This window comes from Chimaeribacter californicus, assembly GCF_002858675.1.
Taxonomy (GTDB): Bacteria; Pseudomonadota; Gammaproteobacteria; order Enterobacterales; family Enterobacteriaceae; genus Chimaeribacter; species Chimaeribacter californicus.
The window spans coordinates 1-54,199 of sequence record NZ_PJZF01000002.1 but is presented as its reverse complement, the minus strand read 5'-3'; the positions used below and the strand labels follow the sequence as shown (position 1 = coordinate 54,199).

The 54,199-nt window shown below is 56.8% G+C and carries 59 protein-coding genes, 4 tRNA genes, 2 pseudogenes and 1 other annotated feature (1 of these 66 cut by a window edge); of the genes and pseudogenes, 31 read left to right on the top strand and 34 right to left on the bottom strand.

Annotation, left to right across the window (positions count from 1 at the left end):
* From ispF to rpoS, 6 genes are all read left to right on the top strand, one after another.
* Positions 1 to 433, top strand: partial view of a 2-C-methyl-D-erythritol 2,4-cyclodiphosphate synthase gene (ispF, locus tag CYR55_RS03295; protein WP_072929117.1) — the 3' portion only. The gene continues 41 nt to the left of window position 1, outside the view; 433 of the gene's 474 nt are visible here — the last part of the coding sequence; its start codon lies off the left edge, out of view; the stop codon is at positions 431 to 433.
* A 4-nt stretch (positions 434 to 437) separates the two neighbouring features.
* A complete protein-coding gene (gene truD / locus CYR55_RS03290; protein WP_101814741.1) occupies positions 438 to 1,484 on the top strand; it encodes a tRNA pseudouridine(13) synthase TruD in 1,047 nt (348 codons plus the stop codon).
* Positions 1,465 to 2,226 carry a 5'/3'-nucleotidase SurE gene (gene surE / locus CYR55_RS03285; RefSeq protein ID WP_165699517.1) on the top strand — a complete coding sequence of 254 codons (762 nt, stop codon included), beginning with the start codon at positions 1,465 to 1,467 and terminating at the stop codon, positions 2,224 to 2,226. Before truD ends, surE begins: the two co-directional genes overlap by 20 nt.
* Positions 2,220 to 2,846 carry a protein-L-isoaspartate(D-aspartate) O-methyltransferase gene (locus CYR55_RS03280; RefSeq protein WP_101814740.1) on the top strand — a complete coding sequence of 209 codons (627 nt, stop codon included), beginning with the start codon at positions 2,220 to 2,222 and terminating at the stop codon, positions 2,844 to 2,846. Before surE ends, CYR55_RS03280 begins: the two co-directional genes overlap by 7 nt.
* 246 nt (positions 2,847 to 3,092) lie before the next feature.
* Positions 3,093 to 4,112, top strand: coding sequence for a murein hydrolase activator NlpD (gene nlpD / locus CYR55_RS03275; RefSeq protein WP_101814739.1), 1,020 nt, complete (start codon positions 3,093 to 3,095; stop codon positions 4,110 to 4,112).
* A 51-nt stretch (positions 4,113 to 4,163) separates the two neighbouring features.
* Positions 4,164 to 5,153, top strand: a complete 990-nt coding sequence (rpoS, locus tag CYR55_RS03270; protein WP_072928996.1) for an RNA polymerase sigma factor RpoS — start codon at positions 4,164 to 4,166, stop codon at positions 5,151 to 5,153.
* A 253-nt stretch (positions 5,154 to 5,406) separates the two neighbouring features.
* Here rpoS and mutS read toward each other — a convergent pair whose 3' ends face one another.
* Complete coding sequence (gene mutS / locus CYR55_RS03265; RefSeq protein WP_101814738.1) at positions 5,407 to 7,959, bottom strand: DNA mismatch repair protein MutS; 2,553 nt, start codon at positions 7,957 to 7,959, stop codon at positions 5,407 to 5,409.
* 278 nt (positions 7,960 to 8,237) lie between these two features.
* Here mutS and pncC point away from each other — a divergent pair, with 278 nt between their 5' ends.
* The 9 genes from pncC to CYR55_RS03220 all read left to right on the top strand — a co-directional run bounded on the left by pncC (position 8,238) and on the right by CYR55_RS03220 (position 14,681).
* Positions 8,238 to 8,732, top strand: coding sequence for a nicotinamide-nucleotide amidase (pncC, locus tag CYR55_RS03260; protein WP_101814737.1), 495 nt, complete (start codon positions 8,238 to 8,240; stop codon positions 8,730 to 8,732).
* Between the two features lie 111 nt (positions 8,733 to 8,843).
* Positions 8,844 to 9,914, top strand: coding sequence for a recombinase RecA (recA, locus tag CYR55_RS03255; protein ID WP_101814736.1), 1,071 nt, complete (start codon positions 8,844 to 8,846; stop codon positions 9,912 to 9,914).
* Positions 9,915 to 10,083: 169 nt separating this feature from the next.
* Positions 10,084 to 10,680, top strand: coding sequence for a recombination regulator RecX (gene recX / locus CYR55_RS03250; RefSeq protein ID WP_101814735.1), 597 nt, complete (start codon positions 10,084 to 10,086; stop codon positions 10,678 to 10,680).
* A 135-nt stretch (positions 10,681 to 10,815) separates the two neighbouring features.
* On the top strand, positions 10,816 to 13,443 hold the full coding sequence (gene alaS / locus CYR55_RS03245; RefSeq protein WP_101814734.1) for an alanine--tRNA ligase: 2,628 nt from the start codon (positions 10,816 to 10,818) through the stop codon (positions 13,441 to 13,443).
* Between the two features lie 256 nt (positions 13,444 to 13,699).
* Positions 13,700 to 13,885, top strand: coding sequence for a carbon storage regulator CsrA (gene csrA / locus CYR55_RS03240; RefSeq protein WP_004091602.1), 186 nt, complete (start codon positions 13,700 to 13,702; stop codon positions 13,883 to 13,885).
* Between the two features lie 304 nt (positions 13,886 to 14,189).
* A tRNA-Ser gene (locus CYR55_RS03235) sits at positions 14,190 to 14,282 on the top strand.
* A gap of 6 nt (positions 14,283 to 14,288) precedes the next feature.
* Positions 14,289 to 14,365, top strand: a tRNA-Arg gene (locus tag CYR55_RS03230).
* Between the two features lie 102 nt (positions 14,366 to 14,467).
* Positions 14,468 to 14,544: transfer RNA gene (locus CYR55_RS03225), tRNA-Arg, on the top strand.
* 60 nt (positions 14,545 to 14,604) lie between these two features.
* Positions 14,605 to 14,681: transfer RNA gene (locus CYR55_RS03220), tRNA-Arg, on the top strand.
* Positions 14,682 to 14,821: 140 nt separating this feature from the next.
* Here the strand turns inward: CYR55_RS03220 and CYR55_RS24100 are convergent.
* Positions 14,822 to 14,950: a hypothetical protein gene (locus CYR55_RS24100; protein ID WP_277622305.1), complete on the bottom strand. Its 129-nt coding sequence runs from the start codon at positions 14,948 to 14,950 to the stop codon at positions 14,822 to 14,824.
* Between the two features lie 224 nt (positions 14,951 to 15,174).
* Between CYR55_RS24100 and yqaB the strand changes: the two genes are divergently transcribed.
* From yqaB to luxS, 4 genes are all read left to right on the top strand, one after another.
* On the top strand, positions 15,175 to 15,741 hold the full coding sequence (gene yqaB, locus CYR55_RS03215) for a fructose-1-phosphate/6-phosphogluconate phosphatase (RefSeq protein ID WP_101814733.1): 567 nt from the start codon (positions 15,175 to 15,177) through the stop codon (positions 15,739 to 15,741).
* Positions 15,738 to 16,166, top strand: a complete 429-nt coding sequence (locus CYR55_RS03210; RefSeq protein WP_101814732.1) for a YqaA family protein — start codon at positions 15,738 to 15,740, stop codon at positions 16,164 to 16,166. The genes yqaB and CYR55_RS03210 overlap by 4 nt, the downstream gene beginning before the upstream one ends.
* Positions 16,167 to 16,239: 73 nt before the next feature.
* Positions 16,240 to 17,805, top strand: a complete 1,566-nt coding sequence (gshA, locus tag CYR55_RS03205) for a glutamate--cysteine ligase (RefSeq protein ID WP_101814731.1) — start codon at positions 16,240 to 16,242, stop codon at positions 17,803 to 17,805.
* A gap of 155 nt (positions 17,806 to 17,960) precedes the next feature.
* On the top strand, positions 17,961 to 18,476 hold the full coding sequence (luxS, locus tag CYR55_RS03200; protein WP_101814730.1) for an S-ribosylhomocysteine lyase: 516 nt from the start codon (positions 17,961 to 17,963) through the stop codon (positions 18,474 to 18,476).
* A gap of 90 nt (positions 18,477 to 18,566) precedes the next feature.
* Here luxS and CYR55_RS03195 read toward each other — a convergent pair whose 3' ends face one another.
* Both CYR55_RS03195 and CYR55_RS03190 read right to left on the bottom strand, forming a co-directional pair.
* Complete coding sequence (locus tag CYR55_RS03195) at positions 18,567 to 19,856, bottom strand: HlyC/CorC family transporter (protein WP_146000943.1); 1,290 nt, start codon at positions 19,854 to 19,856, stop codon at positions 18,567 to 18,569.
* A gap of 66 nt (positions 19,857 to 19,922) precedes the next feature.
* Complete coding sequence (locus CYR55_RS03190) at positions 19,923 to 20,714, bottom strand: cytochrome C assembly family protein (RefSeq protein ID WP_101814729.1); 792 nt, start codon at positions 20,712 to 20,714, stop codon at positions 19,923 to 19,925.
* A 165-nt stretch (positions 20,715 to 20,879) separates the two neighbouring features.
* On the opposite strand from CYR55_RS03190, the gene ffh reads away from it, so the two are divergent.
* The 5 genes from ffh to rplS all read left to right on the top strand — a co-directional run bounded on the left by ffh (position 20,880) and on the right by rplS (position 24,431).
* Positions 20,880 to 22,241 (top strand): signal recognition particle protein, encoded by a 1,362-nt coding sequence (gene ffh / locus CYR55_RS03185; protein WP_101814728.1) that lies wholly within the window; start codon positions 20,880 to 20,882, stop codon positions 22,239 to 22,241.
* Between the two features lie 155 nt (positions 22,242 to 22,396).
* Positions 22,397 to 22,645 carry a 30S ribosomal protein S16 gene (gene rpsP, locus CYR55_RS03180; RefSeq protein WP_101814727.1) on the top strand — a complete coding sequence of 83 codons (249 nt, stop codon included), beginning with the start codon at positions 22,397 to 22,399 and terminating at the stop codon, positions 22,643 to 22,645.
* Positions 22,646 to 22,663: 18 nt separating this feature from the next.
* The gene (gene rimM / locus CYR55_RS03175) at positions 22,664 to 23,212 is read left to right on the top strand and encodes a ribosome maturation factor RimM (RefSeq protein ID WP_101814726.1); all 549 of its coding nucleotides are present in this window, start codon (positions 22,664 to 22,666) and stop codon (positions 23,210 to 23,212) included.
* A 52-nt stretch (positions 23,213 to 23,264) separates the two neighbouring features.
* A complete protein-coding gene (gene trmD, locus CYR55_RS03170; protein ID WP_101815009.1) occupies positions 23,265 to 24,020 on the top strand; it encodes a tRNA (guanosine(37)-N1)-methyltransferase TrmD in 756 nt (251 codons plus the stop codon).
* Positions 24,021 to 24,083: 63 nt separating this feature from the next.
* On the top strand, positions 24,084 to 24,431 hold the full coding sequence (gene rplS, locus CYR55_RS03165; RefSeq protein ID WP_072929033.1) for a 50S ribosomal protein L19: 348 nt from the start codon (positions 24,084 to 24,086) through the stop codon (positions 24,429 to 24,431).
* Positions 24,432 to 24,628: 197 nt separating this feature from the next.
* Here rplS and CYR55_RS03160 read toward each other — a convergent pair whose 3' ends face one another.
* The 27 genes and pseudogenes from CYR55_RS03160 to CYR55_RS03030 all read right to left on the bottom strand — a co-directional run bounded on the left by CYR55_RS03160 (position 24,629) and on the right by CYR55_RS03030 (position 41,791).
* Positions 24,629 to 24,859, bottom strand: a complete 231-nt coding sequence (locus CYR55_RS03160) for an ogr/Delta-like zinc finger family protein (RefSeq protein WP_101814725.1) — start codon at positions 24,857 to 24,859, stop codon at positions 24,629 to 24,631.
* Positions 24,860 to 24,964: 105 nt separating this feature from the next.
* Positions 24,965 to 26,035 carry a contractile injection system protein, VgrG/Pvc8 family gene (locus CYR55_RS03155; protein WP_101814724.1) on the bottom strand — a complete coding sequence of 357 codons (1,071 nt, stop codon included), beginning with the start codon at positions 26,033 to 26,035 and terminating at the stop codon, positions 24,965 to 24,967.
* Position 26,036: 1 nt separating this feature from the next.
* A complete protein-coding gene (locus CYR55_RS03150) occupies positions 26,037 to 26,501 on the bottom strand; it encodes a phage tail protein (RefSeq protein ID WP_101814723.1) in 465 nt (154 codons plus the stop codon).
* Between the two features lie 11 nt (positions 26,502 to 26,512).
* Positions 26,513 to 28,492 carry a phage tail tape measure protein gene (locus CYR55_RS03145; protein ID WP_101814722.1) on the bottom strand — a complete coding sequence of 660 codons (1,980 nt, stop codon included), beginning with the start codon at positions 28,490 to 28,492 and terminating at the stop codon, positions 26,513 to 26,515.
* Positions 28,485 to 28,604 carry a GpE family phage tail protein gene (locus CYR55_RS03140; RefSeq protein ID WP_101814721.1) on the bottom strand — a complete coding sequence of 40 codons (120 nt, stop codon included), beginning with the start codon at positions 28,602 to 28,604 and terminating at the stop codon, positions 28,485 to 28,487. The genes CYR55_RS03145 and CYR55_RS03140 overlap by 8 nt, the downstream gene beginning before the upstream one ends.
* A gap of 32 nt (positions 28,605 to 28,636) precedes the next feature.
* Positions 28,637 to 28,918: a phage tail assembly protein gene (locus tag CYR55_RS03135; RefSeq protein WP_101814720.1), complete on the bottom strand. Its 282-nt coding sequence runs from the start codon at positions 28,916 to 28,918 to the stop codon at positions 28,637 to 28,639.
* A gap of 109 nt (positions 28,919 to 29,027) precedes the next feature.
* On the bottom strand, positions 29,028 to 29,537 hold the full coding sequence (locus tag CYR55_RS03130) for a phage major tail tube protein (protein WP_101814719.1): 510 nt from the start codon (positions 29,535 to 29,537) through the stop codon (positions 29,028 to 29,030).
* A 14-nt stretch (positions 29,538 to 29,551) separates the two neighbouring features.
* Positions 29,552 to 30,721 carry a phage tail sheath protein gene (locus CYR55_RS03125; RefSeq protein WP_101815008.1) on the bottom strand — a complete coding sequence of 390 codons (1,170 nt, stop codon included), beginning with the start codon at positions 30,719 to 30,721 and terminating at the stop codon, positions 29,552 to 29,554.
* Between the two features lie 118 nt (positions 30,722 to 30,839).
* Positions 30,840 to 31,487 (bottom strand): tail fiber assembly protein, encoded by a 648-nt coding sequence (locus tag CYR55_RS03120; RefSeq protein WP_101814718.1) that lies wholly within the window; start codon positions 31,485 to 31,487, stop codon positions 30,840 to 30,842.
* A pseudogene (locus tag CYR55_RS23915) lies at positions 31,487 to 31,918 on the bottom strand (phage tail protein); the annotation flags it as partial. The pseudogene CYR55_RS23915 and the gene CYR55_RS03120, both read right to left, overlap by 1 nt.
* 969 nt (positions 31,919 to 32,887) lie before the next feature.
* A pseudogene (locus tag CYR55_RS03105) lies at positions 32,888 to 33,427 on the bottom strand (phage tail protein); the annotation flags it as partial.
* Positions 33,417 to 34,031 (bottom strand): phage tail protein I, encoded by a 615-nt coding sequence (locus CYR55_RS03100; protein WP_101814717.1) that lies wholly within the window; start codon positions 34,029 to 34,031, stop codon positions 33,417 to 33,419. The gene CYR55_RS03100 and the pseudogene CYR55_RS03105, both read right to left, overlap by 11 nt.
* Positions 34,024 to 34,932, bottom strand: coding sequence for a baseplate assembly protein (locus tag CYR55_RS03095; protein ID WP_101814716.1), 909 nt, complete (start codon positions 34,930 to 34,932; stop codon positions 34,024 to 34,026). The genes CYR55_RS03100 and CYR55_RS03095 overlap by 8 nt, the downstream gene beginning before the upstream one ends.
* 5 nt (positions 34,933 to 34,937) lie before the next feature.
* A complete protein-coding gene (locus tag CYR55_RS03090; RefSeq protein WP_101814715.1) occupies positions 34,938 to 35,288 on the bottom strand; it encodes a GPW/gp25 family protein in 351 nt (116 codons plus the stop codon).
* Positions 35,285 to 35,971, bottom strand: coding sequence for a phage baseplate assembly protein V (locus CYR55_RS03085; protein WP_101814714.1), 687 nt, complete (start codon positions 35,969 to 35,971; stop codon positions 35,285 to 35,287). Before CYR55_RS03085 ends, CYR55_RS03090 begins: the two co-directional genes overlap by 4 nt.
* Positions 35,972 to 36,058: 87 nt before the next feature.
* A complete protein-coding gene (locus CYR55_RS03080; RefSeq protein ID WP_101814713.1) occupies positions 36,059 to 36,538 on the bottom strand; it encodes a phage tail protein in 480 nt (159 codons plus the stop codon).
* A complete protein-coding gene (gene lysC / locus CYR55_RS23910; RefSeq protein WP_241522071.1) occupies positions 36,501 to 36,743 on the bottom strand; it encodes an Rz1-like lysis system protein LysC in 243 nt (80 codons plus the stop codon). Before lysC ends, CYR55_RS03080 begins: the two co-directional genes overlap by 38 nt.
* Entirely contained in the window at positions 36,634 to 37,059 is a 426-nt protein-coding gene (gene lysB, locus CYR55_RS03075; RefSeq protein WP_101814712.1) for an Rz-like lysis system protein LysB, read from the bottom strand. Before lysB ends, lysC begins: the two co-directional genes overlap by 110 nt.
* 1 nt (position 37,060) lies before the next feature.
* A complete protein-coding gene (locus CYR55_RS03070; protein WP_101814711.1) occupies positions 37,061 to 37,570 on the bottom strand; it encodes a lysozyme in 510 nt (169 codons plus the stop codon).
* Entirely contained in the window at positions 37,551 to 37,772 is a 222-nt protein-coding gene (locus CYR55_RS03065; protein WP_420912716.1) for an HP1 family phage holin, read from the bottom strand. Before CYR55_RS03065 ends, CYR55_RS03070 begins: the two co-directional genes overlap by 20 nt.
* On the bottom strand, positions 37,763 to 37,966 hold the full coding sequence (locus CYR55_RS03060; protein ID WP_101814710.1) for a tail protein X: 204 nt from the start codon (positions 37,964 to 37,966) through the stop codon (positions 37,763 to 37,765). The genes CYR55_RS03065 and CYR55_RS03060 overlap by 10 nt, the downstream gene beginning before the upstream one ends.
* Before the next feature lie 287 nt (positions 37,967 to 38,253).
* Positions 38,254 to 38,448: a hypothetical protein gene (locus CYR55_RS23905; RefSeq protein WP_101814709.1), complete on the bottom strand. Its 195-nt coding sequence runs from the start codon at positions 38,446 to 38,448 to the stop codon at positions 38,254 to 38,256.
* A gap of 282 nt (positions 38,449 to 38,730) precedes the next feature.
* Entirely contained in the window at positions 38,731 to 40,791 is a 2,061-nt protein-coding gene (locus CYR55_RS03050) for a replication endonuclease (RefSeq protein ID WP_101814708.1), read from the bottom strand.
* 37 nt (positions 40,792 to 40,828) lie between these two features.
* Entirely contained in the window at positions 40,829 to 41,059 is a 231-nt protein-coding gene (locus CYR55_RS03045; RefSeq protein ID WP_241522070.1) for a TraR/DksA C4-type zinc finger protein, read from the bottom strand.
* Positions 41,044 to 41,226 (bottom strand): hypothetical protein, encoded by a 183-nt coding sequence (locus tag CYR55_RS03040; protein ID WP_101814706.1) that lies wholly within the window; start codon positions 41,224 to 41,226, stop codon positions 41,044 to 41,046. Before CYR55_RS03040 ends, CYR55_RS03045 begins: the two co-directional genes overlap by 16 nt.
* Before the next feature lie 34 nt (positions 41,227 to 41,260).
* Positions 41,261 to 41,560 carry a hypothetical protein gene (locus CYR55_RS03035; RefSeq protein ID WP_101814705.1) on the bottom strand — a complete coding sequence of 100 codons (300 nt, stop codon included), beginning with the start codon at positions 41,558 to 41,560 and terminating at the stop codon, positions 41,261 to 41,263.
* Between the two features lie 6 nt (positions 41,561 to 41,566).
* Positions 41,567 to 41,791, bottom strand: a complete 225-nt coding sequence (locus CYR55_RS03030) for a MerR family transcriptional regulator (RefSeq protein WP_101814704.1) — start codon at positions 41,789 to 41,791, stop codon at positions 41,567 to 41,569.
* Positions 41,792 to 41,916: 125 nt separating this feature from the next.
* Between CYR55_RS03030 and CYR55_RS03025 the strand changes: the two genes are divergently transcribed.
* The 4 genes from CYR55_RS03025 to tyrA all read left to right on the top strand — a co-directional run bounded on the left by CYR55_RS03025 (position 41,917) and on the right by tyrA (position 46,211).
* Complete coding sequence (locus CYR55_RS03025) at positions 41,917 to 42,507, top strand: phage repressor protein CI (RefSeq protein WP_101814703.1); 591 nt, start codon at positions 41,917 to 41,919, stop codon at positions 42,505 to 42,507.
* A gap of 21 nt (positions 42,508 to 42,528) precedes the next feature.
* Entirely contained in the window at positions 42,529 to 43,593 is a 1,065-nt protein-coding gene (locus CYR55_RS03020) for a phage integrase (RefSeq protein ID WP_101814702.1), read from the top strand.
* 414 nt (positions 43,594 to 44,007) lie between these two features.
* Positions 44,008 to 45,084, top strand: coding sequence for a 3-deoxy-7-phosphoheptulonate synthase (locus tag CYR55_RS03015; RefSeq protein WP_101814701.1), 1,077 nt, complete (start codon positions 44,008 to 44,010; stop codon positions 45,082 to 45,084).
* A gap of 5 nt (positions 45,085 to 45,089) precedes the next feature.
* Positions 45,090 to 46,211 (top strand): bifunctional chorismate mutase/prephenate dehydrogenase, encoded by a 1,122-nt coding sequence (gene tyrA, locus CYR55_RS03010; protein WP_101814700.1) that lies wholly within the window; start codon positions 45,090 to 45,092, stop codon positions 46,209 to 46,211.
* 77 nt (positions 46,212 to 46,288) lie between these two features.
* On the opposite strand, the gene pheA is transcribed toward tyrA, so the two are convergent.
* The 3 genes from pheA to bamD all read right to left on the bottom strand — a co-directional run bounded on the left by pheA (position 46,289) and on the right by bamD (position 49,117).
* Positions 46,289 to 47,446, bottom strand: coding sequence for a bifunctional chorismate mutase/prephenate dehydratase (gene pheA, locus CYR55_RS03005; RefSeq protein ID WP_101814699.1), 1,158 nt, complete (start codon positions 47,444 to 47,446; stop codon positions 46,289 to 46,291).
* A 39-nt stretch (positions 47,447 to 47,485) separates the two neighbouring features.
* Positions 47,486 to 47,610: a sequence feature (Phe leader region), on the bottom strand.
* A gap of 106 nt (positions 47,611 to 47,716) precedes the next feature.
* A complete protein-coding gene (gene raiA / locus CYR55_RS03000; protein ID WP_101814698.1) occupies positions 47,717 to 48,055 on the bottom strand; it encodes a ribosome-associated translation inhibitor RaiA in 339 nt (112 codons plus the stop codon).
* A 333-nt stretch (positions 48,056 to 48,388) separates the two neighbouring features.
* Entirely contained in the window at positions 48,389 to 49,117 is a 729-nt protein-coding gene (bamD, locus tag CYR55_RS02995) for an outer membrane protein assembly factor BamD (protein WP_101814697.1), read from the bottom strand.
* Between the two features lie 131 nt (positions 49,118 to 49,248).
* On the opposite strand from bamD, the gene rluD reads away from it, so the two are divergent.
* The 3 genes from rluD to clpB all read left to right on the top strand — a co-directional run bounded on the left by rluD (position 49,249) and on the right by clpB (position 53,664).
* Positions 49,249 to 50,229: a 23S rRNA pseudouridine(1911/1915/1917) synthase RluD gene (gene rluD / locus CYR55_RS02985; RefSeq protein ID WP_101814696.1), complete on the top strand. Its 981-nt coding sequence runs from the start codon at positions 49,249 to 49,251 to the stop codon at positions 50,227 to 50,229.
* Entirely contained in the window at positions 50,226 to 50,963 is a 738-nt protein-coding gene (yfiH, locus tag CYR55_RS02980) for a purine nucleoside phosphorylase YfiH (protein ID WP_101814695.1), read from the top strand. The genes rluD and yfiH overlap by 4 nt, the downstream gene beginning before the upstream one ends.
* A gap of 127 nt (positions 50,964 to 51,090) precedes the next feature.
* A complete protein-coding gene (gene clpB, locus CYR55_RS02975) occupies positions 51,091 to 53,664 on the top strand; it encodes an ATP-dependent chaperone ClpB (protein WP_101814694.1) in 2,574 nt (857 codons plus the stop codon).
* Positions 53,665 to 54,199: the final 535 nt, after the last annotated feature.

The following is a 54,199-nucleotide window of genomic DNA, read 5'->3' as shown; positions in this document are numbered from 1 at the left end:
AGAAGGTCCGTTGGTGATCGGTGGCGTGCGCATTCCGTACCCGCAGGGGCTGCTGGCGCACTCCGACGGTGACGTGGCGCTGCATGCCGCCACCGACGCCCTGTTGGGCGCAGCGGCGCTGGGTGACATCGGCAAGCTCTTCCCGGACACCGACCCGGCCTACAAAGGCGCAGACAGCCGCGCCCTGCTGCGTGAAGCTTACCGCCGCATTCAGGCCAAAGGCTATCGCCTCGGTAACCTCGACATCACCCTGATTGCGCAGGCACCGAAAATGGCCCCGCACATCCCGCAGATGCGGGTTAACCTGGCCGAAGATTTGCAGTGCCATATGGATGACGTCAACGTGAAAGCGACCACCACCGAGCAGCTCGGCTTTACCGGGCGCGGCGAGGGCATCGCCTGTGCGGCCGTCGCCCTGCTGATTAAGGCCTGATGTGATGGATATGACAACGCTGACCTGGCTGCATGGCGAACCACGCTCCGGCGGCATCCTGAAAGCCAACCCGGAAGACTTCCAGGTACGGGAAGATCTAGGGTTTGAGCCGGATGGCGAGGGCGAGCACCTGCTGGTGCGCATCCGCAAAAACGGCTGCAATACCCAGTTCGTTGCGGATGCGCTGGCGCGTTTTGCCGGGATTCCGGCCCGCGCCGTCAGCTATGCCGGGCTGAAAGATCGCCATGCGGTCACGGAACAGTGGTTCTGCCTGCATCTGCCGGGCAAAGAAGCGCCCCCTCTCGCGACATTCCAGCTGGAAGGGTGCGAGGTGCTGGCCAGTTCACGCCAGCGCCGCAAGCTGCGCATCGGCACGCTGAAAGGCAACGCTTTTACGCTGATATTGCGCCAGGTCACTGACCGGGCAGACGTAGAGCAGCGGCTGGCGCGCATCGCAGAACAGGGCGTACCGAACTATTTCGGCGTGCAACGTTTCGGGCATGGCGGCAATAATCTGGTGCAGGCCGGGCGCTGGGCGCGTGACGAGATCCGCGTCAAAGAGCGCAGCAAACGCAGTTTTTACCTGTCAGCCAGCCGCAGCGCCATGTTTAACCTGATCGCCTCAGCGCGTCTGGCTCAGGGGCTGCACCGCACGGTGCTGGCGGGCGATGCCCTGCAACTCAGCGGGCGCGGCAGCTGGTTTGTGGCCAAAGAGGATGAGCTGGAGACACTCCAGGCGCGTCTGGAGGCGGGTGAACTGCAAATCACCGCTCCGTTACCGGGTGACGGCGACCTCGGTACCCAGGCGGCCGCCGAAGCGCTGGAGCTGGCCTGCCTGGCCGATCAACACGATCTGCTGGGCTTGCTGAAGCGTGAACGGGTTGAACCGGCACGGCGCGCGCTGTTGCTTTACCCGCAGCAGATGCAATGGAACTGGTGGGACGACGTGACGCTTGAACTGAATTTCTGGCTGCCGGCCGGCAGCTTTGCCACCAGTGTGGTACGGGAAATCCTGCGGCAGGGCAACGATAATGCGGATCTTACTGAGTAATGATGATGGCGTAAGCGCGCCGGGTATTCAGACCCTGGCCGCGGCGCTCAGGGAATTTGCCGAGGTGCAGGTGGTTGCGCCCGACCGCAACCGCAGCGGGGCATCAAACGCGCTGACGCTGGATGCGCCGCTGCGCACCCTGACGCTGCCCAACGGCGACATTGCCGTGCAGCAGGGCACGCCAACGGATTGTGTCTATCTGGGCGTTAACCAGCTGATGCGGCCGCGGCCGGATATTGTGGTCTCCGGGATTAATGCCGGGGCGAATTTAGGTGACGATGTGATCTATTCCGGCACCGTCGCGGCAGCCACCGAGGGGCGCCATCTCGGTTACCCGGCACTGGCGGTGTCCCTGGACGGCCACCAGCACTATGACACGGCAGCCGCGGTAACGTGCGCGATCCTGCGGGCATTGCAGCGTGAACCGCTGCGAACCGGCAAGATCCTGAACATCAATGTGCCGGATTTGCCGTTATCTGCCATCAAAGGCATCAAGGTTACCCGCTGCGGCAGCCGTCACCCGGCTGACCAGGTGATTCACCAGCAGGACCCGCGCGGCCAGGATTTATGGTGGATCGGCCCGCCCGGCGCGAAATTTGATTATGCGCCGGGCACCGATTTTGCCGCACTTGAAGAGGGATATGTTTCCGTCACACCGCTTCAGGTCGATTTAACGGCCTACGCGGCACAGGATGTCGTGGAGAGATGGTTAACCAATGCCGAGGTCAACGGGGAATGGTGAACAGTCGTATGCGAATTCTGCTGGACCAGCTCCGCCAGCAGGGCATTCAGGATGAGCGGTTGCTGCAGGCCATAGAGGCAGTGCCGCGGGAGCGTTTCGTGGATGAGGCGTTTGAGCACAGCGCCTATGACAACACCGCCTTGCCGATTGGCTCCGGCCAGACCATCTCCCAGCCTTACGTCGTAGCGCGGATGACGGATCTGTTGCAGCTGACGCCCGGCTCGCGGGTGCTGGAGATCGGCACCGGTTCCGGCTACCAGACGGCGATTCTGGCGCACCTGGTTGACCATGTCTGCTCGGTGGAGCGCATCAAAGGGTTGCAGTGGCAGGCCAAACGCCGCTTCAAGCAACTGGATCTGCATAATATCTCTACCCGTCATGGTGATGGCTGGCTTGGCTGGCCGGCCCGCGCACCGTTTGACGCCATCATCGTTACCGCCGCCCCGCCTGAAGTGCCGCAGGCATTGATGGAACAACTCGATGAGGGCGGGATCCTGGTGCTGCCGGTCGGCGACCACTCGCAACTTCTGCAACGTATCCAACGTAAAAACAACGAATTCAAGGTCGAGACCATTGAGGCGGTGCGGTTTGTCCCGCTGGTCAAAGGGGATCTGGCCTGAGTTGTTGCTGCCGCCCTATGCCGCCGGGATTTACCCCCGGCCGGCAATAATAAATTCCGTGCCACTCTCCTATGGTGCTGCACCTGCGATGTTGATAGCATCCGTGGCAGCGTTTTTCTCTCTTGCCGTCCGCGATTGTGGAAGCAAGGGAACCTTTACCGCACGCTGGGCGGGACAGTTGCCTTTTTGCGGCGGATTGATAAGGTTTTTTGGATAGTTCACTGATATTGCTGTTATGGGGGAATGATGAGCACGGGAAGCCCAATTATTACATTGCGTCGTATTGCGGCATGTACAGTAGTGAGTTTATGGTTGGCCGGCTGTTCCAACAACGCCTCGACATCCGCCCCTATCTCTGACGTCAGCGGCGGTGGCCGCAGCAGCCAGGGCGGCATGATGGGCAGCCCCTCCGCGCAAAGTGGCGGGCAGGCCGGGCCGGGAGGGCGGATTGTTTATAATCGCAGCTATAATTCCATTCCTAAAGGCAGTTATACCGGCAGCACCTACACGGTAAAACGCGGCGACACCCTGTTTTATATCGCCTGGATCACCGGCAATGACTTCCGTGATCTGGCCGCACGCAACAGTATTTCTGCCCCCTATAGCTTAAATGTTGGGCAAACGATCCAGATCAATAACGTATCGTCCGGAGCCAGTACCGGCGGGGCTTTAGTGGCGTCTGACGCTACCCGCGGCGGGGTACCGAAACCCCCTTCCAGCACACAGATCCAAAGCGCAACGGTTGATTCTCATCCAACTACCGCGTATTCTGCTGGTTCTGGTAAACAGAATGTAGGTAAGATGTTGCCTTCATCGGGTGCAGTCGTTGCTACAACCGCACCTGTTACCGCACCGAGCACCACCGTCAGCAGTACAGCCAATACCGGCACGCCGGTAAGCAGCTGGAGATGGCCTACTGACGGTAAGATTATCGATAGCTTCTCAGCATCTGAGGGAGGCAATAAGGGGATCGATATCGCCGGTTCGCGCGGCCAGTCCATCGTTGCTACCGCCAGTGGGCGTGTAGTGTATGCAGGGAATGCGCTTCGCGGTTACGGTAATCTGATCATCATTAAACACAATGATGATTACCTGAGCGCCTATGCACATAACGACACAATGCTGGTCCGGGAACAACAAGAAGTGCAGGCGGGTCAAAAAATCGCGACCATGGGTAGCACCGGAACCAGTTCAGTAAGATTACATTTTGAAATTCGTTACAAGGGGAAATCCGTAAACCCGCTGCGTTATCTTCCGCAGCGATAAATTGGGCAGAATCCTTGTATTCTGCCTCGGGATCACGGGTAGGAGCAGCTTATGAGCCAAAGTACGCTGAAAGTTAACGAGTTACATGATGACGCGGATTTCGACGAGAACGGCGGTGAGAACTTTGACGAGAAAGCGCTCGTTGAAGAGCCTGTTGATAACGAGGCTTCTGAGGAAGAACTGTTATCACAAGCTGTGAGCCAACGAGTGCTGGATGCAACTCAACTGTATCTCGGAGAAATTGGTTATTCGCCTCTTCTGACCGCAGAGGAAGAGGTTTACTTCGCGCGGCGTGCACTGCGCGGTGACGTGCCGTCCCGCCGCCGGATGATTGAAAGTAACTTACGTTTGGTAGTTAAGATCGCCCGCCGTTACAGCAACCGTGGTCTGGCACTGTTGGATCTGATCGAGGAAGGTAACCTTGGCCTGATCCGTGCCGTTGAGAAATTTGACCCGGAGCGCGGCTTCCGATTCTCTACCTATGCAACCTGGTGGATTCGCCAGACCATTGAACGGGCGATCATGAATCAAACCCGTACTATTCGTCTGCCGATTCACATCGTGAAAGAACTGAACGTTTATCTGCGTACTGCGCGTGAACTTTCTCACAAGTTGGATCATGAACCGAGTGCGGAAGAGATTGCCGAGCAACTCGACAAACCGGTTGATGATGTAAGCCGTATGCTGCGCCTGAATGAGCGCATCACCTCGGTAGATACGCCACTGGGTGGCGACTCAGAGAAAGCACTGCTGGATATTCTGGCAGACGAGAAAGACAACGGTCCGGAAGACACCACGCAAGACGATGATATGAAACAAAGCATCGTTAAATGGCTGTTCGAACTGAACGCCAAACAGCGTGAAGTGTTGGCGCGTCGTTTCGGCCTCTTGGGCTACGAAGCTGCCACACTGGAAGATGTGGGCCGTGAAATTGGTCTGACTCGTGAACGTGTTCGCCAGATTCAGGTTGAAGGTCTGCGCCGCCTGCGTGAAATTTTGCAGGGTCAGGGGCTGAGCATTGAAGCACTGTTCCGCGAATAAGCGGAACCGCCCATATGCTCTGGAAAAGCCGTGAATCATTAACCTGCTCAGGAAGTTAATGATTCATTGAAGGAAGTACCTTAAAAACGGTGGGCCTTGCCCGCCGTTTTTTTATGGCTGAAAAAAGGCAGCGGGCTCATCCCGGTTCCTTTGGATCGTGAGGATCGCTGCCCACAGGCGGGATCATCACGATCCAGGTGCAAAGGATTCGGTACCGGATCAGCCTATCAACACATCAATAACGCACTGATTACTAGACCATATTCTTCAGGCGATAGATCCACTCCAGCGCCTGGCGCGGGGAAAGGGTGTCCGGATCCAGGGCTTCCAGCGCTTCTACCGCCGGTGACGTCTCCTCATTAAGCAGCGTCAGCTGGGCGCTGTCCACATGGCTGTTTGCCGCATGATTGGAAAGGGTTTCCAGTTCACGCAATTTCTGCCGGGCACGTTTAATTACATCACGCGGCACCCCCGCCAGTGATGCGACCGCCAGACCATAACTTTTGCTGGCCGCGCCCTCCTGGACGTTGTGCATAAACGCGATGGTATCCCCGTGTTCCACCGCATCCAGATGGATATTCACCACGCCTTCCATTTTTTCCGGCAGGGTGGTCAGCTCAAAGTAGTGGGTGGCAAACAGCGTCATGGCTTTGATGCGGCTGGCAAGGTTTTCCGCACAGGCCCAGGCCAGGGAGAGGCCGTCGTAGGTGGACGTCCCGCGGCCTACTTCATCCATCAGCACCAGACTGTTTTCTGTGGCGTTGTGCAGAATGTTGGCGGTTTCGGTCATCTCTACCATAAAGGTGGAACGGCCTGAGGCCAGATCGTCTGCGGCGCCCACACGGGTGAAAATACGATCCACCGGGCCTATCGTCGCACCCTCAGCCGGGACGAAACTGCCGATATGCGCCATCAGCACAATCAGCGCCGCCTGACGCATGTAGGTACTTTTCCCGCCCATATTGGGGCCGGTGATGACTAACATCCGCCGTGCCGGGGACAACGCAAGCGGGTTGGCGATAAACGGATCTTTCAGCACCTGTTCGACCACCGGGTGCCGGCCGCCGGTAATACGGATGCCGGGCTGATCGCTCAGCACCGGGCAGGCATAGTTCAGGGTGTCGGCCCGTTCGGCGAGGTTGCTCAACACATCCAGTTCGGCCAGCGCCGCAGCGCTCTGTTGCAGCTCAGGCAGATGCGGTAACAGCAGGTCGAAAAGCTCCTCGTAGAGCGACTTCTCCAGCGCCAGCGCTTTGCCTTTCGAGGTCAGGACTTTGTCTTCATACTCTTTCAGTTCCGGAATGATGTAGCGTTCGGCATTTTTCAGCGTCTGGCGGCGCACGTAGTGCATCGGCACCAGATGGCTCTGGCCGCGGCTGACCTGGATAAAGTAGCCGTGCACCCCGTTAAAACCGACTTTCAGGGTGTCGAGCCCCAGCTTCTCCCGCTCACGGATCTCCAGACGATCCAGATAATCGGTGGCACCGTCAGCCAGGGAACGCCATTCATCCAGCTCAGCATGGTAACCCGGCGCAATCACGCCGCCGTCACGTACCAGCACCGGCGGTGCCTCAATAATGGCCCTTTCAAGCAGCTCAAGGAGTTCACGGAACTCACCGGTTTGTGCCAGCAGCTCAGGCAGATGCCCACCGGTAAGGGGTGACAAAAGCTCGCGCAGGGCCGGCAGTTGCTGCATGGCATGGCGCATCCGCGCCAGATCGCGCGGGCGGGCGCTGCGCAGGGCGAGCCGCGCCAGGATGCGTTCAAGATCGCCGACCTGCCGCAGTAGCGGTTGAAGATCGTCAACGATGGGTTGCAGCGCGGCGATGCTCTGCTGGCGCTGCATCAGCAGCGTATGGTTACGGCTCGGCATATGCAGCCAGCGTTTCAGCATCCGGCTGCCCATCGGCGTCACGCAGCGATCCAGAATCGCGGACAGGGTATTTTCCGTGCCGCCGGCGAGGTTTTGCGTCAGCTCCAGATTGCGGCGGGTGGCAGCGTCCATGATGATGCCGTCCTGCTGGCGCTCCATGGTCAGCCCACGGATGTGGGGCAGGGCAGTACGCTGGGTATCTTTCACATACTGTAACAGGCAGCCGGCGGCGCGCAGCGCCTGGGGTGCCTGTTCTACCCCGAAGCCGGTCAGGTCACGGGTGCCGAATTGCAGATTCAGTTGCTGCCGTGCGGTCTCGAGTTCAAATTCCCACTCAGGGCGACGGCGCAGGCCGCGGCGCTGTTCAATCAGCGCCATCTCCGGGAAGCTTTCCGGGTAGAGCAGCTCGGCCGGGTTGGTACGCTGCAACTCAGCGGCCATGGTCTCGTTATCTGCGGGTTCCACGACCTGGAAACGGCCGGAGCTGATGTCGAGCGTGGCATAACCAAATCCACGGCTATCGCGCCAGATGGCTGCCAGCAGGTTATCCTGACGCTCTTTCAGCAGCGCCTCATCACTGACCGTGCCGGGCGTGACGATCCTGACCACTTTACGCTCAACCGGCCCTTTACTGGCCGCCGGATCGCCAATCTGTTCACAGAGCGCGACCGACTCACCCAATTGCACCAGCTTCGCCAGATAGTTCTCAACGGCGTGATGCGGGACGCCCGCCATCGGAATCGGCTCGCCGGCAGACTGGCCGCGCTTGGTCAGGGAGATGTCCAGCAACTGGGATGCCCGTTTGGCATCATCGTAAAAAAGCTCGTAGAAATCCCCCATCCGGTAAAACAACAGGATCTCAGGATGCTCAGCCTTGAGGCGCAAATACTGCTGCATCATCGGGGTGTGGTCTGCGTAAGCGTTATTTTCCATAGTTTTCACTGCAATATAGTTTTCACTGCAAATAGGTTGGGACAAGCTGCAAGGCGCTGCCGCAGCCTGAGAATGGAAGGGCCGTACACGGCCGGCCTTGCTCAGAATAGGCGTGATGTTAACAGGTGGCCCAGAGGTTGAAAACGCATCCGCACCAATCCCCGGCCTTTTTCTCCGGTCCTTCGGCATGTCTCGCAAAATAGTGCAGGATCGCTCATGCTTCCCTTGAGAAGTGCTAACATTGGACCCACTTACCTTCTTCACAGACAGGATATGTGATGAGTGAAAAAAACCTGCATGCCCTGAGCGTGCGCCTGGGTGAGCGCCTTCAGGCGGCGTCAGCCTGGGTAACCTGTGCGGAGTCCTGCACCGGCGGGCTGGTGGCCAAGGCCATCACGGATATCGCCGGCAGTTCCGCCTGGTTTGACCGTGGCTTTGTCACGTACAGCAACGCCGCCAAACATGAGATGCTGGGCGTGGCGGAATCCACCCTGCAGGCGCATGGTGCAGTCAGTGAGGCGGTGGTGCGGGAAATGGCGTTCGGCGCCCTGAAAGCAGCGGGCGCAGAGTATGCCGTATCCATCAGCGGAATTGCCGGGCCGGGCGGCGGCACTGACGTCAAACCGGTAGGCACCGTGTGGTTCGGCATTGCTGCGGAAGATGGGCGGATGCTGGCGGTAAAGCAGTGCTTTTCCGGTGACCGTGAAGCCGTAAGGATGCAAGCCGCTGTTTTCGCGCTGCAAACCCTTCTTGATGAATTTCTGGAAAAATAAGCTTGTGGTACTGTATGCGTATACAGTATAATTCATCTCGTTTTCCAGTATACCAAATTACAATCAGTGACGGCCCCGGGGTGACCCACCGCTGTCCGTAGAGGAGTCAACATGGCTATTGATGAGAATAAGCAAAAGGCGTTAGCTGCAGCACTGGGCCAGATTGAGAAACAATTTGGCAAAGGCTCCATCATGCGCCTCGGTGAAGATCGCTCTATGGACGTGGAAACGATCTCTACCGGTTCTCTGTCGCTTGATATTGCATTGGGTGCGGGTGGTTTACCGATGGGCCGCATCGTTGAAATCTATGGCCCGGAATCTTCCGGTAAAACCACGCTGACCCTTCAGGTCATTGCGGCAGCCCAGCGTGAAGGCAAAACCTGTGCCTTCATCGATGCTGAGCACGCGCTGGACCCGATCTATGCCAAGAAACTGGGTGTAGACATTGATAACCTGCTTTGCTCCCAGCCGGACACCGGTGAGCAAGCGCTGGAGATCTGTGATGCGCTGACTCGCTCCGGCGCGGTTGACGTCATTATCGTTGACTCCGTCGCTGCCCTGACGCCCAAAGCAGAAATCGAAGGTGAAATCGGCGATTCGCATATGGGTCTGGCCGCCCGTATGATGAGCCAGGCGATGCGTAAGCTGGCCGGTAACCTGAAGCAGGCCAACACCCTGCTGATCTTCATCAACCAGATCCGTATGAAGATTGGTGTGATGTTCGGTAACCCGGAAACCACCACCGGCGGTAACGCCCTGAAGTTCTACGCTTCTGTGCGACTTGATATCCGCCGTATCGGTGCGATTAAAGAAGGTGACGTGGTCGTCGGCAGCGAAACCCGCGTGAAAGTGGTCAAGAACAAAGTGGCTGCACCGTTCAAGCAGGCAGAGTTCCAGATCATGTACGGTGAAGGTATTAACATCAACGGCGAGCTGATTGACCTGGGCGTGAAGCATAAACTGGTTGAGAAAGCCGGTGCCTGGTACAGCTACAACGGCGACAAGATTGGTCAGGGCAAGGCAAATGCCTGCAACTACCTGAAAGAGAACCCGGCTGTCGCGGCTGAACTGGACAAGAAACTGCGTGAACTGCTGCTGACGCCGAATGGCGAAGGCGCAGCGACGGCGACAGCAACAGAAAACCTTGATGATGACAGCGCAGAGATGAGCGAAGAATTTTAATCGATTCTTTCTGAGCTGAGCCAGCCAGAGTGTGCAAACACTCTGGCTGTTTTTTTATGTGTCCGGCCAACCTGCTCCATAAAATAGGCTGACCGTCCGGCTATTACGAAAGCCTGCTATTACGAAGGCCCGATATTATGAAGGCCCGATATTATGAAGGAGAATGCTGATGAGCCATGATCCCTCCCAACCTGTGCGCACCGAGAAAGAGCAACTCAATACCCTGCTTGCCCGGGCGATGCGCCTGCTTTCCCAGCGTGATCACAGCGAAACTGAACTGCGCCGCAAACTGGAAACCCCGCCGGTGATGGCGGCCCGCCGCAGCGCCTCTTTTTCACGCCGTTCCTCACACCGTAGTGATGAAACCTCAGAGACGCCTCCAGCCCCGGCTCCCGTGCCGTATCAGCCAGAGGAGATCGATCCTCAGTTGGTTGAGAAAATTATCCTGTATTGCCTGGAGCACCACTATCTGGACGATGCCCGTTTTACGCAAAGCTATATCAACAGCCGCAGCCGTAAAGGATATGGCCCCCAGCGCATCCGCTCCGAGCTTACGCAAAAAGGCGTGGCAAAAGAGATAATCAATACCGGCTTTGAAGAGACGGAAGTGGACTGGTGCCGGCAGGCTCGCGATCTGGCGGAGCGCAAGTTTGGGGAGCAGTTGCCGACGGAGTGGAAAGAAAAAGCCAAAGTGCAGCGCTTTCTGCAGTACCGGGGCTTCTTTCAGGAAGAGATACAGTCAATTTATCGCGATTTTGATGAATGAGCGCATACTGGATTTTACTTCCCCCTGAAGAAATTTTATCTTATTCCCACTTTTTGTTCGTAAGCGGTGCGCCGGCATCAGGATGCTGAGCATACTGCTTACGGGCTGTTCTTTTAGCCTGATTCCGGGACATTTATGAGCAAGAGCACCGCTGAGATCCGTCAAGCGTTTCTCGATTTTTTCCAGAGCAAGGGACACCAGGTTGTATCAAGCAGCTCTTTGGTTCCCAATAACGACCCGACATTGCTGTTTACCAATGCCGGGATGAACCAATTCAAGGATGTTTTCCTTGGCCTGGACAAGCGTGCCTATTCACGCGCCACGACCTCACAGCGCTGCGTCCGTGCGGGCGGCAAGCACAATGACCTCGAAAACGTCGGGTACACCGCCCGTCACCATACTTTCTTTGAAATGCTGGGTAACTTCAGCTTTGGCGACTACTTCAAGCATGATGCGATTCAGTATGCCTGGGAGCTGCTGACCGGTGAAAACTGGTTTGCCCTGCCGAAAGAGAAGCTGTGGGTGACCGTGTATGAAACCGATGACGAAGCCTATGACATCTGGCTGAAAGAAGTCGGTATTCCTCAGGAACGTATCATCCGCATTGGTGATAACAAAGGCAGTGCCTATGCCTCTGACAACTTCTGGCAAATGGGTGATACCGGCCCGTGCGGCCCGTGCACTGAGATCTTCTACGATCATGGCGATCACATCTGGGGTGGCCCGCCGGGCAGCCCGGAAGAGGATGGCGACCGCTATATTGAGATCTGGAATATCGTGTTCATGCAGTTCAACCGTCAATCTGACGGCACCATGCAGCCTCTGCCGAAACCGTCAGTGGACACCGGTATGGGTCTGGAGCGTATTGCGGCCGTTCTGCAGCATGTGAACTCCAACTACGAGATCGACCTGTTCAAAAAACTGATTAGCTCGGTAGCAAACGTGACCGGCGCAACGGATCTGGACAACAAATCCCTGCGCGTTATTGCTGACCATATCCGTTCCTGTGCTTTCCTCATCTCTGATGGCGTGATTCCGTCTAACGAGAACCGCGGCTATGTGCTGCGCCGGATCATTCGCCGCGCTATCCGTCACGGCAATATGCTGGGCGCGAAAGAGACCTTCTTCTATAAGCTGGTGGCACCGCTGATTGAGGTGATGGGCCCGGCAGCGGAAGAGTTGCAACGCCAGCAGGCGCTGGTTGAGCAGGTGCTGAAAACGGAAGAAGAGCAGTTTGCCCGTACGCTGGAGCGTGGCCTGGCGCTGCTGGATGATGTGCTGGCTAACCTGAAAGGCGATACGCTTGACGGTGAGACAGCTTTCCGCCTGTATGACACCTACGGGTTCCCGCTTGATCTGACGGCCGACGTCTGCCGCGAGCGTAACCTGAAGGTAGATGAAGAGGGCTTCAATCAGGCGATGGAGCAGCAACGCCGCCGTGCGCGTGAGTCGAGTGGTTTTGGCGCCGACTATAACAGCCTGATCCGTGTGGATGGCAGCACGCAGTTCCTGGGCTATGACCAGTTGGATCTGCAGGCCAAAGTGGTAGCGCTGTATCGTGATGGCCAGCCGGTAGACAGCATTAACGCCGGTGAAAATGCCGTGGTAGTACTGGATGAGACGCCGTTCTATGCCGAATCCGGTGGCCAGGTGGGTGACAAAGGTCAACTGCGCACGGCCATTGCTCAGTTTGATGTGATCGATACCCAGAAATATGGGCAGGCGATCGGCCACCAGGGCGTGCTCAGCCAGGGTACCTTGCAGGTGAATGACGGGGTGGATGCCCGGGTTGATGTCGCGCGCCGTAACCGTATTCGTCTGAACCACTCTGCCACCCACTTACTGCATGCAGCATTGCGTCAGGTGCTGGGCGATCACGTGGCGCAGAAAGGCTCGCTGGTTAATGATAAATACCTGCGTTTTGACTTCTCCCATTTTGAAGCGATGAAACCTGCCGAGATCCGTGCGGTGGAAGATATCGTTAATGCCCAGATACGTCGCAATCTGCCGGTTGAAACCAACGTTATGGCGTTGGAAGAGGCGAAAGCAGCCGGTGCGATGGCGCTGTTTGGTGAGAAGTATGAAGACAACGTGCGCGTATTGCGGATGGGGGATTTCTCCACCGAGTTGTGTGGCGGGACGCACGCCAGCCGCACCGGTGACATCGGCCTGTTCCGCATTCAGAGCGAATCCGGCACGGCTGCCGGCATCCGTCGTATTGAGGCGGTGACAGGGGAGGGGGCAATTGCCACACTCCATCAGGAAACTGACCTGCTGCAGAGCATTTCTCATCTGGTAAAGGGTGACGCTAACAGCGTCTCTGACAAGATTCGTGGCCTGATCGAGCGTTCACGTCAGTTAGAGAAAGAGTTGCAGCAACTGAAAGACCAGCAGGCCGCACAGGAGAGTGCGTCACTCTCTTCACGCGCGCAGCAGGTGAAAGGCACGTCGTTGCTGGTCAGCCAGCTGGATAATGTGGAACCGAAAATGCTCCGCACCATGGTTGATGACCTCAAAAACCAGTTGGGCTCCGCCATTATTGTGCTGGCGACCACCGCAGAAGGGAAAGTCAGCCTGATTGCAGGGGTGACCAAAGACCTGACTGACCGAGTCAAAGCCGGCGAGCTGATTGGCTATATTGCTCAGCAGGTTGGCGGCAAGGGCGGCGGTCGCCCGGATATGGCACAGGCTGGCGGCAGCGATGCGGCAGCCCTGCCGGGGGCGCTGGAAAGCGTTACCGCCTGGGTCGAAGATAAATTATAAGTTTGAAATAATTCAAACCTGTTGATACGCCATAACGCCTTGTGTGTTATGGCGTTTTTTGTTTGTAAGGGCCGGGAAGCGGGGCGGCAAATGCCACAAAGCCGCCGAATTCGGCTAAACTGGAAAGAGTTAACGTTGATCCTATGATTACCTTACAGTTAATGTAAGTGGCATAGTTTACGTTTTCACAGTATATGATGGATAATGGCGGGGAAACTGAGAGACCCGACTCTTACAATCTTTCAAGGAGCAAAGAATGCTTATTCTGACTCGTCGAGTTGGTGAAACCCTCATGATTGGCGATGAGGTGACTGTCACTGTATTAGGGGTGAAAGGTAACCAGGTACGTATTGGTGTCAACGCCCCGAAAGAGGTTTCTGTCCATCGCGAAGAAATCTACCAACGCATTCAAGCTGAAAAGTCCCAGCAAACGACCTACTAAATTGACCGGCGTCTCGCGGGAAGCGAGGCGCCAATCATATTTCTTCCCCTTTCTCCTCACTATATCTCCTTTTCTTCGCTGTTTTTCCTTTCTGCATCCCCGTGATATTTCCATGTTGTCCTGCTTTTTGCGTTGATAAAAAAACCATTTTGGCGTCAAACCACCCATATTGCGCGTGAATTGTTCAAACACGCATGAGATGAAAAAAAAGGGTTTGACTTATAAACCCGGGAAAGTAATATGTGCGCCACGCAGCGACGATGAGCTTTCAAAAAGTAAATCAGCGCACTCGCAAGAGGCGTAAGGTGAGGTGGCCGAGAGGCTGAAGGCGCTCCCCTGCTAAGGGAGTATGCGGTCAAAAGCTGCATCGAGGGTTCGAATCCCTCCCTCACCGCCATTTAATGCATCCATAGCTCAGCTGGATAGAGTACTCGGCTACGAACCGAGCGGTCGGAGGTTCGAATCCTCCTGGATGCACCATACTTTTTGCAGTATGGATATGTGAATGTGGTCGTAGCAACACCATACCCGCCCGTAATAAGGCAAGCAGTAACAACAGCAGTAACAAGAAGTCATTCCGTTGCATCCATAGCTCAGCTGGATAGAGTACTCGGCTACGAACCGAGCGGTCGGAGGTTCGAATCCTCCTGGATGCACCATCTTCTATTTTCACGGACAGGCTTACCTTCCGGGAGAGTACGCAGTAAAAAACTACCAATGCATCCATAGCTCAGCTGGATAGAGTACTCGGCTACGAACCGAGCGGTCGGAGGTTCGAATCCTCCTGGATGCACCATCTTTTACTATCCCCCTTGTGATTACCCAAACACTGCGATTCCTTAACGCGCCTCTAATGTCGTGCATCACTGTATTTACCCCAGGCAACGCGTAACACCACGCTTTTCGCTGTCTCAAGTTTCGCGGGTATACGGTGAACTATTCTCCCCGTGCATTTCTTCCTGATAAGAACAGATTTTCTTTTTTCATCTGCTTACGTCTTTTATTCCCTATTTTCTGCCCCGGTTTTTGCCTTTCCTCTCCTTGTTCACTTAATACGATGTCCATTCTGTTTATTCCGAAAATTCATTGTGTTAACCGGTGATTTAACCACCAGTTTTTAACGGATTATTAAGTTGATTTATGTTTTATAGGGAATTTTTTACGTATACGGTTTTGCAGCTGATTGATTGTCTGTGCCACTTCGTTATCACCAATTAACCAACATGCGACATTCAAAAGACTTTACGCTAAAGTAGTTTTTCTCTTTTTCAGTGAATGCGGAGTACACGATGTACGATCGTTACGAAGGACTGATATTCGATATGGATGGCACCATATTGGATACCGAACCGACTCACCGCAAGGCCTGGCACCATGTGCTGATGAAGTATGGCATGCACTATGACGCAGACGTCCTGACGGCACTGAATGGCTCACCAACCTGGCGGGTTGCCCAGGCAATTATTGATGCACATCATGCCAACCTGGATGCTCATCAGTTGGCTGCTGAGAAAACCGCTGCCGTGAAAGAGATGCTGTTTGACAGTGTCCGGCCGCTGCCGTTGATTGAGGTCGTCAAAGCCTATCATGGCCGCCGCCCGATGGCGGTGGGAACCGGCAGCGAACACAGCATGGCCGATGCTCTGTTACGGCATCTTGGGCTGCGGCACTGTTTTCAGGCGATTGTCGGAGCCAATGACGTCAGCCACCATAAGCCCGCGCCGGATACCTTTTTGCGCTGTGCCGAGTTAATGGGCGTTCCCGCTGAGAAGTGTGTGGTCTTTGAAGATGCGGATTTCGGCATTGAAGCGGCAAAGCGGGCCAATATGGCGTATGTCGATGTGCGCACGTTGTGAGTGACACGCTGGCTGTTGCATCATTATTTGGCAGCAGTTTTCTCAGTGCGACGTTGTTGCCGGGAAATTCAGAAATTCTGTTGGTCGCATTATTAACTGCCGGCGATACCGCACCGGCAGCATTGGTGGTGTCTGCAACGGCAGGCAACACCCTGGGCGGCTTGACGAATGTGGTAATAGGACGCTTTCTACCGGCGATGTCAGCCCCGCGGGGGCATAAGCTCGCCCTCGGCTGGCTGACCCGCTTTGGGCCTGCTGCGCTGCTGCTCAGCTGGGTGCCTGTAGTCGGCGATGTGTTATGTGTGTTTGCAGGTTGGCTGCGTATGCCCTGGCTGCCGGTGACGGTATGTGTCTGCCTGGGCAAGGGCATCCGTTATCTTGTGTTGGCTTATCTGACTTTACAGGGGTTGTCCTGGTGGCATTAAACAGAACAAACAGTCTGGGGCAACCTGGCTACTCTGCTTACACGTTATCGTTTTTTGAGAGCGGGAGGTCGATTTGATCCCGGACGTATCCAAAGCACTTTCATGGCTGGAAGCGCATCCTCAGGCAATTAAAGGCATTCGCCGTGGTATTGAACGTGAAACACTGCGGGTAAATGCAGATGGATCACTGGCTAAAACCGGGCATCCTGAGTCCCTGGGGGCCGCATTAACGCATGAGTGGATCACCACAGACTTTGCGGAAACGCTGTTAGAATTTATCACGCCGGTGGATGGTGACATCGATCATCTGCTGACGTTCCTGCGTGATATTCACCGGCATACCGCCCGCACGTTAGGCGAAGAGCGGATGTGGCCGCTGAGCATGCCCTGTTTCGTCGATGATGAGCAGGAGATAGAGCTGGCGCAATACGGTACCTCGAATATCGGGCAGATGAAAACCCTGTACCGCGAGGGGCTGAAAAACCGCTATGGCGCCCTGATGCAAATCATCTCCGGCGTCCATTATAACTTCTCGCTGCCGCTCTCGTTCTGGCAGGCGCGGTTAGGCGTAAAAGATGCGGAAAGCGGCAAAGAAGCCATCTCAGCAGGTTATTTCAGCCTGATCCGTAACTATTACCGTTTTGGCTGGGTCATCCCTTACCTGTTTGGGGCGTCGCCGGCTATCTGCTCTTCGTTCCTGAAAGGGCGTGAGAGTGCGCTGCCTTTTGAGCGTGATGAAAAAGGCATGTGTTACCTGCCTTATGCCACCTCATTGCGTCTGAGTGATTTGGGTTATACCAATAAATCTCAGAGCAATCTGGGCATTACCTTCAACGATCTTAACACCTATGTGGCAGGCCTGAAGAAAGCAATTCGTACGCCTTCTGAAGAATATGCCGCACTGGGAATAAAACGTGACGGCCGTTATCTGCAACTTAACACCAATGTGCTGCAGATTGAGAACGAGCTTTATGCGCCGATTCGTCCGAAGCGGGTGACCCGCCGGGGCGAAACGCCGTCTGATGCGCTGATGCGTGGCGGCATTGAGTATATCGAAGTCCGCTCGCTGGACATCAACCCGTTCTCTCCGGTTGGGGTGGATATCACCCAGGCCCGTTTCCTGGATCTGTTCCTGATCTGGTGTGCGCTGGCGGATGCGCCGGAAATGAGCAGTGATGAACTGTTGTGCACCCGTAAGAACTGGAATCGGGTGATCCTGGAAGGGCGCAAGCCGGGCCAGACGATCGGTATCGGTTGTGAAGAGTCGCATGAACCGCTGGTTAACGTCGGTAAAACGCTGTTCGCCGATTTACGCCGTGTGGCCGAAGTGCTGGATAAGGTCAATGGCGATCGCCAGTATCAGGGAACCTGTGATGAGCTGGTGGCGTCATTTGATGATCCTGATTTGACATATTCCGCCCGAATATTGCAGGCTATGAAAGAGAATGGTCTGAAAGGGGTTGGGCTGGCACTGGCTGAACAGTATCGTCAGATGTTGAGTGAAGAGCCTTTAGAGATTCTCACGGACGATCAGCTTTCAGCAGAACAGCAAGCCTCACGCCAGCGGCAGGAAGCACTGGAAGCTGCGGACACGTTAAGCTTTGATGAGTTTCTGACTAAGGTAAATGCCGGAGACTAAAAGAAAAAGGCCACAGTCACTGTGGCCAAATATACATCGCTGATAACAGAGATGATGATAACAAATGCGCGTCTTTCACTAATTAAGACCCGCCCGATGCGAAAAGGTTTCCTGAGTTCGCTAAAAATATCTTTTTTCTTGGAGGAGGTGACACGATGCCACTGTTGGATAGCTTTACTGTAGATCATACCCGGATGGCCGCCCCTGCTGTTCGTGTCGCGAAAACGATGCATACTCCGCACGGCGATACCATTACCGTGTTTGATCTGCGTTTCTGCCGGCCGAATCTGGAAGTGATGCCGGAGCGCGGTATCCATACGCTGGAGCATCTGTTCGCCGGCTTCATGCGCAATCACCTGAACGGTGACGGTGTAGAGATTATCGATATTTCACCGATGGGTTGCCGCACCGGTTTTTACATGAGTCTGATCGGCACGCCGGAAGAACAGCGTGTAGCAGATGCCTGGAAAGCGGCCATGGCAGATGTGCTGAAAGTCACTGATCAGCGTACCATTCCGGAGCTGAACGAGTATCAGTGCGGCACTTACCAGATGCACTCCCTGGAAGAAGCGCAGGAGATCGCGCGTCATATCCTGGACCACGATGTGGTGGTTAACCGTAATGATGATCTGGCCCTGCCGAAAGAGAAACTGCACGAGTTGCACATCTAGTTTCAGCTGGCTGCAGTGACAAAAAAGACGCGATCATCGCGTCTTTTTTTATGGGCTGATTTTTTGAGGTGTGCACAGAAACGTGACGTATCAGTGCTGTTCCACGCTGGTACGGATAGGTTGTATCGGCGTAACGCGCACCTGCTTGATCATGTTGTCCTGCACGTCGAGGATCTGGATATCATAGTTTTCTATCCGGATCTGGGTATTAACCGGGGGGATCTCTTCCAGCACTTCCAGCAACATGCCGTTGATGGTTCGGGCATCGTCTGCCGGCAAGCGCCAGTTAAACGCCTTATTCAGTTCACGCACGTTGGCACTGCCTTCAATCAGGACTGAACCGTCACTTTGCGGCGTGACCTCTTCAGCCAGAGTAGGGGACATCGAGGTGGTGAAATCGCCCACGATCTCTTCCAGAATATCTTCCACCGTCACCAGGCCCTGAATATCGCCATACTCATCTACCACAATGCCGACTTTTTCTTTATTACGCTGGAACTTCACCAACTGGATGTTCAACGGCGTACCCTCAGGAATAAAGTAGATCTCGTCGGCAGCGCGCAACAGGTTCTCTTTATTGAACTCTTTTTTCTCGGTCATCAGGCGGTAAGCCTCACGCACGCGCAACATCCCGATGACGTCGTCAAGCGAGGCACGGTAAAGCACAATCCGGCCATGCGGTGAGTGCGTCAGCTGGCGCATGATCGACTTCCAGTCATCATTGATATCAATACCGACAATCTCATTGCGCGGCACCATGATGTCATTCACCGACACACTCTCCAGATCCAGCACAGACAGCAGCATGTCCTGATTCCGGCGTGAAATCTGGGAGCGGGACTCGTTCACAATAGTGCGCAACTCCTCTTTGCTGACGGCATCGCTCAGGTGAACATTGGTTTTGATACCGAACAGGCGCATCAGCAGGCGTGAAAGCGTGTTGAGGATCCAGACCAGCGGCAGCATGATTTTTTGCAGCGGCATCAACAGCAGGCTGCTCGGGAAGGCAATGCGCTCCGGGTACAGGGCAGCAAAGGTTTTTGGCAACACTTCAGCAAACAGTAATACGCCAAAAGTCAGGATACCGGTAGCAATGGCGACCCCGGCATCGCCATACAGCCGCATACCGACAATGGTCGCCAGTGCCGAGGCCAGGATATTGACCAGGTTATTACCGATCAGCACCAGGCTTATCAGCCGGTCAGGCTGCTGAAGCAGTTTTTCCACCCGGCGCGCAGCGCGGTTCCCCTGTTTTGCCTGATGGCGTAACCGGTAGCGGTTGAGCGTCATCATGCCGGTTTCAGAGGCAGAAAAATAAGCAGAAACAACGATCATAATGATCAATGTGATAATCAGGGTGCCTGTAGAGACGTGCTCCAACGCGGTCTTCCTTATAACAGTGTGAACTCCCCGGCGGGGAGTATAAAAAATTCAGAGGACGATATATCAGCCTATCATGATCTGCTGAATCAGCCGGCTGCCGAAGTAGGCCAGGGTAAGCAAAACGGCACCGGCCATGCTGAACCAGACTACGCGACGGCCGCGCCAGCCTTCATGGTAATGCCCCCACAACAGAACAACATAGACAAACCATGCCATGATCGACAGTACCGCCTTATGGACATTCTCTTTGCTGAACAGGTTATCCATATAGAACAGGCCGGTGCACAGCGTCAGGGTCAGCAGCACCACACCAACCTGTGTGATATGAAACAACTTACGCTCGATGCTCATCAGTGGCGGCATATCAGACGCAAAAGAGAGGCGCTTATTCTTCAGCAGATGATCCAGCCAGGCGAGCTGGAAGGCATAAAGCGCAGCAATGATCAGGGTAGAGTAGGAGAACAGCGCCAGACCGATATGCACCAGCAGCCCGGGGCTGGACTCCAGATGGGTAATAAACTCACCCGGTAACAGCCCGACAAAAATCAGATTGATTAAGGCGAAGCTGTACACAATTGGTAACAAAAACCAGCCCCGTTTACGGGAGGCGACCACCGTCATAACGGTACAGATGATCAGGCTGACCATGGAGCCGATATTAACCAGGCTCAGGTTCTGGCCGGTATTGACCCCAAAAATACGCTGCTCCAGAGCAATAGCGTGGCTAACCAGTGCCACGGCCGCGCAGAACAGCGCCAGGCGGCGGAACCCGCTCTGTTGCCGCACCAGGCTGGGAAGAATCAGCGCAAGGCTGAGCAAGTAGGCAATCATGGCCACGAAGGCAGGAATCGGCATAAGGTGTCGTCGGATATCAGAAAATAAGTCAGAGGGTCAGTATAACGTCAGCGGCGTCACGCTCCAACCGTTCCCCTACGGCGGGGCAGAGATCGCACAGACTTCGTGTTATAATCCCGCCATTGTGTCGCCAAGGCGGCCTGTCATTACGTTGAGCAAGAGACGATGTTTGATAATTTAACTGATCGATTGTCGCGCACACTGCGCAATATCAGCGGCCGTGGGCGGCTGACCGAAGAGAATATCAAAGAGACACTGCGTGAAGTCCGCATGGCGCTGCTGGAAGCGGACGTCGCGCTGCCGGTGGTGCGTGACTTCATTAACCGCGTCAAAGAGAGCGCGGTTGGGGTTGAAGTTAACAAGAGCCTGACGCCGGGTCAGGAGTTCGTCAAAATCGTTAAAAACGAGTTGATGAATGCGATGGGCGAGGCCAACTCTGAACTCAATCTGGCCGCCCAGCCACCGGCCGTGGTGCTGATGGCCGGCCTGCAGGGTGCGGGTAAAACCACCAGTGTGGGTAAGCTGGGCAAATTCCTACGCGAAAAGCGTAAGAAAAAAGTGCTGGTCGTCTCCGCGGACGTTTATCGCCCGGCGGCGATTAAACAGCTGGAAACCCTGGCTGAGCAGGTTGGCGTGGATTTCTTCCCGTCGGATGCCCAGGAGAAGCCGGTTGATATCGTTACCCGTGCGCTGCAACAGGCCAAACTCAAGTTTTATGACGTTCTTCTCGTGGATACCGCAGGCCGCCTGCACGTAGACGAAGCGATGATGGACGAGATCAAACAGGTTCATGCCGCGATTAACCCGGTAGAAACCCTGTTTGTCGTGGATGCGATGACCGGCCAGGATGCCGCTAATACGGCTAAAGCCTTCAACGAAGCGCTGCCGCTGACCGGCGTGGTGCTGACCAAAGTGGATGGTGATGCCCGTGGCGGTGCCGCGCTCTCTATCCGCCATATCACCGGCAAACCGATCAAGTTCCTTGGCGTAGGTGAGAAAACCGAAGCTCTGGAGCCGTTCCACCCCGATCGCGTGGCTTCCCGTATTCTCGGCATGGGCGACGTCCTGTCGCTGATTGAAGATATCGAGAGCAAAGTTGACCGCGAACAGGCGGAGAAACTGGCCTCCAAGCTGAAAAAGGGTGACGGTTTCGATTTGACCGACTTCCTGGAGCAGCTGAAACAGATGCGCAACATGGGCGGCATGGCCAGTATGCTGAGCAAGTTGCCGGGCGCAGGGCAACTGCCGGACAACGTCAAATCGCAGATGGATGACAAAGTCCTGGTGCGGATGGAAGCGATCATTAACTCCATGACGCTGAAAGAGCGCGCCAAGCCGGAAATTATCAAAGGGTCACGCAAACGCCGCATCGCGCTGGGCGCGGGTATGCAGGTGCAGGACGTCAACCGGCTGCTGAAGCAGTTCGATGAAATGCAGCGCATGATGAAGAAAATGAAGAAGGGCGGCATGGCCAAAATGATGCGTGGTATGAAAGGCATGATGCCGCCCGGTTTTCCTGGTCGTTAACCCCGGATTATTTATTTACAGCGGCGCGCAGCAACTTTGTACGCTTTAGATTGCTTTTTGCGCCAAAATGAGTAAAATTTTCGGGCTTTTTATATTGCACCCGGGCCCCGTTCCCTCAATGGGGCCCGGCTGTTTTATTAACTAAAGAGGATGTTATGGTAACAATTCGTTTGGCACGTGGCGGCGCGAAAAAGCGTCCGTTCTATCAAGTAGTAGTGACCGACAGCCGCAATGCGCGTGACGGTCGTTTCATCGAGCGCGTAGGCTTCTTCAACCCAATCGCTTCTGGTCAGGCTGAAGGTCTGCGTCTGGACCTGGACCGCATTGAGCACTGGGTTGGTCTGGGTGCTACCGTTTCTGATCGCGTTCACGCGCTGATCAAAGACGCTAAGAAAGCAGCTTAATCTGTCGCGGTGGCAACGATGAGCAAGCAACTCAAACCGGTAGCACCTACGCAGCCGATTGTACTCGGTAAAATGGGGTCTACTTACGGCATTCGTGGTTGGCTCAGAGTGTTTTCATCCACCGAAAACGCCGAAAGCATTTTTGATTACCAGCCCTGGTTTATCCAGCAGGCGGGTAAGTGGCAGCTTGTTGAGTTGGAAGACTGGAAGCGCCACAGTCAGGATCTGATCATCAAAGTCAAAGGCATTGACGATCGGGATGCCGCGAACCTGCTGACGAATTGCGAAATCGTCGTGGATTCCGGGCAACTGCCGCCTCTGGAAGAGGATGATTACTACTGGAAAGACCTGATGGGCTGCCAGGTGATCACCACAACCGGGTACGAGCTGGGGAAAGTCATCGATATGATGGAAACCGGTTCAAACGACGTTATGGTCGTGCGGGCAAACCTGAAAGATGCATTCGGCATGAAGGAGCGGCTGGTTCCGTTTCTTCATGGGCAGGTTATCAAGAAAGTCGATCTCACTGCTCAAGTGATTGAAGTAGATTGGGATCCTGGTTTTTGACCTCCGATTTGACCGGAAAAGATGAGTGGAACGGCAGCATGGGGATGGGCAAATGTTTATCGGTATAATCAGCCTGTTTCCTGAAATGTTCCGCGCTATCACCGATTACGGGGTAACTGGCCGGGCAGTAAAAAATGGCCTGCTGAGCGTAGAGTGCTGGAGTCCGCGTGACTTCGCTTACGACCGGCATCGCACGGTGGACGATCGCCCTTACGGCGGCGGCCCCGGTATGCTGATGATGGTGCAACCCTTACGGGAAGCGATTCAGACAGCAAAAGCAGCGGCAGGCGAGGGCGTCAAGGTTATCTACCTTTCGCCACAGGGGCGCAAACTCGATCAAGAGGGCGTGCGCGAGCTGGCAACAAACCCGAAGATGATTCTGGTGTGTGGCCGCTACGAAGGGATTGATGAACGAATCATCCAAACCGAGATTGACGAAGAATGGTCAATTGGTGATTACGTTCTCAGCGGGGGCGAACTGCCGGCCATGACGCTGATTGACTCTGTCTCCCGGTTTATTCCGGGCGTACTGGGTCATCAGGGTTCTGCAGAAGAAGATTCTTTTGCCGATGGCTTGCTGGATTGCCCTCACTATACCCGCCCTGAAGTGTTGGAAGGCATGGAAGTACCGCCGGTTTTACTGTCGGGCAACCATGCTCAGATACGCCGTTGGCGTTTAAAGCAGTCGCTGGGCCGTACCTGGCTTAGAAGACCTGAACTTCTGGAAAGCCTAGCTCTGACTGACGAGCAACAGGTGTTGCTGGCCGAGTTCCAAAAGGAACACCGGGCCAGTCAACCAGACTATTAAGGGAAACGTTAGCTTCGGCTGATTTTCCCGATATATCAGTTTACCTAGGGTAAGAGACATATTATGAGCAACATTATTAAGCAAATCGAACAAGAGCAGCTGAAGCAAGACGTACCAGCATTCCGTCCGGGTGATTCCGTGGAAGTGAAGGTATGGGTCGTTGAAGGTAGCAAAAAACGTCTGCAGGCATTCGAGGGCGTGGTTATCGCCATCCGTAACCGCGGTCTGCACTCTGCATTCACTGTTCGTAAAATTTCCAACGGCGAAGGTGTTGAGCGCGTATTCCAGACTCACTCCCCAGTAATCGACAGCATTACTGTGAAACGCCGCGGTGCCGTTCGTAAAGCCAAACTGTACTACCTGCGTGAGCGTACTGGTAAGTCTGCTCGTATTAAAGAGCGTCTTAACTAAGATACAGCTAACGCTGCATCCAAAAGTTAATAGATATGAAGGGGTTAGCCATAGGCTAGCCCCTTTTTTTATGGGTGTGTCTACGGAATGGCTACGGAAAAGGGCGGGGAATAAAAAAGCCTGCGCGGGGCAGGCTTGGGGTAGGAGAGCATATCAGTGGCTGGAGCCTGGTGCGGCAGCGGTGTGGGTAACGCGCATCAGGGGCGCGGTTTAGGGTCGGCGGCCGGGGCGGCTTTACCTTTGGGATGAAAGGGCACCGGGTTGACGCGCCCCGGCGTCATGATCGCGTCAGTGATGGTCTCCAGGGATTTGAACGTGTGGCCGCAGTTAATGTTGGTGCACTGGTGGTAACGCTCCTTGGTCGCATCGCTTAAGTATCGGCTCGAACGCGCGTGCGCCGTGTGTTTGCACAACGGACATTTCATCATCTCTTACTTTCTCTGCATCTCGGTGGGTGTCAGGAGTATATCATCGAGTTGCTAATGTAAGTCAATGCTTGCAAATGCAAGTTTATGGCATCGTGCTTTAACGCATCATGGCGCAGTCTCCAGGGCGAGGGTGGTGGTAAACCCCTCAGCACCGAGAGTGTGTTCCACTTTCGTAATAATCCAGCGCACCTCGTTAAATTGAGATTTAAAGCCCGCCAGGGTAACGGTTGTTTCCGGTACCAGATCCTCCCGCCCGGAGGCCAGCTTAATGCTCATGGTCGCGGAAAGACGTTGCAGGCTCTCCACCCTGGCTTGTGCGGCCAGCCGGGCGCTGGCTTCGTCCGGGTAGATCCGCGGGAGCTTGTCAATTTTCTGTTTGCCGCCTTCCCGGATATAGGCCTGCCCCGCATTCTGTGCGGTGGGAACCGATAGCGTCGGCAAGGTTTTTTGTTGCGCGCCGTTAATATCCTGCCAGCTTGCTTCTACTGCCGTATAGATAGTGCGATCGGCCAGGGTAAATTTGTGCGAATCCCCCTGGCTCCGTGAGATCACCACGGCCGGAAGGGGCGCTCGGGAGGCGGATCGGCCGGTACCCGGCTTTAGCAACATCAATGTCCCGTATTTGATATCGGCAATGGCACCATATTGCGTTGCCAGCTTGGTGAGAAAGTCCATATCTGCCTCATCCGTTTGATGCGCGCTGATAACGGTAAGCTGGGCAAACTCCGGGGCAATACTTGCCTGCAGGCCGTTGCGCGCTGCGATAATCCTAATGATAGAACCCAGCGTCGTCCGGTCAGTATTCCCGTCAAAGTAACTCTCTTTATGCTTTTCACTCAGGCTGCCGCTGAAATCTGCGCTGCTGGCGGTAATGGTCAGTTTATCCGGCGCACCGCTGTGCTGGAGGGTATTGACGATAAATGAACCTAACAACGTCAGCGGTTGACCCTGCCAGCCAATCGACGCCAGCAGGAGTTTGCCGCGCGTGGGCAACGCCAGTTTACCATCCGAATCATCCAGATCGAGGGTGAGGGAGTCGGCTATAGTGCCGCGGTTCAGCGTCGCTGACAGGCTGATCAGCCGCGGCCGCACCTGCCCGCTGATGTTTTTGCCGTCCAGCGTCAGGGTAAAGTCCGGGCCGAGCGGCGTGCCCAGTGTCGTGGTCAGTGGGGCCATCTTATCCTCCCAGGTTGCTCAGGGCACCGGCCGCTTTGCCCGGCAGGGCTTTGGCCTGGGCCGCCAGATCGCCGAACATCGCCACCAGGTTTTCATCAACACGTTGCAGAGTGAGGGTGAAAACGATTTTCTGAGGCTCTCCCCTGGCCGTCAGTTCGCTATGCGTATCGGAAATCTCTTTAACCACATACATCCCGTAAATCAATCCATTGCCGGCAATCAGCGGCCAGGCGCAGCCGGACTGGGCTATTGCTTGTAACGCAATTAATGAGGGCTGGCCGCCGGTCACCTCCGGCATCAAGGTGCCGGTGAGGGTGATGGTTTCAGCATCCGGCCCCAGGAACTGCGCGGCCGGGCGGGCGCCCACACGAGAGTTGGCCGGCCAGCGGAATGTGGCTTTGTGGGCCATTGTCTCAAACGGCAGTGTCTGGAGTTTAAAGACCATCATGCCCAGGGTCATCAACATACGAACTCCTGTTAGAAATGATTAATCCCGGCGATAAACTGCTCCTGGCTCTGCTGGTTAAACGCCTCTGACAACTGACGCTGGAGCGCTAGCGGATCGACAGGTTGTCCTTCCGGCAGGTTGAGCTGGATATGCTGGGTAAACGTGCGGTTGTCGGTCGACACCATGCCGCTGCTACTCATCAGCGGCGCGGCATGGGTGAGCGGCGGCACCGCGGACAAACTGCCCGGTGTTGCCGTGTCGCCTGATGGAATGCTGAGGTTCTCGCTGCCTTTTTTCGCCAGGCCGAGTTTCTCCAGTACCCAGTTCACGCCATCGCCCAATGAATTCATCAACTGCAACGCGGTTTTCAACGGGGCCAGCAAAAACTCGGCAAAATTTTTCCCGGCGGAGCTAACCTGGCCAAGGCCTTCGCTGGTGAGTTTTATTGGCGTCAGGAAATTCATGAAACCGTTATAAAGGGATTTCACTGTGTTACCAAAGCCCTCAAACAGGGGGGCCAGCGGGGCAAACATCTCTTTGACCGGCGCGAATGCGATGCTGAACCCTTCGGCCACGCCGGCCATAAAGGCGCTGATGGGTTCCCAGTATTTCCGGATCAGCAGCGCGCCGCCGACGATCGCGGCTACCACAGCCGCAGCGATGCCGACAATCGTCAGTAACGGCGCAGAAGCAACGCCAAATGCGCCGGCAATTACGCCGCCCAGCGTGGTGAATGCCGGCGCAAGCAGCGAGGCTGCGCTCATTAACATACTGATGCCGCTGAACACCGGGCCGAACACGCCGCCCAATGTGCCCAGCGCCCCGCCAATCAGCGTGACCGCACCGACCAGCGTCATCAGTGTGCCGCTGAGTTGTGGGTTTTGCTGTATCCATTGATTCAGCGTACTCATCCAGTCAGTGGCGGTCTGGATGAGGGCGCGCAAGCTATCATCCTGCTGGCTGAAAACGGTGCTTAGCACTGCGCTGCCGGCAGCAGAAAGTTTTTGCAGATCGCCATTGCCGTTGTCTTGTTGCAGGGCAGCCCCGCGTGCGGCGGCACCGGCGGTTTCAGCGGGAAGGGCCAGCGTTCCCTCACCGGCGGCCGCAACCAGCACCCCGGCGTCGGCGGCCTGTTGTTTGCCGAACAGTGCGCGCAGTGAGGCGGATTGCTGGGCGGGGGAGAGCTGCTGGCGGGCAAATGCCTCGTTGATGCCTTTCAGCACGTCGGTAATCGGCAGCGGCTGGCCGGCAGCATCGGTTTGTTGCACACCCAGGGCATCGAGTGCCGGGCGGGCCGTTTTTAAACGGGCCAATACGGCGGCGGCGCGATCCGGCGACACATCGTGTTGCGCCAGCGCGGCTACCATCGCCGCCGTTTCAGCAAAACCAGCCCCGGCCGCTTTAGCCTGCGGAGCCACGGTATTCATTGCATCACTGAAGGCCTGAATACTCAGCCCGGCCTCACGCGCGCCCTGGGTCAGCGCATCGGCCATGTCGGCGCTGGCATCGGCGGGCGCATCAAAGGCGGATTGCAGATCCGTCAGGATGCCGGCGCTCTCTTCCGCCTTCAGCCCACTTACCGCTGACAGGTTCAGCGCCGGGGCCGTGGTGTTGAGAATGGTATCGGCATCCGCACCGGACTGTGCCAGGCTGGTCTGAAGCCCGGCAATGTCCTGGGCATTGATGCCCATTGAAATGCTCAGTTCACCCGCCTGGGTGCGCAGGGCGGCAAGCTGCGGGGCATCGGCACCCAAACCGAGGGCGGCCTGGGTGCCGGAAAATTGTTGTTCAAGTGTGATTGCCGGGGCAAATACGCTGTTAACGGTGCTGACTGCGGCCAGGGCTTTGCTGCTGTAGTCATCAATCTGGCTACCCAGCGCCTTCACCGTTTCGGCCCGAGCAGCCAGCATCTCTTTCAGCTGTTGGGCCTGGGCCTGCCGCGCCAGGCGATTAAGCGCCTCATTCAGTGCGCGTTCATCCTGTCCGCCGGGGTTTTCGCTGTTACTCATCAGGGACTCCGTGCCGTTGCAGGGCTTTATGCCGCCAGAGCAGAAGCTCGCCAAGCGGCATCGGGTTCATTTCAGAAGGGGGCCAGTGGAAGACTACGGCGATGTCCGCCATCAGGTCGTCCACGGTCAGTGAGGCGGGCGCGTTTACCGGGCCGATGTCGGCGATAAAAAACCGATCACCTTGCCGGCCAGCGCCACCAGGTCTACCACGTCCAGCCGCGCGCACTCCTCTTTGGTCAGGGAGGGCAGGGTGAGGCGCGGCAGCACAATCATCAGCGCGTCTACATCCGCGTTGGCCACCGCCGCCAGCCCGACGCCGCGCAGTGCACCGGCGGTAGGTTTGATTACCTCAATCTGGGTGATGTCGCTCTCACCGCGTGCCAGCGGGGTGTTCAGGGTAACCAGGTTGTCGTTCGCAGTGTTCATGACGTCTCTCTTCTGGGGAAAAAGGGCCAGTGCATTGCACTGGCATCAGGGGGTTACAGGCCGATCGTTACAGGCCGATAGTTCCAGGCCAATAGTTCCAGGCCAATAGTTACAGGCCGATGGCGGAACGGTGGGCGGCCAGGCGGTCAACGCCGTTGACGATCTCCACCATGTTCAGGGTGTCGACTTCAATCAGGGCCTTACCATCAATGGTGAGTTTGAAATAGGTGCACTGGGTAGAAATTTTGGTTTCCGTCTCTTCGCCTTGTTTGTATTCGCCAAAATCAAACTCTTTGTGGCGCCCGCGCATTACCACTTCAACAGAAGAGACCTCTCCGGTGTCATCACGCTGGAAGGCGCCGGCAAAGCGCAACGGCACATCGGTGCTGCTGCCCCACTGTTGCAGCACCAGTTCATCGATGCCGCCCAGCGTCCACTCCAGCGCCAGTGCGTCGTCATCCAGGCCGAAGTCGATAGCCGCTGCGCCGGACATGCCGCCGCCGCGGTAGTTCTCCAGCTTGCGGGTCAGTTTCGGCAGCGTCAGCGAGGAGACCACGCCCAGGTAGCTGTTCCCGTCGTTAAACAGGTTCAGGTATTTCAGTTTTTTAGGAAGTGCCATGAGTCTCAGTCTCCTTAGCTGTTCACAGAGGCGGCAAAGTTCACCAGATATTTATCGGTGATGCGTTGGCGCAGGGTCAGATCTTCCAGCGGCGGAACCGGCGTGTAGTCGTAATCGATGTACAGCTTGCCTGCTTTCAGGGTTTCGGTAGTGTTGGCAGCGTCGTCATACCAGCAGCTGCCGTCGATGATGTAGCCCGCGGTGCGCATTTCGCGCATTTTGGCGTTGATGCCCTCGATCATGTCGCGGATCAGGGACGGGGTCATCGGTTTGTCTACGGCCCACATGTGCGCGTCGGCCATGGTGTCCGCCAGGATTTGCGCGGTGCGGGTGTAGTTTTCGAAGGCGAACAGCGGGTCGTCGCTGCAGGTGCGGTTGCCCCAGAAGCGGAAGCCATCTTTGCGGATAAGCGTGGTGACGCCGGCCTGGTTCAGCAGATCGGCATCGGTGCCGGTGGCTTGCAAGTCCCAGAATACGCTGGCGGAGAGGCCGGTAACGCCGTTGACGCCGACGTTCGACAGGGTTTTATGCCAGCCGGTTTCCTGGTCGATTTTCGCCCGCAGGCCCATCGCACGCGCGGTGGCGTAGGCGGTGTCAGCCTGGCTGGTGGTGGTGTTCCAACTGACGAAGTCCGGCCAGATCACCATCAGTTCGCGCTGGCTGAAGTTTCCACGGTAGGCCGTGGCGTCCGTCAGGGTTTTGGCACCGAACGCGCTGATGTAACCGAAAGCGCGCAACTGCTGGCAGATAGCCGCCAGCGCGGTGGCCACCGGCTGGGAGTCCAGCCCCGGCACGCCGAGGATACGTGGTTTCACGCCCAGTTCCGCCTGGGCGGAGAGCAGGGCTTTCATGCCGGTGTAGCGGCCGTTTTCATCAGAACCGCCGATGAGGTTGGTGGTGGTTTCCGCCTCATCTTTACCGGCGGCGACGCGTACCACGACGGTAACCGGTTTGCACTGGTCAGCGATGGCGAGCAGCGCCGGGGCCAGGGTGCCGGTTTTACCGGCTTTGCCGCTGGCGGCCAGCACGTCGGTGATAAGAACCGGGGTGTTAAGCGGGAACTGCGCGGCATCGGCGTCGTCTGCGGTGCAGACCAGGCCAATGACCGCGGTAGAAACAGTGGAAATAACGCGGGTGCCGTCGTTGATTTCGACAACACGCACGCCGTGGTGATAATCAGCCATCTGATTGGTCTCCATGTTGAGGGTGCGCTCAGATTGTCAGTTCAAGCCGGCGGGTGCACGTGATTGCATCTTGATGGCGGATGGTACAACAAAGAAAAAGCCCCTCACGGGGCTTGTTTCATTCAGGCACAGTCGGCCAGGTAATATCCGATGCAGTGCCGGTATCTACCCGGCTCAGCAGAACCCGGTATTTTTTCCAGCTCACCAAGAGCTCTGTTTCTTCATCGGTTGCCATCTCCAGGTCAACCGCATCTTGCAGGGTCTGAATACGCAGGGTGGCCTGTTGCGTAAGGTCGGTTTTTTGCTGGCTGGCCTTCCCGGCGTAATAGGCTTTCTCGGCGCTCTCATTTTTTACCCATTGCCCGCCGTCCCATTCATCAAACTCACTCGATGGCGACAGCAGCGTAATGCCCTCCGGCAGCGGCCCCTCTTTGGTGATCACCGTCGCCTTGCCGGTTTCAGTGCTGTAGACCGTTTGCCCGCGATAATCCGGCTGTACCTGCCAGGCACCGGCCACAAATAGCGCCACCTCTCCGGCCCCAACCACGGGCGGCGCATCACAACAGGCATAAGCTGGAATGCCGACGCCCTCCGGCACATACTCCTGCGTCGCCCCGGTAAAGGCTCCGGTTTCACTGTCATAGTTGTATACCGTGATAAGCCCGGATGATTGGGCCAGGCCGCTGCTATCCAGAGTAACAAATGCCTCTGCCGCGTCTGCTGCTGGCGTGTCTACGGTTTCCAGGGTTTCGGTAATCTCTGCCATTATGCGGCCCTCACGATGTAGTTAAATGCCACGTTACGCGGCCGGGTTTCATTAGCGGTTTTGGCGGTCAGGCGTGATACAGAAGTAGCACCATTGTCAGCGAATCCTACGCCTACCTCTAAACCATCCATTGCATCAGTGCCTGATGACGTTCGGGGGATGTTGACGACGATTGTTTTCGGAACGTTTGTCGAACCGTAATTTAGGCCCACGGCATCCGATTGTGCAGAGAGCAGTGCGCGCCCGCTGTCTGCCCCGCGTCCATCGTCCCAGCCCCGGATAAACTCGCCGCGTAAATCCGGTAGCTTGAGCGACGGATAGGCTTTTGCCAGCTCCGGGTAAGTGTTTGCGCTGAAGGATGCGCCGTTGCATTTCAGCCAGCCCGTCGGCGCTGCGGCCCCCGGCCACGGGACAGGTGCGCCTACCGGGCAATCCCCGACCGGCATCCACTCCGCCCACGGCCCGTTACTGCCGTTCCAAGTGCCGGTCAGCCCGCGCACATACTTCTTACCGGTGCGCGTGGTGTACTCCTGCTGCACATTCCAGCCGGACTGGAGCACCAACAGTGTGCCGGACACTGGATAAGGGTAATTGAGCGCGGCCGTGGCTCCGTTATCGCCGTTCTTGTAGTACACACCGAGGCTGTTCGGGCCGAGCGTGTTCAGATCGACAGACAGCGAGTTGCTGTTATAGGCGAGCGCCCCCACATCAGACGCTTTCGGTGGATTGTTTTCAGAGTACATCGCTGCCCAGGCCGACCACGGGCCGTTACTGCCGTTCCAGTTCCCGGTCAGCGTGCGCGACCAGGTACGCCCGGTATGCTTTTCGGTATAGCGCTGAAGCACTCCGCCGACATAGGGGCCGAGGATCACCTCCAGCGTGCCGCCCGCCGTCGCCGCAGCAGGAAAGCCGTTCGCCGTGGTGACGTTTGCCGCCAGGGATTGCTGATAGATACCGAGGTGATCCAGTGCGTAGGTATCAATACTGGTATTGCCGATACTGGTCGCGATCACCGGCAGCGCGCCTACATCTGCGGCGGTTGGCGGATTGCCGGAGGAATAGACCGGCGTCCATGCGCGCCACGGCCCGTTACCGTTCCAGGTGCCGGTCAAGCCGCGCACGTATTTATTGCCGAGCCGCGTGGTGTACTCCTGTTGTACCCCGTAACCGGACGGGATAACCAACAGGGTGCCGGACATCTTTTCCGGGTAGTGCAGTTCAGGCGTGGCCGCGCTGTCAGTCTCTTTGTAATACACCCCTGCGCCGTCAGGGCCGAGCGTATCCAGGTCAACATTTAACGCCGTGGCATAAAACGGCATGGCCCCAATATTTTTCAGGGCATTCGCCATCGCGGTGCTTCCCTGCGCTTTAATCTCGCTCAACTGGCTGGCCGTCTTCAGGTATTGCGTATGCGGATCTTTGGCCGCCAGGTGTTTTGTCATTACGTTGTCAACATAGGCTTTGACTTCAATCACCTTGTCATCGACATATTTGCGCGTGGCCAGCACCACCGACGGGTCGATTTTCAGCGTCACGGCGTCGGTACTGTTCACCACCAGGATCATCCGCACCGTCTGGGTACGGCCGCTGCCTTCCTGAAGCTGGGGCTTGTACGTCTCCGGGCAGTTGGCGACGGCAATCAGCGTGCCGCTGTCGTCATACAGACCAATTTCACGGATCCAGAAGCCGCCTTCGTCTTCCGGGATAATCTGCTCAGCAATGATCTGGTTGGCGTTGGCGGCATCCACGCTCAGTGAGTTCAGCGCCGCGCGGCGTTTCTCGCCTTTCAGGGCGGTTTGCGCCGGGTCTGGCGTCGGCAGTGCGCCGCCGCCATCGCCCACCGCCATCTGGGTCAGGCTCAGTCGGGTACCCAGCGCGGTAGCGTTCGCCAGTTTCGCCGCGCCCAGGTCGGTCAGCAGCGCATAATATTTAGCCGTCATAATTCACTCTCACATTGTCAATTAAATGGACCGCAGAGCCGGTTGTCGCGAGGCCGGACACGGTAATGATTTCAGGGAAATAGGGGTAAACGGTCAGCTCGCTGCCGTCATAACTGGCGGCGCTGACCAGCAGGCCGCCGGTGACATCCAGATTGATGGAAAGGCCGATCAGGTGGCGGCTGACCGGCTTGGCATCGTTGATCAGCCGTTCCAGCTCCTGGTACATCCCGGCGGTGATGCCGGTTTCCAGCACGCCGACGTCCAGCCGGAAGGTGCCCGGCTGTTCGTTGGTCTGCCACCATTCGCGCACGCGGATCAGATAACCCAGCGGCTCCACCACGCGGCGCAGCGCGCCAATCGTGCCTTTGTGTTTATGCACAAACCAGGAGCCGCGCACCGCCGAGCGTTTGGCCTCTTCCGTCCAGTTCTCGTCCCAGCGGTCAACGGAGAAGGCCCAGGCCAGGTAGGGCAGGAGTGCCGGCGGGCAGGTGTCCGGGTTCCAGAGTTCGCGCAGCGGCACCGGCACCTGCTCCAGTGCCGCAAGTGCCGTGGCGGCCGCCACTTCCAGCGCGGAGGAGCCGGCGGGCAGCAGGCGATCACTCATCGGAGCCTCCCACTGTCAGCGAATAGGCGGTGCAGAGCGACGCCTGGGTTTTGTCGAGCACGATGTCAGCAACAGGCGACGCCAGCTCCACCCGCTGCACCCCTTCCACATGCAGTGCGGCGTAAATCGCCGACAGGCGGATGTCGCGCCCCAGGCGGCGCTGGTCATTGATGTAGCTCTCCAGTTGCTGCTGGGATGCGGCGCGGATAGGCTCCGCTTCCGGTGTCGGCAGCAGGTAAAGCACAGCCTCAATCTGGTAGGGAACAATGATGGCGGACTGCACCGTCACACGGTCGGCGACCGGGCGCACATCCTCGTCGTTCAGCGCCTCACGCACGATGGCCAGCAGCTCATCACTGGCATGGCCGTCCGCCTCGCGTGACAGCACCGTCACGGTGACCTCCGCCGGCGCCGGGCTGATGGCAGAAGCATCGGCCACCCGGCCATCGGCACTGCGCGCATGGTACTCATACGCGCCGCTCGGCCCGGCCACGCTCAGCCCCTCAAAGGCCTGTGGGATGCGCAGGCGGAAATCGCTGTCGGACTCCATCACCGCCGCTTTCGGCGGTACCGCCGCCGGGTTGGCCGGCTCCAGCACCAGCCGCTGCACGTTGGTGTAGGCCGCCAGCTGGTCGAGATCGCTGCCGTTGGCGTAGGCCACCATCACCGCGCGGACAGCGTCGTTGACCCGCTGGCGCAGAATAAGCTCACGGTAGACGTTCTCCTGCACCAGCTTCACCAGCGGCTCAGACTCCAGCGACAGCGTGCGCGCCACCGCCTCCTGCTGTTCCATAGGGAACAGTGAAATCAGCGCCGTTTTGCGCGCCTCGAACAGGGTTTCATAGTCCAGCGGCTCCACCACGTCGGGGGCGGGCAGCAGGCTTAAATCAATCGTCGCCATAGGGGTCAGCTCACAGGAATGCTTAGGGAAAATTTCATCGCCGTATCGCGGCGGGTACCGGTCAGCTCGACGACCATCTTCCCGTCATAACCGGGGGTAAACGTGATGGCGGTTAAGGTGATGCGTGGCTCCCACTGCAACAGCGCGCTATAACAGGCGGCCATAATCTGTAACCGCAGGGTTTCGTTCTGCGGCTGGTCAATCAGCGTGGAGAGCAGCGAGCCGTAGCTGCGGCGCATCACGCGTGACCCCTGCGGGGTTTGCAGGATGTCACTCACCGACTGGCGGATGTGCTCGAGGTCGCTGATCGCTTCGCCGTTGGCGCGGTTCATGCCGAGGTAAGTGGCCTGGTTCATTGCGGGTCTCCGGTCTGGGCATCGCCGGGGTACACACCGCCGTGCCGGTGGCGGTGCAGGGCGATGCCGTTGGAACTCAGGGTGCCGCCGCTGTGCGTCAGGTTACCGGTCAGCGTGCCGCCCTGTTGTACTGACAGCGTTGCGGTGGTCAGTTTCTGGGTGCAGACCACTTCCGGGCTGTCGAGGATGATGCGCATGGAGGCCACGCAGCGGATCTGCGGGGCAGTCACGGTGACGTGTCCGCGGGCGTCGGCGGTGATGGTTTCTGCCATCACTGAGACGCCCTCTTTGGCCTCGACGGTGGCGGAGGTGATGCCGGTCACCTGGAGCGCGCCGGTCTCCGGTTCATATTCGATAACGGCACCGTCCGGAAAGGCCAGGTGCACGGCGTCTGCGGAGGAGGAGGGGGCGGGGTTGGCGTCGGAGAAGACCGCCGGCAGCACAAAGGCGGTGTTTAAATCACCGCCGATGGCCAGCAGCAGCACCTGTTCGCCCACCGAGGGTGCCCACCAGCTGCGGGTGCGGCCCGCCCTGGCCGTGAGCCAGGGCAGCCAAATCGTCATGTTCTGACCGGCCTTCACCCGGCAGCGGGCGGCGGCCACATCGACCTCCGACACGGTGCCGATGCGGATCAGGTTGCCCAGCGTGCAGGCCAGAGAGGAGAGTTGCGCGTGTGTATTCATGGGATGAAGGATGCCGTCTCAAAGGGTTATGCGACAATCAACGGCTGCCCGGCTGTGGCGCACACAACGCCGCCGGGCAGCCGCGGGTTATTCCGTCCAGCTGCTGATCAGTTCCCCGTCGAGGTAGACCTCGTGCGGGGCCGCGACATCCTGCGGCAGCGGCGGTTCCGGCAGGTGCGTGACCTGCGCCGCACCATCCTGCTCCGTCACCAGCACGCGCTCCGTGAGCTGCAGTGTAAACATCAGCGTGCACAGATCGCCGCTGTCCACCCGGCGGCAGGTGAAATCACTCCGGCGCTTTTCGGTGCTGCTCAGCAGGTCGGGCTGGTTCTCCCGCAGCCAGGCGAGGATCACCACCGTCACGTTGTCGAGGGTGGTGGCCGCCGTCAGGGTGCTCAGCTCCGTAATGGTGATGATCAGCGGATAGCGGTACTCAAAACAGAGCGACGGCGCGAGCGTCGAGACAATCTGCATCTCGCCGAGCGTCAGAGTGAGTTGCTCCGGGTTGCGGGTGAGCACCGGCACCTGCTCAAGCAGGGTCTGGCGTAGGTGTTGTTGTTTCAGCATGATGTGCCTCCTGGCACTGTTGTAGGGCCTCAACCTGTAATCCGCAGTCGATCAGGGCAGCTTCCAGCCGGCGGATATCCGCGCTCAGATCGCCGTTAGTGCCGGGCTGGCTGGGCGGGATCGGGCAGGGGCGGGCGGTCGGACAGCCAGTGTACATAGTCACTGGCGCGGGTGAAGGCGGGGCGCTGGTGCAGCCGGCTAACATCAGCAGGCAGAGCGGTAGCGGCCCACGCGCGATCAATCGGGTGCTCATGTTGTTCTCTCTCGATGCGCTGTTCACGGGTTTGCAGGGTTTGTGCGGCGTGGGTCTGGGCGGCGTGCAGCGCCTGCTCCGCCTGCATCCGTTGCTGCGCCTGTTGGGCCAGCGCAGCGATCTGCCGGTCGCGCTGTGCCAACTGCCCGGCCAGCGCGTCGCGGCTGCGGGCCAGCGCGGTGAGTTCATGCTGCTGGGCGCGGTAGCCGGCAAACAGCAGCGCCGCTGCCAGCAGGCCGGTGGTCATCAGCGTCAGCCGCCACGGCATCTCACACCCCTTTCAGGCAGAGCGCCTGTTCAGCGGCGCGGCGGCGTGCCAGGCCGTTACTGCGCACGCCATCCACGTAGACCCAGCGCGGCAACTGGTCACAGGCATTGCGCCACTGCTGTTTGTTGATGTAAGTGGCGAGCGTGGAGCCGCAGGCGGCACTGACCCCGACGTTGAAGGCGAACGCGACCACCGCGTCATATACCGGCTGCGGCATCGGCCCCGGCATACAGCGCGCCAGCCCACGCTCGGTGTGCTTCACATCGGCGATCAGGTTTTCCGCCGCCTGCGCATCGGTCAGGGTGGTGTTGGCGTTCACATCACGGGTATGGCCGATGCCGTTAGTCCAGACCCCGGCGCTGCACTGGTACGGCGACAAGCGACAGCCCTCGAAATCGGTGATCAGCGCCAGCCCGGCGCCGGAAGTGTGCAGCGTGCCGTAGTCCGGTAGCCATACCGCCAGCCCGAGCACCGCTGCCGCGCTGCACCGCTTAATGGTTGAAGTGTTCATAATCGTTTTTGCACAGCCGGCTTTCCGCCAGCAGCTGGAAACTTTTACGGCGGTAGTGCCAGTTCACCAGAAAGGTCGCGACGCCCACCCCGGTACCGACCATCAGCGCCAGATCCTGCGGCGACATCATGCCGAGCCAGGCCAGCAGCGTGGCGACGGTGTAAGAGAGGGAGGAGGCAACGCGCTCAATGCTCACTCCCATAATTTTACGCTCTCGGTCACCGGGGCCGCGGCGGCGTCCGGCAGGGTCAGCGCGGTGCCGTGCGGCAGTACCGGCCCGTGTCCGGCGAGCGTGGGGTTCAGGGCGTAAACCTGTTCAACCAGGGCGCGGGTCTGGCCGTAGTAACGCCAGCAGACGGCGTCCACGGTTTCCCCCTGTTCACTGTATATTTTCATTTCAGGCCCCCCGGCAGGCGAGCCTGCACCAGGGAAAAAAACAAGGCTGGATAGCTCATGATGCAAGTCCATTAACGGAGTGAAGGAACGGCCATCAGTTTCCGAAATGTATGCAGGCGCAGCAATTAAGCGGGGTTGTGAAACCGTTGGCACAACAGGGAGGGCGGCAGGGCAAACCGGGGGCGCTGCGGGCAGGGCAGGGGCAAAAAAATGCGCTTACCCCGTTGGCGGCCACAAGCCGTGACAGAGAAGGTGTAAGCGCCGGACTCTCAGCGTTGATCCTGTATCTAGTGCCTATCATCCTTAATAACGTTATAGAACACGGCGTCTGAATGGTTATGCGGTAAGACCTGGCCTGCCAGATCGGATATCAGCGACATCACCATCAGAAATTCCTGCTGATTACATTGTGCAGTCTGGGAAATATCTGCAATAAGCTGTATGCGGGACAACGTTAGCTCTTGTTTATTCAGGTTTTCCACCCGTTCGCCCTCCGGTTACTGTGTATAAACACAGTATTAGTGAATTAGTGAAACACGTCAATACCGTTAATCTTTACGATTTCCTAACGTATTGATTCGGTGAATTTTCTCTGATTGGCCGATAATAACGGCTTCTATTCCTGCACTTTTTTTGACCAGTCATCCGCCGCCAAAAAGTGTGCTTTTTTTAACCTCCGCTTTCGCCGAAGCGGGATGGCACAAGGCTGTGCGGCCTTTTTGCCCGGAAAATGATCAGTTCAATTTTCGTCCAAAAGTCGGTTACTACAGAATGTTCTTATTCAAAATATTCATGACAGAATTGTGACAATGATCACGCGAATATTTTTCCGTTTCCGGCTCTTCCGGCCCCGGTAAAGGGATAAATCGCCCGGAAAAGGGGATGTTGATGCGGGGCAACGACGTCCCTACCACCAGATCGGGGATAAACGGAGGCGCTGCCGCCGCCGGCTCCCCACAGTTATTGACAGAACTCCAAGGCGCGGCGTTGCCGCTTAACGTCAACGGCGAACCAGCCGCAGCGCGCGGCACGATGTGCCAGCGGGCTGAACGGGTCAGAAACAGGCGGTCGTCACCCAAATGCGGGGCATAAATGCCCACTACCCGGCGGCGCGGCTCCTCATAGGCGTTGTACTCACCCTGATGCCGCCGTGCCACCCGCACCGTCTGCTGATTGCGCGGGACGTTGGTGCCGCCCTGCGCCCGGATGTACCCGGCGAAGTCACCGCTGTCGGCAGCCTGGCGCACCGCTTCGACCTGTGCATCAAATTCGCCCGCCAGGCTGAGATGCCGGATGCGCCGGCATTCGCGGTACGCACCGATACCCGGCAGGCCGATGGGGTGAAACTGCGGAATGCGCCAGGTGGCGGCCCAGGCGGTGACGGCGGCAGCGGTCTGGGTAAGCGGCTTGCCGGTATCGTGATCTTTCTCGCCTTCCAGGGCGTAACCATCGATATTCTTCGCAATATATTTCGCAATATAGCCCGCGGCCCCGCCCCGGTTCAGCGGCTTGAACGTACAGCGGCGTTCGGCTGCGCCCGGTTCGTCGCCGTCCTCCTGCAAACTGTAGCGGCGCATAATCGCGATAACCTGCGTTTGCTGGTGGGGGGCCATAAACAGCAACAGATGCCAGTGCGGCGTGCCGTCGTGGTGCGGCTCCACCACCCGCAGGCCGTAGACCGGCAGGCAGTTATCCTTAAACGCGGTGCGGATTTTCGCCCACACCGCCACCAGGTAACGCTGCGCCTCTTTCGGGCTGTGGCCCTGCCAGGCGGCGTTGATCTGCACCCGCCGCCCGCTGCCCAGCGTACGCATTGGATGATATTTCGCCGGGGTGGTCAGCGTGATAAACAGCCCGCCATGGCCCTGCTGCTCCGCCGTCTGCTCGACGCCGGCAATCAGCGTCATCAGTTCCATACGGCGGATGGCCGGGTTGGCGACGCTGGCCATCACCGTGTCCAGCAGGTTCAGCCGCTCGCCGGTCTCTTCATTCTCCAGTTCGTGATGCTTCAGGTAGCTGAGGTTGGAAAGGCGGCGGGCGGTGACGTCGCGCAATGCCTGTTTGCTGACGTAAGGCGACAGGGCGCGGCTGACGTAACCCGCGGCGATCATCAGCGCCTCACGCCGGCAGGTACGTTGGCGCAGCAGCGTGGTTTCCCACCAGTCACCGTCAACCAGCCGCAGAATGGCGGCCAGCGCCGCCGGGGTGCTCAGGCGGCCTTTGCGCCAGGCGGCCCAGTGCGGCGGCTGGAGGTTAAAGGCGCGCGCCAGCGGGGCTACCTGCCCATACAAGCGGCGCTGAATTTCCGGGTTCAGCAAGCGCGCCGGGCCTTCTTCCCCGGCGGGCGGCAGGGCGTCGCAGGCACTCTCATACGCCTCATGCAACTGTCCGGCAATCCGCCGCGCCAGGCGGCGCACAGCTTTGTCATTGAGATCGGGCAGCTGGTGGTAAGCCTCTGCCTCGTTGGTAAAACGCGCTGAGGCGGCAAAATCCATCTGGTGGCGCGCCATCACGCGCGAAATCCGCGGCCAGAGCCGTTTGGCAAACCCCGTCAGCAGGAAGTGGTGCGCGGCACGGTAGCCGTTCTCCTGCAAGAGTTGCTGATAGCGGTTAAGCAGCGGCGCACGCAGGCAGCGCGGCAGGTGGTTCAACTGATCCAGGGCCTGTTCCGCCTGCTGCCATGCCGCGCGGGTCAGCGCACGTGGGCGCGACACCGCCGGGCGCGGGCGGTTCCATGGGTACGCCCCGCTGAACGGCAGCGGCACGGCAACATTAAATGGCGGCGGCGGCGCAGGGGCGCGGCGCCCACGGGATAAGTCAGGCATCACAGCTCTTCTTTTAACAGGGGCAAGGGGAACGGCGTTACCGGACGTGGCGGCGCTGTTGCTCTTCCCGTTGCTGGCAGTCGCAGCAGCGCGTCACGCCATCAAGGATCTGGCGGCGGCGTTCATCAATCGGTTCGCCACATGCCTCACAGAAAAAAGCGGAGGGTTGCGCCGGTTTGCGCAGCGCCCTGGCAAGGTAGCCCACCAGCGCACGCGCCTGATGGTCTTGTGAAAGATCCACCCAGTCCGGCATCAGTGGTGCTCCCATTGCTGCTGGCTGAGGCGTTCGGCCTCGTCACGCAACAGATCCGCCGCGGCAGCCGGGGGCAGGGCGTGGGCGGTGATGTAACAGGCCAGTTGCTCAAAGCGTGCGGCCACCTGGCGGGCGAGCTGCTCGCGCAAGGCGGCAGGGGATAACGGCGTAGTCTGGTTCATAAGCACCTCGTGTAAATAAGGAAACGTCAGCGTCTCAGGGGGAGCGCAGCGTGCAGTCGTTGTCGGAGAGAAAGCGCGGCAGCGTGCGGGCAAACGCCATCAGCGATCGCAACGCCTCAATCACGCTCCGGCGCTCCTCCTGGGTTAACCCGGCGTAACTCAACGTGACATGGCGGGCTTTCAACCCGGCATGAAAGCAGAGCAGCCGCTTCCAGTGGTCGGGCGCGCCGTCAAAAATCTGTTGCGTCGGGTTTTTGGCCGCAAAGTGCGTGCGGCGGATGGCCGCCAGGTAGCGTTTTCCCAGCGCCTGTTGTGCCTCGTTGGCCAGCAGCATGGCGGTTTACCCCGCGATGTAACGGCAGTTAATCGCCTGTGCCAGCAGGCGGGCGCGGAACGCCACCATATTAATGCGCGCCGCGCCGCCCTCTTTCAGGCGCGGCATAATCAGCAGATCACCGGCGGCCACCATGCGTTTTACGGTGGGAATACTGAAGCCATAGGCATCAGCAAACTGGCTATAGGTCATCAGCTCCGGGCCGCCCGGGATTGCAATTTGAGAATTCATGGTGAATGATCTCCAGTGGGGTAAAATAGGTATCATCAAGGATCAATTTTAAGATACTGCCAGACTCTAATCTTGACTTTGCAAGCTGTCAAGATGGAATTTTGCGTTAATGAGGATTTTGCAAGATGCAGTTGAATGAGCTTGAAGGGGGCAAAGCGGTACTTGCGCGTATGCTTCAGGCGTATGGCTTTACGATGCAAAAAGAGCTGGGCGACCTGCACGGCCTGTCATCCGGCACCATAAGCACCTGGATCAGAAGGGATTACTTCCCAGGGGATGTGGTGATCGCCTGCGCACTGGACACCGGCGTCTCACTACGCTGGCTGGCGACCGGCCAGGGGCCGATGCGGGATGCCGTCACGGACGCAACGCCTCAGCGTGAAAATGTAAGCCATCTTAAAAAGTTGAGATTGCGTGGTGGCGTCATAGAAGAGGAGGGCACCTGGCTGGCGGACCCCTCTCTGTTGGATGCCTCCGTGAAAGAGCCGGCCTGCCTGGTCAGGGGCGCACACACCTGGGTTATTGACCTCGGCAGCACCAGCCTGGGCAATGGCCGCTGGCTGCTGGACATCGACGGGGATGTAGACGTGTATGACATCGCCCGGCTACCCGGCAACCGGCTGAAGGTCACCCGCCAGGCGCTCACCTTTGAGTGCGGGGTGGATGAGGTCACGGCGCTGGGCCAGGTCTGCGTGACGCTGGAACCCAATTTGTGATCGCGGACTGAGGGCGCAGGGATGGCGGTAAAAAAAGTGCCGGACGGCCAATGGCTGGCGGACTTCTACCTGAACGGCCGCGGCAGCAAACGGGTGCGGAAAAAGTTTGCGACCAAAGGCGAGGCGGTGGCGTATGAGAACTATTGCCTCAGCGAAGCCGCTGACAAACCGTGGCTGGGCGAAAAACCGGACAACCGCCGGCTCAGTGAGCTGGTGCAGTTGTGGCATAACCTGCACGGGCAGTCGCTCACGGCCGGCAAATCCCGCATGGGGAAACTGCGGCTGATCTGCGCCGGCCTGGGCGACCCGGTAGCGACGCAGATCACCCCTAAAATGTGGGCGCACTACCGTGATCGTCGTCTGCGCGGTGAAATTGACAACGGGCATCATACCAACCGCGAAAAATGGAAAGCGAAGCCGATCACGGTCAACCGGGAGCATCAATATCTTTACGCGCTGTTCAACGAGCTGAAGCGGCTGGGCGAGTGGGCGCCCCCGAACCCGCTGGAGGGGATGCGCATTTTCAAAGAAGAAGAGAAGGAGATGACCTGGCTGACCAGAACGGAGATTGACCAACTGCTGGCAGCCTGCGCGGCCTACGGCAACCCCGACCTGACACGGATAGTCAAAATCTGCCTGACCACCGGCGCACGCTGGAGTGAGGCGGAAAACCTGACGCGTTCGCAGCTGTCGCCGCACAAGCTGACGTTTATCAAAACCAAGGGCAAGAAGAACCGCACGGTGCCGATCCCACGCTGGCTCTACCAGGAGCTGGAGCCGCTCTCCGGCCGGTTATTCAGGCCCTGCTATCAGGCTTTCAGCCAGGTGCTGGCCTTAACCACCCTGACGCTGGCGGACGGCCAGAAAACCCATGTCCTGCGGCACACATTCGCTTCCCACTTCATGATGAACGGCGGCAACATCCTGGTGCTGCAACGCATACTGGGCCATGCCAACATCCGCGAAACCATGCGCTATGCCCACTTCGCCCCCGATCACCTCGAAGAAGCGATCACCCTCAACCCCCTCGCCGACCTGAATGACCACATTCTGCCCACCCTACTGATCCCCGCTGATATTTCCTGATACCCTACAAGCTATCAACCTATTGTAAATTATAAAATTTACTGAAATATCAATGGGGGGAGGGAAATGCGTCTTAACTAATTAGCGGCACACTCTGCGATTAAGCCTGCAGGCATGTGCCTTTGATGTTATCTTGAAAATGCAACGTGTAAAATTATATTTACATTAATTTTCTTCCTGTGTTTTCTATGATGTTCATCAATAATCTTTGTAATTTTTATCCTAACATGTCGTTGATTATGAAGATTATTAGCAATGGTATTATTCAAACTCATGCGTAGTAGTGATTTAAATTTATCTGTGATGTAATTTATTATTTACGTATTATGGATTGAATAATTTACAGGGAGTGGTAAGGTGTGGGCATTGCAGCGGCACGGGCGGCTGCCTCTGATAACTGACAGGACCGACGTAATGCAAAAAGATGCCCTCAACAATGTACACATCAGCGCGGAAGAGGTGTTGATTACCCCGGAAGAGCTGAAAAAGCAGTTCCCGCTGAGCGCCGGCGATCAGCGCAATATTGCGCAATCGCGTGACACCATCGCCAACATCCTTAAAGGCCGCGATCATCGTCTGCTGATTGTCTGTGGCCCTTGCTCAATCCACGATCCTGATGCGGCGCTGGACTACGCGCGCCGCCTGAAAGATCTGGCTGAGGAACTCAGTGACCACCTGTACATTGTTATGCGCGTCTATTTTGAAAAGCCCCGTACTACCGTCGGTTGGAAAGGGCTGATCAACGATCCGCATATGGACGGCTCTTTTGATGTGGAAGCGGGGCTGCACATTGCCCGCCGCCTGCTGCTGGAACTGGTCGGGATGGGTTTGCCCCTGGCGACTGAGGCACTGGACCCGAACAGCCCACAGTACCTGGGCGACTTGTTCAGCTGGTCGGCCATTGGCGCACGGACTACCGAATCACAGACACACCGCGAAATGGCATCCGGTCTCTCAATGCCGGTCGGGTTTAAAAACGGCACCGACGGTAGCCTGGGTACCGCGATCAATGCGATGCGCGCCGCCGCCATGCCGCACCGCTTTGTCGGGATTAATCAGGCAGGGCAGGTTTGCTTGCTGCAAACGCAGGGTAACCCTGATGGGCATGTCATTTTGCGTGGCGGGAAAACGCCAAACTACAGCGCGGAACATGTGGCAGCCTGTGAGAAACAGATGAGTGAGGCAGGACTCCATCCTTCTCTGATGATAGATTGCAGTCATGGCAACTCAAATAAAGATTACCGCCGCCAGCCGTTGGTTGCCCAGTCTGCCATCGACCAGATCAAAGCCGGGAACCGTTCAATTACCGGACTGATGCTGGAAAGCAATCTGCATGAGGGCAATCAGTCTTCAGAGCAGCCGCGCGACATGTTGCGTTACGGCGTCTCGGTTACGGATGCATGCATCAACTGGGAAAGCACGGAAACGTTGTTGCGTGATATGCATCAACAGCTGGGCAATGCGCTGATCGAACGTAAAGCAGGAGAATAAAAGGTATGGTGGCTGAGCTGACCGCATTGCGCGATCAAATCGATGAGGTGGACAAAGCCTTGCTGGATCTGCTGGCAACGCGTCTGAAACTGGTGGCCGAGGTGGGCGAAGTGAAAAGCCGTTATGGCTTGCCGATCTATGTGCCCGAGCGGGAAGCCTCCATGCTGGCCTCCCGCCGGAAAGAAGCGCAGGCACTGGGCGTACCACCGGACTTGATTGAGGATGTCTTGCGTCGGGTTATGCGGGAATCTTATTCCAGTGAGAATGACAAAGGGTTCAAAACGCTTTGCCCGCAGCTCCGCCCGATCGTCATCATTGGCGGGCAGGGTAAAATGGGGCAGCTGTTCAGCCGGATGTTGACGCTCTCCGGCTATCAGGTACGGATACTGGAGCAGGAAGACTGGCCGCGGGCAGAGGAGTTGTTGGCAGACGCCGGTATGGTGATTGTCAGTGTGCCTATCCATATCACTGAGCAAGTGATCGCCCGCCTGCCGCCACTGCCGGCCGACTGTATTCTGGTTGATCTCGCGTCCGTGAAAAACCGGCCACTCCAGGCCATGCTGGCCGTACATGAAGGCCCCGTGGTGGGGTTGCACCCGATGTTTGGCCCGGATGTCGGCAGCCTGGCGAAACAGGTTGTGGTCTATTGCGACGGCCGTGAACCGGAAGCCTACCAATGGCTGCTGGAGCAATTGCAGGTGTGGGGTGCACGTCTGCATCGCATCAGTGCGGTAGAACATGATCAGAACATGGCGTTTATTCAGGCGCTGCGACACTTCGCGACCTTCGCCTATGGCCTGCATCTGGCGGAAGAGAATGTGCAGCTTGAGCAACTCCTGGCGCTCTCCTCGCCTATCTACCGGCTGGAACTGGCGATGGTCGGGCGGCTGTTTGCCCAGGACCCACAACTCTATGCTGATATTATTATGTCATCAGAGAATAATCTGGCGCTGATCAAGCGTTACTACCAGCGTTTCGGCGAGGCGATTGCGTTGCTGGAGCACGGGGATAAACAGGCATTCATCGACAGTTTCAAAAAGGTTGAACACTGGTTCGGGGATTATGCCCAGCGTTTCCTGGTAGAAAGCCGCACGTTACTGCTGCAAGCCAACGATAACCGGCAGTAACCTGATTTCAATAAAATTACGGCACAAAAAAAGCCACGCTAACTTCAGCGTGGCTTTTTTATGAAGGCTAACTTGCGTCAGCTTGGGTCGACCGGGATGACGTTTTCTGTCGGGTAACAACCCAGTACTTTTAATGAACGGGTAATCGGTGCCAGCTCCCGCAGCGCTTTTTGCATGCTCTCGCTGCGCAGATTAGCCTGCACATCAATATAAAACATCTCTTCCCATGGGTTACCGTGAATCGGCCGGGACTCCAGTTTGGTCATCACGATGCCGTGCTCACGCAGAACCAGTAACGCTTCAACCAATGCCCCGGATTGCTGACCGGTCGCCATGATCAACATGGTTTTTGCCGGAACCTGTTCAGAGACATCAATGGCTTTACGCGCCAGCACGATAAAGCGGGTGATATTCTGCTGTTGGTTAGCCAGTTTATGCTCCAGTACCTGAAGCTGATACAGCGCCCCCCCGGCCTCACTGCCGAGCGCCGCCACTTCTGGGGAGTTCAGCGCGGCCACTTTTTCCATCGCGGCGGCAGTACTCTCACAATACTCAATTTTCCAATCCGGGAAGCGGTTAAGGAACTGGGTACACTGCTGGAAAGGCTGAGGATGGCTGTACACCGTTTTAATCGCTGAAAGCTCTGTAGGGGTACTTACCAGTACGCAATGGTCGATAGGCGTCGAGAGTTCACCCACGATAGACAGACTGGTGTGTTGCAGCAGATCATAAACATCATTGATAGAGCCTGAGCTGGTGTTCTCAATCGGCAATACGGCATAGTCGGCCTGCCCGGTTTCCACCTGCGTGAAAATATCCTGGAATTTCAGGCAACCACACTCAATAAACTGTTCGAAATGGCGGGCTGCATAATGGCGGGCTGCCAGGTGCGAATAAGAGCCTTTCGGGCCCAAAAACGCGATGCGCGCGGAGTGAACCGTCGTCTGGTTTAGCTGCTGCTGAAGCAAAGCCTGCTGCGTCAAGACAGAGTCTTCAATGATCAGCTGGAACAAGCGGGTGATATAAAAACCGTCCAGATTGCGTTGCTTGCCGGCGTCGATCAGGGCGTCAAGCAAATCGCGTTCGCGCGCTTTATCCCGGATAGGGCGGTGGGTATGCAGCTTTGCGCGGGCGACGTCGAGTGCCAACCCACGGCGTTCCGCCAGCAGATCCAGTAATTTGATGTCCAGCGCGGTGATGCGCTCGCGCAGTGCCAGTAAAGGGTTATCGGTCATGATGTCTGCCTTTTGTTATCTTCTTATCAAAATCAGCCCATAAAAAAAGCCTCCGCGGGGGAGGCTTTTCTTGTTCGTCTTCGCATTCTTTATCGTATGACGAATCGCCTCCCAGTCAGGGGAAGGTAAAAAAGAATGCGAAGAAAAACAGCGGCTGGCGCAACATAGACGTCCTGGATTATGTGTTGATCTTATGTAAAGTAACTGCTGACGTTTTTTTGTCAATAAAAAACGCGCCCCGCGGGCGCGCTTAGTCTTCACTAGAGGGGATTAGGGCTCTTCAGGCTCAAGGTTGACCTCTTTGATACAGGTCGCTGCCCGGCGCGCTTCATCTTTATGCTGCGCTTTATTAAGTTGCCGCTCCAGTTTGGAAATCATTTCATTAACCGCCGCGTACATATCGTCATGCCGTGCGCTCGCGACCAGTGGCCCGCTGTTGGGCGTACTGATGGTGGCATCTGCCTGGAAACCATTGGGTTCTTTAGAAAGGACGACGTGGGGGTTAATCAGCTGTGTTTGCCATTTATCCAGTTTGGCGAGACGGTCTTCGACATGCTGACGAATTGCATCAGTGATATCCATTTGTTTGCTGGTAATGTTGACTGTCATATAACTTACCTCTCTGTCTTTCCGTCTTGGATACCTTCAGCATAGCCTACTGGCGCTGTGATTTTGTGATAGGGATCACTTATTTTTGTCACTTTTTGTCAGTGAGCGCGTTTATGTGAAGTGTGACGAAGATTAAAAAATTTATGCTTGAGAGTTCAGCGCAGGTGACGCACTATCGATAAGTTAACCCCACTGCCTGAAAGATGAAGGCAGGTGTTATTTGTTTGTTATTCAAACAGGTAGGCTGATTGTCCACACATTGATTGTTCAAACAAGTAGCAAAAAAAACGGCAGCCTGGGCTGCCGTTCTTATTATCATCTTTTACCACTTTTTTACTGATTAACCGCGATGATTTTTGCCACTTTATCTGCCTGGCCGTTAAGCTGAAGCTGCTTGTACGCATTCTCCATCAAAGGCAGAGCATCACGGGTTGCCTGCGTATCCGGATAATTCTTCATCATCTGCTCAACACGGTTAACTACTGCAACGTAAGCGCCACGTTTCGTGTAATATTGCGCCACGGAGAGTTCATACTTCGCCAGACGATCTTTCAGGTAAACCAGACGCTTCTGTGCATCCGTGACATACTGGCTGTCAGGATGGCTCTGAATCAGCTGGCTGAAATCGCGGAAGGCGGCACGTGCATGCTGTGGATCACGGTCAGAGCGATCAACGCCGAAGAAACCTTGCAGGGCGCTGTCATCCAATGCCATATCTGTCAGACCACGCATATACATGACGTAGTCGATGCTCGGATGGGTCGGGTTTAGTCGCGCAAAACGATCAATGGCTGCCTGCGCCATCGGCAGATCTGCAGATTTATAGTAAGCGTAGATCAGATCCAGCTGAACTTGCTGGGAGTATGGCCCAAACGGATAGCGGTTATCTAACGCTTCCAGCTGGGTGATGGCTCCTTTGAAGTCACCGTCCTGCAGTTTTTGCTGAGCGGTTGCATAGATTTCCGAAGGCGGATTGTCGGGCACCGCATCCTTCGAACTGGAGCAACCCGCCAGAACCAGGCTCAACGTGGCTGCAGCCACCAGATATTTCATACGCGTCATGACGTTTTGATTATCCTCAGGGTGTTATTCCGGGAGACTGTCCGTTAAGTTCCCGGCAAAGACCAGCTACAATAGCACATTATTTTAAACGGCATCGCCGTGAAAACCCAACGTTAACGAAGAAGCTGCATATGGCACAACAAGTACAACTCACCGCAACGGTGGCCGAATCTCAACTCGGTCAACGTTTAGATCAGGCTTTAGCGGAATTGTTCCCTGATTATTCTCGATCACGCATAAAAGAGTGGATTCTCGATGATCGGGTCCTGGTCAACGGCAAGATGGTGAATAAACCAAAAGAAAAAGTGTTGGGTGGCGAAGCCGTGGCCATTGATGCGCAAATAGAAGAAGCGGCCCGCTGGGAAGCCCAGGAAATTGCGCTGAACATTGTGTATGAAGACAGCGATATTCTGGTGATCAACAAGCCGCGTGACCTCGTTGTTCACCCGGGCGCCGGTAACCCGGACGGCACTGTCCTGAATGCGTTACTGCACTATTACCCGGAAATTATGGATGTCCCGCGTGCCGGGATTGTTCACCGTCTGGATAAAGATACCACCGGCCTGATGGTAGTAGCCAAAACGGTGCCGGCGCAGACACGTCTGGTGGAAGCGCTTCAACTGCGTGAAATTACCCGTGAGTATGAGGCCGTAGCCATCGGCACCATGACAGCAGGGGGGACGGTGGAACAACCTATTACCCGCCATTCCACCAAGCGTACCCATATGGCTGTGCATCCGATGGGTAAACCTGCCGTAACGCACTACCGCATCATGGAGCATTTCCGGGCGCATACGCGCCTGCGCCTGCGCCTGGAAACAGGGCGTACCCACCAGATCCGCGTGCATATGGCACACATCAACCACCCGCTGGTGGGCGATCAGCTCTATGGTGGCCGCCCGCGTCCGCCAAAAGGCGCGTCAGAACAGTTTATTTCGACCCTGCGTGGGTTTGATCGTCAGGCCCTGCACGCGACCATGCTGCGCCTTTATCATCCGATCACCGGTATCCAGATGGAGTGGCATGCCCCACTGCCGCAGGATATGGTCGATCTGATCGAGGCGCTGAAAGCCGATACAGAAGCCTTTAAGGACCAACTGGACTGGTTATGAGTACTCTGATCCGCCCACGCTGGGCGGCGCCTGCGTCTGTGATGGCCTGCAGTACCACCCGGGCGGGCGGCGTCAGTTTGCCGCCCTATGCGTCGCTGAATCTTGGGGCGCATGTAGGCGATAACCCGGCCGATGTGGCGGCAAACCGTCTGCGGCTGGTTGAGCTGGCCGGTTTGCCGGCAATGCCTTTTTGGCTGGAACAGGTACACGGTACTGACGTATTGCGGCTGGAGGGGCAAGCGCCTTCTGCCGCCGCATTGCGGGCAGATGCCGTATATACCGCCGCGCCGGGGCAGGTGTGTGCGGTCATGACAGCAGATTGCCTGCCGGTATTGTTTGCCTCACGCAAGGGCGATGAAGTGGCGGCTGCGCATGCCGGCTGGCGTGGGCTGTGCGCCGGTGTATTGGAAAATACACTGACGCAGTTCCGCTGCCCACCTGACGAGGTGATGGCATGGTTTGGCCCGGCTATCGGGCCGGATGCGTTTGAAGTCGGCGCTGAGGTGCGGGCCGCTTTTGTCGCCGAAAATCCGGCGACCGGCGCTGCCTTCCGGCCTGCCGGAACAAAATACATGGCCGATATTTATCAGTTGGCTCGCATCCGGCTTCAGGCCGCCGGAGTCCGCCACATCAGCGGTGGCGAGCGCTGTACTGTCAGTGAATCAGATAATTTCTTCTCTTTTCGCCGGGACGGTACGACCGGGCGTCTGGCAACTTTAATCTGGCTGATATAATCTACGGCTCCGAGACGATCCGTGACGCATAAAAAAACGCCGAATATACAGTCAAGATAACCTTGAAAACGTGAGGGATGACCTCATTTAATCTCCAGTAGCAATTTTGACCTGTATTGGAGGAGTTATGCGTCTGGATCGTCTTACCAGTAAATTCCAGCTTGCCCTCGCTGATGCCCAATCCCTTGCCCTTGGGCGTGATAACCAATTCATTGAACCTCTTCACCTGATGAGCGCCCTGCTTAATCAGGAAGGGGGGACTGTGCGCCCATTACTGACATCTGCCGGTGTAGATGCCAACCGGGTGCGCACAGAGATTGAGCAGAGCCTGGCCCGTTTACCGCAAGTTGAAGGCACCGGGGGGGATGTTCAACCCTCCCATGATTTGGTGCGTGTTCTGAATCTGTGTGACAAGTTGGCGCAAAAACGTGCTGACACTTTTATTTCATCTGAATTATTTGTACTTGCTGCATTGCAGGATCGTGGTGCGTTAACCGATCTGCTGAAAGCGGCCGGGGCCGATGCAACCAAAATCAGCCAGGCTATTGACCAGATGCGGGGAGGCGAAAAAGTGAATGATGCAAATGCAGAGGATCAACGTCAGGCATTGAAGAAATTCACGATTGACCTGACAGAGCGCGCTGAGCAGGGAAAACTTGACCCGGTCATCGGCCGTGATGAAGAGATTCGCCGTACCATCCAGGTATTGCAGCGCCGTACCAAAAACAACCCGGTTCTGATTGGTGAGCCAGGGGTGGGTAAAACCGCCATTGTTGAAGGACTGGCGCAGCGGATTATCAATGGCGAAGTGCCGGAAGGCCTCAAACATAAACGCGTTCTCTCGCTGGATATGGGCGCGCTGGTGGCTGGTGCCAAATATCGTGGGGAGTTTGAGGAACGCCTGAAAAGCGTGCTCAACGATCTTTCTAAACAGGAAGGCAGCGTCATTCTGTTTATTGATGAGTTGCATACCATGGTCGGGGCAGGTAAAGCCGATGGTGCCATGGATGCCGGGAACATGCTGAAACCTGCATTAGCCCGGGGTGAGTTGCACTGCGTCGGCGCGACTACGCTGGATGAGTATCGCCAATATATAGAAAAGGATGCTGCGCTGGAGCGCCGCTTCCAAAAAGTCTATGTGGCTGAGCCATCAGTAGAAGATACCATCGCCATTTTGCGTGGGCTGAAAGAACGTTATGAGCTGCACCACCACGTGCAGATTACTGACCCGGCGATTGTCGCCGCGGCGACGCTTTCGCATCGTTATATTGCCGATCGCCAGTTGCCAGACAAGGCAATTGACCTGATCGATGAGGCAGCCTCCAGTATCCGTATGCAGATCGACTCTAAACCAGAGTCTCTTGACCGGCTCGAGCGGCGTATTATCCAGCTCAAGCTTGAACAGCAGGCCCTGAAAAAAGAGTCAGATGACGCCAGCCTGAAACGTCTTGAGATGCTGAACAGTGAACTCACGCAAAAAGAGCGTGAATATTCAGAACTGGAAGAAGAGTGGAAAGCAGAGAAGGCGGCACTGTCCGGCACGCAAACCATCAAGGCTGAACTGGAGCAGGCAAAAATCAGCCTGGAGCAGGCGCGCCGCATCGGTGACCTCGGCCGGATGTCAGAGTTACAGTATGGGAAAATCCCTGAGCTGGAAAAACAGCTGGCAGCGGCAACGCAGGCCGAAGGCAAGACCATGAAGCTGTTGCGTAACCGTGTGACAGACGCCGAAATCGCTGAAGTGCTGGCGCGCTGGACCGGTATTCCGGTCTCAAGAATGCTGGAGAGCGAGCGCGAGAAACTGCTGCGTATGGAACAGGATCTGCATCAGCGGGTTATCGGCCAGGATGAAGCGGTAGACGCCGTATCCAATGCGATTCGCCGCAGCCGGGCAGGCCTGGCTGATCCTAACCGCCCAATCGGCTCCTTCCTGTTCCTGGGGCCAACCGGGGTAGGGAAGACCGAGCTGTGCAAAGCGCTGGCTCGTTTCCTGTTCGACAGCGACGATGCCATGGTGCGTATCGACATGTCCGAATTTATGGAGAAGCACTCTGTGTCGCGGCTGGTGGGCGCGCCTCCGGGTTATGTGGGTTATGAGGAAGGGGGCTACCTGACCGAAGCTGTGCGTCGCCGCCCTTATTCCGTCATCCTGCTGGATGAGGTAGAGAAAGCGCATCCGGATGTCTTCAACATCTTATTGCAGGTGTTGGATGATGGTCGTTTGACGGATGGGCAAGGGCGGACGGTCGATTTCCGTAATACTGTGGTTATTATGACGTCTAACCTTGGTTCCGACCTGATTCAGGAAAGGTTCGGGCAGATGGATTACCCACAGATGAAATCAACGGTCATGGAGGTTGTCAGCCATCATTTCCGTCCTGAGTTTATTAACCGTATTGATGAAGTCGTTGTGTTCCATCCGTTGGGCCGCGCGCATATCAAGTCTATTGCCGCTATTCAGTCAGAACGGCTTTATAAACGGCTGGAAGAGCGGGGCTATGTGGTGACCCTGACGGATGCCGCGCTGGAGTTGTTAGGTGAGACTGGCTTTGACCCGGTCTACGGCGCACGTCCTTTGAAACGTGCTATTCAGCAGGAGATTGAGAACCCGCTGGCACAGCAAATTTTGTCAGGCAAGTTACTGCCGGGTAAACCTATCACGCTGGATGTTACTGACGGACACATCGTCGCTCAACAATAAGCAGGTATAGAGATAAAAGGGGGCCGCAATGTCGGGCCCCTTTTCTATATGGGTGCTTCTATAAAGAGGCAAAGACTAAGATAGAGCGCCTGAATAGGGGAGAAAAGCACCATAATGGATGAGTATGGAGCGTTTTTTATACTTTCTGGTTAAACATTCGTCGGTTGAATAATTTTCTGAATTTAGGGGTTGCAGCCTGTCAGGAACTCCCTATAATGCGCCTCCACTGACCGGGAACAACGACCAACACGTCGCCGGGTCAGAGAGAGGTAAGCAGGCGGAAACGCTGAATTCTTTTGAGAATTAACGCTTGACTCTCTGGCGGGAAAGCGTAATATGCACCTCCCGCGTTACCGAGAAAGATAACGGTAACCACTGCTCTTTAACAATTTATCAGACAATCTGTGTGGGCACTCACAAGACGATATCAGCATCCCCGGATGCAAAAAATATTAAGTCTTGAAGAGTGACTACCTAAAGAAATTTAGAACAGTAACCTTTGAGCATCGCTATTAACTTAGCAAATCAAGCTTTT

What these genes read in the sequence shown, in the direction of transcription:
- truD (WP_101814741.1), top strand. Translation starts at nt 438, where the DNA reads ATGGATATGACAACGCTGACCTGGCTGCATGGCGAACCACGCTCCGGC.
- surE (WP_165699517.1), top strand. Translation starts at nt 1,465, where the DNA reads ATGCGGATCTTACTGAGTAATGATGATGGCGTAAGCGCGCCGGGTATT.
- CYR55_RS03280 (WP_101814740.1), top strand. Translation starts at nt 2,220, where the DNA reads ATGGTGAACAGTCGTATGCGAATTCTGCTGGACCAGCTCCGCCAGCAG.
- nlpD (WP_101814739.1), top strand. Translation starts at nt 3,093, where the DNA reads ATGAGCACGGGAAGCCCAATTATTACATTGCGTCGTATTGCGGCATGT.
- rpoS (WP_072928996.1), top strand. Translation starts at nt 4,164, where the DNA reads ATGAGCCAAAGTACGCTGAAAGTTAACGAGTTACATGATGACGCGGAT.
- mutS (WP_101814738.1), bottom strand. Translation starts at nt 7,959, where the DNA reads ATGGAAAATAACGCTTACGCAGACCACACCCCGATGATGCAGCAGTAT.
- pncC (WP_101814737.1), top strand. Translation starts at nt 8,238, where the DNA reads ATGAGTGAAAAAAACCTGCATGCCCTGAGCGTGCGCCTGGGTGAGCGC.
- recA (WP_101814736.1), top strand. Translation starts at nt 8,844, where the DNA reads ATGGCTATTGATGAGAATAAGCAAAAGGCGTTAGCTGCAGCACTGGGC.
- recX (WP_101814735.1), top strand. Translation starts at nt 10,084, where the DNA reads ATGAGCCATGATCCCTCCCAACCTGTGCGCACCGAGAAAGAGCAACTC.
- alaS (WP_101814734.1), top strand. Translation starts at nt 10,816, where the DNA reads ATGAGCAAGAGCACCGCTGAGATCCGTCAAGCGTTTCTCGATTTTTTC.
- csrA (WP_004091602.1), top strand. Translation starts at nt 13,700, where the DNA reads ATGCTTATTCTGACTCGTCGAGTTGGTGAAACCCTCATGATTGGCGAT.
- CYR55_RS24100 (WP_277622305.1), bottom strand. Translation starts at nt 14,950, where the DNA reads ATGGACATCGTATTAAGTGAACAAGGAGAGGAAAGGCAAAAACCGGGG.
- yqaB (WP_101814733.1), top strand. Translation starts at nt 15,175, where the DNA reads ATGTACGATCGTTACGAAGGACTGATATTCGATATGGATGGCACCATA.
- luxS (WP_101814730.1), top strand. Translation starts at nt 17,961, where the DNA reads ATGCCACTGTTGGATAGCTTTACTGTAGATCATACCCGGATGGCCGCC.
- CYR55_RS03190 (WP_101814729.1), bottom strand. Translation starts at nt 20,714, where the DNA reads ATGCCGATTCCTGCCTTCGTGGCCATGATTGCCTACTTGCTCAGCCTT.
- ffh (WP_101814728.1), top strand. Translation starts at nt 20,880, where the DNA reads ATGTTTGATAATTTAACTGATCGATTGTCGCGCACACTGCGCAATATC.
- rpsP (WP_101814727.1), top strand. Translation starts at nt 22,397, where the DNA reads ATGGTAACAATTCGTTTGGCACGTGGCGGCGCGAAAAAGCGTCCGTTC.
- rimM (WP_101814726.1), top strand. Translation starts at nt 22,664, where the DNA reads ATGAGCAAGCAACTCAAACCGGTAGCACCTACGCAGCCGATTGTACTC.
- trmD (WP_101815009.1), top strand. Translation starts at nt 23,265, where the DNA reads ATGTTTATCGGTATAATCAGCCTGTTTCCTGAAATGTTCCGCGCTATC.
- rplS (WP_072929033.1), top strand. Translation starts at nt 24,084, where the DNA reads ATGAGCAACATTATTAAGCAAATCGAACAAGAGCAGCTGAAGCAAGAC.
- CYR55_RS03160 (WP_101814725.1), bottom strand. Translation starts at nt 24,859, where the DNA reads ATGATGAAATGTCCGTTGTGCAAACACACGGCGCACGCGCGTTCGAGC.
- CYR55_RS03155 (WP_101814724.1), bottom strand. Translation starts at nt 26,035, where the DNA reads ATGGCCCCACTGACCACGACACTGGGCACGCCGCTCGGCCCGGACTTT.
- CYR55_RS03150 (WP_101814723.1), bottom strand. Translation starts at nt 26,501, where the DNA reads ATGTTGATGACCCTGGGCATGATGGTCTTTAAACTCCAGACACTGCCG.
- CYR55_RS03145 (WP_101814722.1), bottom strand. Translation starts at nt 28,492, where the DNA reads ATGAGTAACAGCGAAAACCCCGGCGGACAGGATGAACGCGCACTGAAT.
- CYR55_RS03140 (WP_101814721.1), bottom strand. Translation starts at nt 28,604, where the DNA reads ATGGCGGACATCGCCGTAGTCTTCCACTGGCCCCCTTCTGAAATGAAC.
- CYR55_RS03135 (WP_101814720.1), bottom strand. Translation starts at nt 28,918, where the DNA reads ATGAACACTGCGAACGACAACCTGGTTACCCTGAACACCCCGCTGGCA.
- CYR55_RS03130 (WP_101814719.1), bottom strand. Translation starts at nt 29,537, where the DNA reads ATGGCACTTCCTAAAAAACTGAAATACCTGAACCTGTTTAACGACGGG.
- CYR55_RS03125 (WP_101815008.1), bottom strand. Translation starts at nt 30,721, where the DNA reads ATGGCTGATTATCACCACGGCGTGCGTGTTGTCGAAATCAACGACGGC.
- CYR55_RS03120 (WP_101814718.1), bottom strand. Translation starts at nt 31,487, where the DNA reads ATGGCAGAGATTACCGAAACCCTGGAAACCGTAGACACGCCAGCAGCA.
- CYR55_RS03100 (WP_101814717.1), bottom strand. Translation starts at nt 34,031, where the DNA reads ATGAGTGATCGCCTGCTGCCCGCCGGCTCCTCCGCGCTGGAAGTGGCG.
- CYR55_RS03095 (WP_101814716.1), bottom strand. Translation starts at nt 34,932, where the DNA reads ATGGCGACGATTGATTTAAGCCTGCTGCCCGCCCCCGACGTGGTGGAG.
- CYR55_RS03090 (WP_101814715.1), bottom strand. Translation starts at nt 35,288, where the DNA reads ATGAACCAGGCCACTTACCTCGGCATGAACCGCGCCAACGGCGAAGCG.
- CYR55_RS03085 (WP_101814714.1), bottom strand. Translation starts at nt 35,971, where the DNA reads ATGAATACACACGCGCAACTCTCCTCTCTGGCCTGCACGCTGGGCAAC.
- CYR55_RS03080 (WP_101814713.1), bottom strand. Translation starts at nt 36,538, where the DNA reads ATGCTGAAACAACAACACCTACGCCAGACCCTGCTTGAGCAGGTGCCG.
- lysC (WP_241522071.1), bottom strand. Translation starts at nt 36,743, where the DNA reads ATGTTAGCCGGCTGCACCAGCGCCCCGCCTTCACCCGCGCCAGTGACT.
- lysB (WP_101814712.1), bottom strand. Translation starts at nt 37,059, where the DNA reads ATGCCGTGGCGGCTGACGCTGATGACCACCGGCCTGCTGGCAGCGGCG.
- CYR55_RS03070 (WP_101814711.1), bottom strand. Translation starts at nt 37,570, where the DNA reads ATGAACACTTCAACCATTAAGCGGTGCAGCGCGGCAGCGGTGCTCGGG.
- CYR55_RS03065 (WP_420912716.1), bottom strand. Translation starts at nt 37,772, where the DNA reads ATGGGAGTGAGCATTGAGCGCGTTGCCTCCTCCCTCTCTTACACCGTC.
- CYR55_RS03060 (WP_101814710.1), bottom strand. Translation starts at nt 37,966, where the DNA reads ATGAAAATATACAGTGAACAGGGGGAAACCGTGGACGCCGTCTGCTGG.
- CYR55_RS03050 (WP_101814708.1), bottom strand. Translation starts at nt 40,791, where the DNA reads ATGCCTGACTTATCCCGTGGGCGCCGCGCCCCTGCGCCGCCGCCGCCA.
- CYR55_RS03045 (WP_241522070.1), bottom strand. Translation starts at nt 41,059, where the DNA reads ATGGGAGCACCACTGATGCCGGACTGGGTGGATCTTTCACAAGACCAT.
- CYR55_RS03040 (WP_101814706.1), bottom strand. Translation starts at nt 41,226, where the DNA reads ATGAACCAGACTACGCCGTTATCCCCTGCCGCCTTGCGCGAGCAGCTC.
- CYR55_RS03035 (WP_101814705.1), bottom strand. Translation starts at nt 41,560, where the DNA reads ATGCTGCTGGCCAACGAGGCACAACAGGCGCTGGGAAAACGCTACCTG.
- CYR55_RS03030 (WP_101814704.1), bottom strand. Translation starts at nt 41,791, where the DNA reads ATGAATTCTCAAATTGCAATCCCGGGCGGCCCGGAGCTGATGACCTAT.
- CYR55_RS03025 (WP_101814703.1), top strand. Translation starts at nt 41,917, where the DNA reads ATGCAGTTGAATGAGCTTGAAGGGGGCAAAGCGGTACTTGCGCGTATG.
- CYR55_RS03020 (WP_101814702.1), top strand. Translation starts at nt 42,529, where the DNA reads ATGGCGGTAAAAAAAGTGCCGGACGGCCAATGGCTGGCGGACTTCTAC.
- CYR55_RS03015 (WP_101814701.1), top strand. Translation starts at nt 44,008, where the DNA reads ATGCAAAAAGATGCCCTCAACAATGTACACATCAGCGCGGAAGAGGTG.
- tyrA (WP_101814700.1), top strand. Translation starts at nt 45,090, where the DNA reads ATGGTGGCTGAGCTGACCGCATTGCGCGATCAAATCGATGAGGTGGAC.
- pheA (WP_101814699.1), bottom strand. Translation starts at nt 47,446, where the DNA reads ATGACCGATAACCCTTTACTGGCACTGCGCGAGCGCATCACCGCGCTG.
- raiA (WP_101814698.1), bottom strand. Translation starts at nt 48,055, where the DNA reads ATGACAGTCAACATTACCAGCAAACAAATGGATATCACTGATGCAATT.
- bamD (WP_101814697.1), bottom strand. Translation starts at nt 49,117, where the DNA reads ATGACGCGTATGAAATATCTGGTGGCTGCAGCCACGTTGAGCCTGGTT.
- rluD (WP_101814696.1), top strand. Translation starts at nt 49,249, where the DNA reads ATGGCACAACAAGTACAACTCACCGCAACGGTGGCCGAATCTCAACTC.
- yfiH (WP_101814695.1), top strand. Translation starts at nt 50,226, where the DNA reads ATGAGTACTCTGATCCGCCCACGCTGGGCGGCGCCTGCGTCTGTGATG.
- clpB (WP_101814694.1), top strand. Translation starts at nt 51,091, where the DNA reads ATGCGTCTGGATCGTCTTACCAGTAAATTCCAGCTTGCCCTCGCTGAT.